At 73.1% G+C, this 54,327-nt stretch carries 54 protein-coding genes and 4 pseudogenes (1 of these 58 running past the window's edge); 26 read left to right on the plus strand and 32 right to left on the minus strand.

Translation table 11 applies throughout. The annotated features are described in order from the left end of the window. Positions 1-88: 88 nt before the first annotated feature. Positions 89-523 (minus strand): protease inhibitor, encoded by a 435-nt coding sequence (locus ACFSL4_RS00305; RefSeq protein ID WP_381076739.1) that lies wholly within the window; start codon positions 521-523, stop codon positions 89-91. A gap of 374 nt (positions 524-897) precedes the next feature. On the opposite strand from ACFSL4_RS00305, the gene ACFSL4_RS00310 reads away from it, so the two are divergent. After that, positions 898-1,449 (plus strand): hypothetical protein, encoded by a 552-nt coding sequence (locus tag ACFSL4_RS00310; RefSeq protein WP_381076742.1) that lies wholly within the window; start codon positions 898-900, stop codon positions 1,447-1,449. A gap of 48 nt (positions 1,450-1,497) precedes the next feature. Here ACFSL4_RS00310 and grpE read toward each other — a convergent pair whose 3' ends face one another. Together grpE and dnaK are read right to left on the minus strand one after the other, a co-directional pair. Next, positions 1,498-2,031: a nucleotide exchange factor GrpE gene (gene grpE, locus ACFSL4_RS00315; protein ID WP_381076744.1), complete on the minus strand. Its 534-nt coding sequence runs from the start codon at positions 2,029-2,031 to the stop codon at positions 1,498-1,500. A 2-nt stretch (positions 2,032-2,033) separates the two neighbouring features. Further along, positions 2,034-3,893 carry a molecular chaperone DnaK gene (gene dnaK / locus ACFSL4_RS00320; protein WP_381076747.1) on the minus strand — a complete coding sequence of 620 codons (1,860 nt, stop codon included), beginning with the start codon at positions 3,891-3,893 and terminating at the stop codon, positions 2,034-2,036. A 407-nt stretch (positions 3,894-4,300) separates the two neighbouring features. Between dnaK and ACFSL4_RS00325 the strand changes: the two genes are divergently transcribed. Continuing rightward, positions 4,301-4,450, plus strand: a complete 150-nt coding sequence (locus ACFSL4_RS00325; RefSeq protein WP_381076749.1) for a hypothetical protein — start codon at positions 4,301-4,303, stop codon at positions 4,448-4,450. Beyond that, positions 4,450-5,130 carry a cyclase family protein gene (locus ACFSL4_RS00330; protein WP_381076751.1) on the plus strand — a complete coding sequence of 227 codons (681 nt, stop codon included), beginning with the start codon at positions 4,450-4,452 and terminating at the stop codon, positions 5,128-5,130. Before ACFSL4_RS00325 ends, ACFSL4_RS00330 begins: the two co-directional genes overlap by 1 nt. 54 nt (positions 5,131-5,184) lie before the next feature. Here the strand turns inward: ACFSL4_RS00330 and ACFSL4_RS00335 are convergent, their stop codons facing one another. Further along, complete coding sequence (locus ACFSL4_RS00335) at positions 5,185-6,351, minus strand: PucR family transcriptional regulator (protein WP_381076753.1); 1,167 nt, start codon at positions 6,349-6,351, stop codon at positions 5,185-5,187. A 116-nt stretch (positions 6,352-6,467) separates the two neighbouring features. Between ACFSL4_RS00335 and ACFSL4_RS00340 the strand changes: the two genes are divergently transcribed. Both ACFSL4_RS00340 and ACFSL4_RS00345 read left to right on the plus strand, forming a co-directional pair. After that, entirely contained in the window at positions 6,468-7,637 is a 1,170-nt protein-coding gene (locus ACFSL4_RS00340) for a lactate 2-monooxygenase (protein WP_381076755.1), read from the plus strand. Then, positions 7,634-8,611 (plus strand): 2-hydroxyacid dehydrogenase, encoded by a 978-nt coding sequence (locus ACFSL4_RS00345; RefSeq protein ID WP_381076757.1) that lies wholly within the window; start codon positions 7,634-7,636, stop codon positions 8,609-8,611. The genes ACFSL4_RS00340 and ACFSL4_RS00345 overlap by 4 nt, the downstream gene beginning before the upstream one ends. A gap of 7 nt (positions 8,612-8,618) precedes the next feature. On the opposite strand, the gene ACFSL4_RS00350 is transcribed toward ACFSL4_RS00345, so the two are convergent. The 6 genes from ACFSL4_RS00350 to ACFSL4_RS00375 form a co-directional block, all read right to left on the minus strand. Continuing rightward, on the minus strand, positions 8,619-10,337 hold the full coding sequence (locus ACFSL4_RS00350) for an RICIN domain-containing protein (RefSeq protein WP_381076760.1): 1,719 nt from the start codon (positions 10,335-10,337) through the stop codon (positions 8,619-8,621). Positions 10,338-10,728: 391 nt separating this feature from the next. Continuing rightward, a complete protein-coding gene (locus tag ACFSL4_RS00355) occupies positions 10,729-11,106 on the minus strand; it encodes a toxin Doc (protein WP_381076763.1) in 378 nt (125 codons plus the stop codon). A gap of 4 nt (positions 11,107-11,110) precedes the next feature. Continuing rightward, the gene (locus ACFSL4_RS00360) at positions 11,111-11,356 is read right to left on the minus strand and encodes a hypothetical protein (protein WP_381076766.1); all 246 of its coding nucleotides are present in this window, start codon (positions 11,354-11,356) and stop codon (positions 11,111-11,113) included. Between the two features lie 196 nt (positions 11,357-11,552). Next, positions 11,553-13,571, minus strand: coding sequence for a ricin-type beta-trefoil lectin domain protein (locus ACFSL4_RS00365; RefSeq protein WP_381076769.1), 2,019 nt, complete (start codon positions 13,569-13,571; stop codon positions 11,553-11,555). Positions 13,572-13,908: 337 nt separating this feature from the next. Then, positions 13,909-14,853, minus strand: a complete 945-nt coding sequence (locus ACFSL4_RS00370) for an alpha/beta fold hydrolase (RefSeq protein ID WP_381076772.1) — start codon at positions 14,851-14,853, stop codon at positions 13,909-13,911. 41 nt (positions 14,854-14,894) lie between these two features. Continuing rightward, entirely contained in the window at positions 14,895-15,428 is a 534-nt protein-coding gene (locus tag ACFSL4_RS00375) for a flavoprotein (RefSeq protein WP_381076775.1), read from the minus strand. Positions 15,429-15,684: 256 nt separating this feature from the next. On the opposite strand from ACFSL4_RS00375, the gene ACFSL4_RS00380 reads away from it, so the two are divergent. Both ACFSL4_RS00380 and ACFSL4_RS00385 read left to right on the plus strand, forming a co-directional pair. Next, complete coding sequence (locus ACFSL4_RS00380; protein ID WP_381076778.1) at positions 15,685-16,239, plus strand: TetR/AcrR family transcriptional regulator; 555 nt, start codon at positions 15,685-15,687, stop codon at positions 16,237-16,239. A 113-nt stretch (positions 16,240-16,352) separates the two neighbouring features. Further along, the gene (locus ACFSL4_RS00385; protein WP_381076781.1) at positions 16,353-16,514 is read left to right on the plus strand and encodes a hypothetical protein; all 162 of its coding nucleotides are present in this window, start codon (positions 16,353-16,355) and stop codon (positions 16,512-16,514) included. A gap of 41 nt (positions 16,515-16,555) precedes the next feature. On the opposite strand, the gene ACFSL4_RS00390 is transcribed toward ACFSL4_RS00385, so the two are convergent. Further along, the gene (locus ACFSL4_RS00390) at positions 16,556-16,756 is read right to left on the minus strand and encodes a ferredoxin (RefSeq protein ID WP_381076892.1); all 201 of its coding nucleotides are present in this window, start codon (positions 16,754-16,756) and stop codon (positions 16,556-16,558) included. 30 nt (positions 16,757-16,786) lie between these two features. Then, the gene (locus tag ACFSL4_RS00395) at positions 16,787-17,974 is read right to left on the minus strand and encodes a cytochrome P450 (protein ID WP_417819837.1); all 1,188 of its coding nucleotides are present in this window, start codon (positions 17,972-17,974) and stop codon (positions 16,787-16,789) included. A 404-nt stretch (positions 17,975-18,378) separates the two neighbouring features. On the opposite strand from ACFSL4_RS00395, the gene ACFSL4_RS00400 reads away from it, so the two are divergent. The 4 genes and pseudogenes from ACFSL4_RS00400 to ACFSL4_RS00415 all read left to right on the plus strand — a co-directional run bounded on the left by ACFSL4_RS00400 (position 18,379) and on the right by ACFSL4_RS00415 (position 20,328). After that, positions 18,379-19,011, plus strand: a complete 633-nt coding sequence (locus tag ACFSL4_RS00400) for a LysE/ArgO family amino acid transporter (protein ID WP_381076787.1) — start codon at positions 18,379-18,381, stop codon at positions 19,009-19,011. A 185-nt stretch (positions 19,012-19,196) separates the two neighbouring features. Beyond that, entirely contained in the window at positions 19,197-19,643 is a 447-nt protein-coding gene (locus ACFSL4_RS00405; RefSeq protein WP_381076790.1) for a nitroreductase family deazaflavin-dependent oxidoreductase, read from the plus strand. Positions 19,644-19,811: 168 nt separating this feature from the next. Next, positions 19,812-19,977, plus strand: a pseudogene (locus tag ACFSL4_RS00410) (glutathione S-transferase family protein); the annotation flags it as partial. Between the two features lie 42 nt (positions 19,978-20,019). Next, complete coding sequence (locus ACFSL4_RS00415) at positions 20,020-20,328, plus strand: DUF4235 domain-containing protein (protein WP_381076895.1); 309 nt, start codon at positions 20,020-20,022, stop codon at positions 20,326-20,328. A gap of 28 nt (positions 20,329-20,356) precedes the next feature. Here the strand turns inward: ACFSL4_RS00415 and ACFSL4_RS00420 are convergent. After that, positions 20,357-20,620: pseudogene (locus ACFSL4_RS00420) on the minus strand (VOC family protein); the annotation flags it as partial. An 80-nt stretch (positions 20,621-20,700) separates the two neighbouring features. Further along, on the minus strand, positions 20,701-21,057 hold the full coding sequence (locus ACFSL4_RS00425; RefSeq protein WP_381076793.1) for a hypothetical protein: 357 nt from the start codon (positions 21,055-21,057) through the stop codon (positions 20,701-20,703). A 390-nt stretch (positions 21,058-21,447) separates the two neighbouring features. On the opposite strand from ACFSL4_RS00425, the gene ACFSL4_RS00430 reads away from it, so the two are divergent. Beyond that, on the plus strand, positions 21,448-21,834 hold the full coding sequence (locus ACFSL4_RS00430) for an anti-sigma factor antagonist (protein ID WP_381076796.1): 387 nt from the start codon (positions 21,448-21,450) through the stop codon (positions 21,832-21,834). 62 nt (positions 21,835-21,896) lie between these two features. On the opposite strand, the gene ACFSL4_RS00435 is transcribed toward ACFSL4_RS00430, so the two are convergent. Both ACFSL4_RS00435 and ACFSL4_RS00440 read right to left on the minus strand, forming a co-directional pair. Next, entirely contained in the window at positions 21,897-23,942 is a 2,046-nt protein-coding gene (locus tag ACFSL4_RS00435) for a DUF1996 domain-containing protein (protein ID WP_381076799.1), read from the minus strand. 104 nt (positions 23,943-24,046) lie between these two features. Further along, on the minus strand, positions 24,047-25,042 hold the full coding sequence (locus tag ACFSL4_RS00440) for a ribose-phosphate diphosphokinase (RefSeq protein WP_381076802.1): 996 nt from the start codon (positions 25,040-25,042) through the stop codon (positions 24,047-24,049). Between the two features lie 938 nt (positions 25,043-25,980). Between ACFSL4_RS00440 and ACFSL4_RS00445 the strand changes: the two genes are divergently transcribed. Then, positions 25,981-27,210 carry a ricin-type beta-trefoil lectin domain protein gene (locus ACFSL4_RS00445; RefSeq protein WP_381076805.1) on the plus strand — a complete coding sequence of 410 codons (1,230 nt, stop codon included), beginning with the start codon at positions 25,981-25,983 and terminating at the stop codon, positions 27,208-27,210. Positions 27,211-27,295: 85 nt separating this feature from the next. Here ACFSL4_RS00445 and ACFSL4_RS00450 read toward each other — a convergent pair whose 3' ends face one another. The 4 genes from ACFSL4_RS00450 to ACFSL4_RS00465 form a co-directional block, all read right to left on the minus strand. Further along, positions 27,296-27,670 carry a peptidase inhibitor family I36 protein gene (locus tag ACFSL4_RS00450; RefSeq protein WP_381076897.1) on the minus strand — a complete coding sequence of 125 codons (375 nt, stop codon included), beginning with the start codon at positions 27,668-27,670 and terminating at the stop codon, positions 27,296-27,298. Then, positions 27,670-28,368: a hypothetical protein gene (locus tag ACFSL4_RS00455; RefSeq protein WP_381076808.1), complete on the minus strand. Its 699-nt coding sequence runs from the start codon at positions 28,366-28,368 to the stop codon at positions 27,670-27,672. Before ACFSL4_RS00455 ends, ACFSL4_RS00450 begins: the two co-directional genes overlap by 1 nt. 2 nt (positions 28,369-28,370) lie before the next feature. Next, positions 28,371-28,721 carry a hypothetical protein gene (locus ACFSL4_RS00460; RefSeq protein WP_381076811.1) on the minus strand — a complete coding sequence of 117 codons (351 nt, stop codon included), beginning with the start codon at positions 28,719-28,721 and terminating at the stop codon, positions 28,371-28,373. Between the two features lie 233 nt (positions 28,722-28,954). Continuing rightward, on the minus strand, positions 28,955-29,191 hold the full coding sequence (locus ACFSL4_RS00465; protein WP_381076814.1) for a hypothetical protein: 237 nt from the start codon (positions 29,189-29,191) through the stop codon (positions 28,955-28,957). Positions 29,192-29,376: 185 nt separating this feature from the next. On the opposite strand from ACFSL4_RS00465, the gene ACFSL4_RS00470 reads away from it, so the two are divergent. Further along, positions 29,377-30,414: a PHP domain-containing protein gene (locus tag ACFSL4_RS00470; protein WP_381076817.1), complete on the plus strand. Its 1,038-nt coding sequence runs from the start codon at positions 29,377-29,379 to the stop codon at positions 30,412-30,414. 40 nt (positions 30,415-30,454) lie between these two features. Continuing rightward, a complete protein-coding gene (locus tag ACFSL4_RS00475; RefSeq protein WP_381076820.1) occupies positions 30,455-31,141 on the plus strand; it encodes an HAD family hydrolase in 687 nt (228 codons plus the stop codon). 221 nt (positions 31,142-31,362) lie between these two features. Here ACFSL4_RS00475 and ACFSL4_RS00480 read toward each other — a convergent pair whose 3' ends face one another. Both ACFSL4_RS00480 and ACFSL4_RS00485 read right to left on the minus strand, forming a co-directional pair. Continuing rightward, positions 31,363-31,611: a hypothetical protein gene (locus ACFSL4_RS00480; RefSeq protein ID WP_381076823.1), complete on the minus strand. Its 249-nt coding sequence runs from the start codon at positions 31,609-31,611 to the stop codon at positions 31,363-31,365. A gap of 372 nt (positions 31,612-31,983) precedes the next feature. Further along, positions 31,984-33,273, minus strand: a complete 1,290-nt coding sequence (locus ACFSL4_RS00485) for an ROK family transcriptional regulator (RefSeq protein ID WP_381076826.1) — start codon at positions 33,271-33,273, stop codon at positions 31,984-31,986. 1,068 nt (positions 33,274-34,341) lie between these two features. Here ACFSL4_RS00485 and ACFSL4_RS00490 point away from each other — a divergent pair. Further along, a complete protein-coding gene (locus ACFSL4_RS00490; RefSeq protein ID WP_381076829.1) occupies positions 34,342-34,620 on the plus strand; it encodes a hypothetical protein in 279 nt (92 codons plus the stop codon). Positions 34,621-34,851: 231 nt separating this feature from the next. On the opposite strand, the gene ACFSL4_RS00495 is transcribed toward ACFSL4_RS00490, so the two are convergent. The 3 genes from ACFSL4_RS00495 to ACFSL4_RS00505 form a co-directional block, all read right to left on the minus strand. Next, entirely contained in the window at positions 34,852-35,367 is a 516-nt protein-coding gene (locus ACFSL4_RS00495; protein WP_381076832.1) for a GNAT family N-acetyltransferase, read from the minus strand. Between the two features lie 51 nt (positions 35,368-35,418). Further along, the gene (locus ACFSL4_RS00500) at positions 35,419-36,738 is read right to left on the minus strand and encodes a hypothetical protein (protein WP_381076835.1); all 1,320 of its coding nucleotides are present in this window, start codon (positions 36,736-36,738) and stop codon (positions 35,419-35,421) included. 93 nt (positions 36,739-36,831) lie between these two features. After that, positions 36,832-37,668: a class I SAM-dependent methyltransferase gene (locus ACFSL4_RS00505; RefSeq protein WP_381076838.1), complete on the minus strand. Its 837-nt coding sequence runs from the start codon at positions 37,666-37,668 to the stop codon at positions 36,832-36,834. A gap of 309 nt (positions 37,669-37,977) precedes the next feature. Between ACFSL4_RS00505 and ACFSL4_RS00510 the strand changes: the two genes are divergently transcribed. The 3 genes from ACFSL4_RS00510 (at position 37,978) to ACFSL4_RS00520 (ending at position 40,844) form a co-directional block, all read left to right on the plus strand. Then, a complete protein-coding gene (locus tag ACFSL4_RS00510; RefSeq protein ID WP_381076841.1) occupies positions 37,978-38,472 on the plus strand; it encodes an FBP domain-containing protein in 495 nt (164 codons plus the stop codon). A gap of 81 nt (positions 38,473-38,553) precedes the next feature. After that, entirely contained in the window at positions 38,554-39,831 is a 1,278-nt protein-coding gene (locus ACFSL4_RS00515; protein WP_381076844.1) for an aromatic acid exporter family protein, read from the plus strand. Between the two features lie 59 nt (positions 39,832-39,890). After that, on the plus strand, positions 39,891-40,844 hold the full coding sequence (locus ACFSL4_RS00520) for a hypothetical protein (RefSeq protein ID WP_381076847.1): 954 nt from the start codon (positions 39,891-39,893) through the stop codon (positions 40,842-40,844). 135 nt (positions 40,845-40,979) lie between these two features. Here the strand turns inward: ACFSL4_RS00520 and ACFSL4_RS00525 are convergent, their stop codons facing one another. Then, positions 40,980-41,588: a TetR/AcrR family transcriptional regulator gene (locus ACFSL4_RS00525; RefSeq protein ID WP_381076850.1), complete on the minus strand. Its 609-nt coding sequence runs from the start codon at positions 41,586-41,588 to the stop codon at positions 40,980-40,982. Positions 41,589-41,707: 119 nt separating this feature from the next. Here ACFSL4_RS00525 and ACFSL4_RS00530 point away from each other — a divergent pair, with 119 nt between their 5' ends. Beyond that, positions 41,708-43,219: a cytochrome P450 gene (locus ACFSL4_RS00530; RefSeq protein ID WP_381076853.1), complete on the plus strand. Its 1,512-nt coding sequence runs from the start codon at positions 41,708-41,710 to the stop codon at positions 43,217-43,219. Here ACFSL4_RS00530 and ACFSL4_RS00535 read toward each other — a convergent pair. Next, positions 43,181-44,011, minus strand: a complete 831-nt coding sequence (locus tag ACFSL4_RS00535) for a pentapeptide repeat-containing protein (RefSeq protein ID WP_381076855.1) — start codon at positions 44,009-44,011, stop codon at positions 43,181-43,183. The two genes, ACFSL4_RS00530 and ACFSL4_RS00535, sit on opposite strands and share 39 nt — an antisense overlap. Before the next feature lie 275 nt (positions 44,012-44,286). On the opposite strand from ACFSL4_RS00535, the gene ACFSL4_RS00540 reads away from it, so the two are divergent. Next, positions 44,287-44,430 (plus strand): hypothetical protein, encoded by a 144-nt coding sequence (locus tag ACFSL4_RS00540; protein WP_381076858.1) that lies wholly within the window; start codon positions 44,287-44,289, stop codon positions 44,428-44,430. 72 nt (positions 44,431-44,502) lie between these two features. Here the strand turns inward: ACFSL4_RS00540 and ACFSL4_RS00545 are convergent, their stop codons facing one another. From ACFSL4_RS00545 to ACFSL4_RS00560, 4 genes and pseudogenes are all read right to left on the minus strand, one after another. Then, positions 44,503-45,393, minus strand: a complete 891-nt coding sequence (locus tag ACFSL4_RS00545; RefSeq protein WP_381076899.1) for a sigma-70 family RNA polymerase sigma factor — start codon at positions 45,391-45,393, stop codon at positions 44,503-44,505. A 28-nt stretch (positions 45,394-45,421) separates the two neighbouring features. Then, entirely contained in the window at positions 45,422-46,165 is a 744-nt protein-coding gene (locus ACFSL4_RS00550; RefSeq protein ID WP_381076861.1) for a PIG-L deacetylase family protein, read from the minus strand. A 71-nt stretch (positions 46,166-46,236) separates the two neighbouring features. Further along, positions 46,237-47,538 (minus strand): alpha/beta fold hydrolase, encoded by a 1,302-nt coding sequence (locus ACFSL4_RS00555; protein ID WP_381076863.1) that lies wholly within the window; start codon positions 47,536-47,538, stop codon positions 46,237-46,239. A 158-nt stretch (positions 47,539-47,696) separates the two neighbouring features. Next, positions 47,697-48,489, minus strand: a pseudogene (locus ACFSL4_RS00560) (substrate-binding domain-containing protein); the annotation flags it as partial. 3 nt (positions 48,490-48,492) lie between these two features. On the opposite strand from ACFSL4_RS00560, the pseudogene ACFSL4_RS00565 reads away from it, so the two are divergent. From ACFSL4_RS00565 to ACFSL4_RS00585, 5 genes and pseudogenes are all read left to right on the plus strand, one after another. Beyond that, positions 48,493-48,969 (plus strand): annotated as a pseudogene (locus ACFSL4_RS00565) (SDR family oxidoreductase); the annotation flags it as partial. Next, positions 48,969-50,417, plus strand: a complete 1,449-nt coding sequence (locus ACFSL4_RS00570; protein ID WP_381076866.1) for a rhamnulokinase — start codon at positions 48,969-48,971, stop codon at positions 50,415-50,417. The pseudogene ACFSL4_RS00565 and the gene ACFSL4_RS00570, both read left to right, overlap by 1 nt. Before the next feature lie 73 nt (positions 50,418-50,490). Continuing rightward, positions 50,491-51,246, plus strand: a complete 756-nt coding sequence (locus ACFSL4_RS00575; RefSeq protein ID WP_381076869.1) for a (Fe-S)-binding protein — start codon at positions 50,491-50,493, stop codon at positions 51,244-51,246. A 28-nt stretch (positions 51,247-51,274) separates the two neighbouring features. Continuing rightward, on the plus strand, positions 51,275-52,750 hold the full coding sequence (locus ACFSL4_RS00580) for a LutB/LldF family L-lactate oxidation iron-sulfur protein (RefSeq protein ID WP_381076871.1): 1,476 nt from the start codon (positions 51,275-51,277) through the stop codon (positions 52,748-52,750). Then, complete coding sequence (locus ACFSL4_RS00585; RefSeq protein ID WP_381076874.1) at positions 52,747-53,394, plus strand: LutC/YkgG family protein; 648 nt, start codon at positions 52,747-52,749, stop codon at positions 53,392-53,394. The genes ACFSL4_RS00580 and ACFSL4_RS00585 overlap by 4 nt, the downstream gene beginning before the upstream one ends. 63 nt (positions 53,395-53,457) lie before the next feature. Here the strand turns inward: ACFSL4_RS00585 and ACFSL4_RS00590 are convergent, their stop codons facing one another. Further along, positions 53,458-54,327, minus strand: partial view of an aminotransferase class I/II-fold pyridoxal phosphate-dependent enzyme gene (locus tag ACFSL4_RS00590; RefSeq protein WP_381076876.1) — the 3' portion only. 594 nt of this gene lie beyond the right edge of the window; only the last 870 of its 1,464 coding nucleotides appear in the window; the start codon falls outside the window, past its right edge; it ends in the stop codon at positions 53,458-53,460.

The following is a 54,327-nucleotide window of genomic DNA, read 5'->3' on the forward strand; positions in this document are numbered from 1 at the left end:
TGCGAGATCGCGTGGCGCCCGTGACAGGGCTCGCGCTCCCCAGCCACGACCCCCTCGACACCCACGGGGGCCTCGCGATCCCGGGCTCTCAGAAGGTGAGTACGGCACTCCCGTAGGAGTTCTTCACGCACTCGTTGGCGAAGGTGCGCTCGTAGGAGACGCGTTGGCCCTGCCAGACGCCGTCGACCGTGACGACCACGGGGGCGTACTGCTTGGTGCACAGGGCGCCGATCCTGACCGGGAGAGCGTCGAGGTCCCCGCCGGCGCCCTTGAGTTCGGCGCAGGCGCCGACGGGGTCCGGATGGGTTCCGGAGGCGGTCGGGGCGCAGTTCAGGGTGACCGCGCGCTCCGGGGTGGCGAGGGCGGCGTATTCGCCGTGGCCCACGGTCATGACGAACGCCGAGGGGGCGTAGAGCCCGGAGGCGGCGGTGTGCGGGGCGGCGAGCGCGGATCCGGTGAGGGGACCGCAGACGGCGGTGGCCGTCAGGGTGAGGGTCGCTGCCCAGCGCGCGGCGTTCGGCATTGTGTGCATCCTTCCGCTCGTGTGTCGGGACACGGTCCGGTTCCGGTCGTACGTGGGCCGAAGCCGGTCCGGTCGGTTGCCGGTTCGGCGAGCGGGAGTCTGCCGAGTCCGCGCACGAAACTCACATCGACCCTCCACGTTTCGGTAACTTTGAGTATTGAATCAGTGGCGTGAAGTCACGGACCTCGAACGACCGTCACCCGCAACCGCACGGTCGGCGATCGTCCACAGTCGCCGACTGGCCGGATTCACGCGGTTCGGTAATCGGCCTGAAACGTCCCGGTTACCTGACGCGGTAAGCGCTGTCTTCAGCTGTGGGGCGAACTCCCGCGGGAGCCCTTGCCTTTGCCGAGCGGCGGAGTAATCGTCATTACATGATTACTTCAGAGCGCCACGAGAGACTGCGCGGGTGGTTCGCCAGGCGTCTTCCCGACGACCTGTTCGAGAGTCTGGTGGAGGTCACCGTCGACAGGGAGGAGATCACGGTCGTCGGCCGCATCCCCGAGCCGCGGCTCGCCGAGGGTGCCTCCGCCGGCGAGAAGGAGGCGGCCGTGCGGGCCAGGACGCGGGAGTTCCGCGAACGCACCCGTGAGGACCGCGTCGCGGTGGCTCGGGAGGCGGAGCACCGGTTCCGCAGCAAGGTCTCGTGGGCGGTGGAATGCGGCGGCGAACGCGCCCTGTTCACCCATGTCGCGGCGCCCGTGATGACCCGGCTGCGCCAGCCCGAGCGCCAGGTGCTGGACACGCTCGTCGCCGGCGGTGCGGCCCGCAGCCGCAGCGACGCACTCGCCTGGTGCGTGCGCCTGGTGCACCGGCACACCGACGAGTGGCTGACGGAGCTGCGCGAGTCGCTGGAGGATGTGCGGCGCGTGCGGGCGCAGGGGCCGGACGCCGAGCCCGAGCACGCCCCGGCCCCGGAGGAGTGAGCCGGTCCCGGCGGTACCGCCCTCTCCCTCACCGGCCCACGCGGCGCCTCACGTCGGCCGGCCGGTCTCCTCGCGGCATCCTCGGCCGCCGCGGTCCGCTTCTCCGGTCCGCTCCCCCTCCCCGGCCCCGCCGGACGGGGGCGGGCCGGTGACCGTGACGCGCGCGGGACGCAGCAGCCGCTCGCCCACCCGGTACCCGGGACCGAGTATCCCGGTGCACGTCAGACGGGTCGCGTCCGGCGAGACCACATGGGTCACGGCCTCGTGCCGGGCGGGGTCGAAGGGCTCGCCCTCCTCGCCGAACGCCTCCAGTCCCAGCGAGCCCAACTGGGCCTCCAGGACCTCGGCGACGGCCTTCAGGCCGGATGTCATCGCCTCCTGCCGACGGGCCGCCTCGACGGCGTCCAGCACCGGCAGCAGCGCCCGCAGCACGTTCTCCGCCGCGATCTCGCGCACCGCCATGCGGTCACGCCGCACCTGCTTGCGGTAGTTGTCGTACTCGGCCTTCACCCGCTGCAGGTCGCCCGTGCGCTCGTCGAGCAGACGCCGCAGCGCCGTACTCTGCGGCTGGATCCGGTCCATGGTCAGCCCGTCCGTGACGTACCGTCGTCGTCCACGATCTCGGCGTCCACGACCTCCTCCTCGTCCCGGGCGCCCTGGCCGGCCGCGCCCTGCGACGCCGTGGCGCCCTCGGTGCGCGCCTGCTCGTACAGGGCGGTGCCCATCTTCTGGGCCGCGGCCGTCGCCGCTTCCATGGCCCGCCGGACCGCCGCGGTGTCCTCGCCCTTGAGGGTCTCCTTCAGTTCGCCGACGGCACGCTCGGTCTCGCTCCGCAGATCGCCGGGGATCTTCTCCCCGCTGTCTCCGATGAGTTTCTCGGTCTGGTAGACGAACTGTTCGGCCTGGTTGCGGGTCTCGGCCGCCTCCCGCCGCCTGCGGTCCTCCTCCGCGTGCTGCTCGGCCTCGCGGACCATGCGGTCGATGTCGTCCTTCGGCAGCGCGGAGCCGCCGGTGACGGTCATCTTCTGCTCCTTGCCGGTGCCCAGGTCCTTGGCGGAGACGTGCATGATGCCGTTGGCGTCGATGTCGAACGTCACCTCGATCTGCGGCACCCCGCGCGGGGCGGGCGGCAGACCGGTCAGTTCGAACATGCCGAGCTTCTTGTTGTACGCCGCGATCTCCCGCTCGCCCTGGTAGACCTGCACGGTCACCGACGGCTGGCTGTCCTCGGCGGTGGTGAAGACCTCCGAACGCCTCGTGGGAATCGTGGTGTTGCGCTCGATCAGTTTGGTCATGACGCCGCCCTTGGTCTCGATGCCGAGCGACAGCGGCGTGACGTCGAGCAGCAGGACGTCCTTGACCTCGCCCTTGAGCACACCGGCCTGCAGCGAGGCGCCCACGGCCACCACCTCGTCGGGGTTGACGCCCTTGTGCGGATCCTTGCCGGTCAGGTCCCGCACCAGTTCGGTCACCGCGGGCATGCGGGTCGAACCGCCCACGAGGATCACATGGTCGATGTCGGACACCTTGATCCCGGCGTCCTTGACGGCCTGGTGGAACGGCTTTCTGCAGCGCTCCAGCAGGTCCGCGGTCAGCTGCTGGAACTGGGCGCGCGTCAGCTTCTCGTCCAGGTGCAGCGGGCCCTGCGACGACGCCGTGATGTAGGGCAGGTTGATCGTCGTCTCGGACGAACTCGACAGCTCGATCTTGGCCTTCTCGGCGGCCTCGCGCAGCCGCTGCACCGCCATCTTGTCCTGGGACAGGTCGACGCCGTACCCGTTCTTGAACTGCTTGACCAGGTGGTCGACGATCCGCTGATCCCAGTCGTCGCCGCCGAGGCGGGTGTCGCCGTTGGTGGCCTTGACCTCGATGACGCCCTCGCCCATCTCCAGCAGCGACACGTCGAAGGTGCCGCCGCCGAGGTCGAAGACCAGCACCGTCTGGTCGTTCTCCTTGTCGAGTCCGTACGCCAGCGCGGCCGCCGTCGGCTCGTTGATGATCCGCAGGACGTTCAGCCCGGCGATCTCCCCGGCCTCCTTGGTGGCCTGCCGCTGGACGTCGTCGAAGTACGCGGGCACGGTGATCACCGCGTCGGTCACGTCCTCGCCCAGGTAGGTTTCCGCGTCCCGCTTGAGCTTCTGCAGCACGCGCGCGGAGATCTCCTGTGCGGTGTACCTCTTGCCGTCGATGCTGCCGGTCTCCGGGAAGCGCCACTGCTGGTCGCCGATGTGGCGCTTGACGGAGCGCGCGGTGCGCTCGACGTTGGTCACCGCCTGCCGCTTGGCGACCTCACCGACCAGCACCTCGCCGTTCTTGGCGAAGGCCACGACCGACGGCGTGGTACGGGCGCCCTCGGTGTTGGTGATGACGGTGGGCTCGCCGCCCTCCAGGACCGCGACCACCGAGTTCGTGGTACCGAGGTCGATACCGACCGGACGTGCCATGGGGACTCTCCCTCCTCGTCGCCCCTCGTTGTCGTTCTTGTCAGCGGGTCTCGTCCGTCCAGGGGGCCGGTTCCAGCCGGAGCGCCGGGTGCCGGTACGCCGAAGTGATCCGCCCGGCCGAGGCCGAGGGGTCCGCTCCCCGGATGTCCTACGGGCCCGGGGAGCGGCGCACCGGTGACCCCGCTTGCCCTGTATGTCAAGCATGACGGGGCGCGCGCACGCCCGCCGATGACGCCGGTGACGGCATCTGCCGACCGACGGCACTTTCATCGTCCGCTGGGATCCACCCGGCGTCGATTCGGAGCGGGACACCGCCGGCGTGTGCGGTCCGCACAGTCGCCGCCCGCGCGCGTCGTCTTCGGCCGTCCGGGGTGAATCCGATGCGGTCGATCTCCTCCTTTGCGACGATGATCAGCACCTGTACCACTCCGTGGATGGTCGTGATGATGCTCGGCTTCTGCACCCGGCGCGGCCGGTACTCCCCGCACGCGCCCCGCGTCCTCGACCGCGCCGTCCTGCGCCCGGCGCCGGTGCGGCTCCTCCCCGGGGGCGCCTGATGGAGTACTGGCTCGACCTGTCCGTGCCCTTGGTCTCCGGAATGCCCGTGTATCCCGGAGACCCGCAGGTCGACGTGGAACGGGCGCTCCGGGTGGCCACGGACGGGGTCAACGTGCTCAGCCTGCATCTGGCCTCGCAGTCCGGGACGCATGTGGACGCGCCGTACCACGTCGACTCCTCGTGGCCCGCGCTGGACGCGCTGCCGCTGGAGCGGTTCACGGGTCCCGCGGTGGTGGCGGACGTCCGCGGCCTGCCCGCCCGGGCGCCGATCACGCCGGACCTGCTGGCTCCCGCACTGAGTCTGCTGTGGCTCCAGCCGGGCGCGATCCTGCTGGTGGCCACCGGCTGGTCGGCGTACTGGGGTACCGACGCCTACCTGGCCCATCCCTGGCTGACGCCACAGGCCGCGCAGTCGGTCGTCAACGCGCGGGTCCGCACGCTCGGGGTGGACGCCCTGAGCGTGGACCAGACGGGTGACCCGGACCGCCCCGCCCATCGTGTGCTGTGCGGCGCGGGCGGCGTGATCACCGAGAACCTCACCGGCCTCGACCAGGTTCTCGCGGCCCAGCGGGCGGGCCGCCCGGTGGAGGTGTATCTGTTCCCCCTGCACCTGCCCGGAGCGGATGGCGCCCCGGCCCGGGCCGTGGCCCGCATCGGCCCCCCGCCGGGATACGTGTAGGCCCCGGCGACCGCTGTCGGCGATCGGCACGTCCCCGCGTGGATGCGTGGCCGCTCACGGCCGGATCGTGCGGGCCACCTCCAGTGTCAGTCGCTGCCACGGATCGCGTGGATCGCGGGACGTCAGGGCCCAAACGCGGCGCAGCCGGTAGCGCAAGGACTGCGGATGCAGGTGCAGCACACGGGCGGCCGCCGTCGCCGAGCCGGCGTCGATGTACGCGGACAGGGCCTCCAGCAGATGCCGCTGCTCCGGATCGGTCAGCGGGCCGAGGACGAGGCGGGCGATGTGGTCCGCGGTGGCGGCCGGACGCCCGGTGAGCAGGGCGAGGACGTGCGCGTCCGCGTCGGTGAGGAGACGGCCGGGACGGTGGGCGTGGGCGGGTGCGGTGTCCAGGGCGTCGGCGGCGAGGCGGTGGGCGACGGCGACCCGGTCCAGGCCCTCCCCCGTGATCGCGCAGCCCCGCCAGCCCCGCGCGCCGAGGAGGGCCGGAGCCCGGCCGGTGGCCGTCGCGGGAAGCAGCAGCACGGCGCGGGAGCCGCGGACCGTCGACAGTGCCGTACCTCCGTCGCCGAGCGCGCCGAGCAGTCCCGCGGCGGCCTCGTACGACATGTCGGGACCGCCGCCGGCCACCGGCTCGGCCACCAGCAGGCAGTACGGCTCCGGCAGGTGGACGCCCAGCCGGGCCGACCGGTCCGTCAGCGCGCCCGCCGAGGCGTGCCGGCCCGCGATCAGGTCGTCGAGCAGCAGCCGCAGCGCCCGGTCGCGGTCCCCGGCGAGGTCCTCCGTGGTCGCCGCGTACGCCGCGGCCATCTCCTCAGAGAGCGTGTCCAGCGCCGTCACCAGCATCCGGGCGAGCGCCAGTCCGTCCGCCGCCGTGAGACCGGAGGCGCGGGCGGCGACCTCGTCGGTGAGGACGGTCGCCGCGACCCGATAGGCGCGCAGCACCGCCTGTACGGGCCGGCCGTCCGCCGCGCGGGCCGCCGCGATGCCGCGAACCCTGCGCAGATCGGCGGCATCCCATGTGCCGTCGGTGGCCCACAGGTGCAGCAGCCGGTCCACGCCCCAGGCGGCGATGGCCCGTACCTCCGGCAGCCGGCTGCCGTCGAGCGCGGCGTACACCGGCACCTGCGCGTGGACGGCGGCCACGACCGCCTCCACCACCCGCGGGTCGGCGGCGAGCTGCTGCCGGATCCGGGCCCGGACCGGAGAGGGCTGGTTCATCACAGGGTGATGATTCCAGCCGCGCGGTGTGCGCACCACGGTGGACGGGTCTTGTCACCGTCGCAAGGATCGTCGCGTACAGCGCGGTCTCAGGGACGAGAGGCGGGACGTACGGGATGACGAAGCACTGGGCGGACTTCCAGTACGAGATCTATCTGAACGGCATGACGGGCGCCGTGCCGCGGCTGCCCACCGATCCGACCCGGCTGGAGGATCTCGCCGAACAGCGGCTCGGACCCGGCCCCGTCGGCTATGTGGCGGGCAGCGCGGGCTCCGGCAGTACCGCGCGCGCCAACCGGGCCGCGCTTGAGCGGCGCCGGATCGTCCCGCGCATGCTGCGGGACGTGCACGAGCGGGACCTGTCCGTCGAGGTGCTGGGGAGCCGGCTGCCCGCCCCGCTGGCGCTGGCGCCCATCGGCGTCCTGTCGATCATGCATCCGGACGCGGAGCCGGGGGCGGCGCGCGCGGCCGCGGCGCAGGGTGTGCCGTACATCCTGTCCTCGGCCTCCAGCACGCCGTTGGAGCAGGTGGCGGAGGCCTCCGGCGACGGGGAACGCTGGTTCCAGCTGTACTGGGCCAGGGACCGCGAGGTCACCCGCAGCTTCCTCGCCCGGGCGAAGACGGCCGGTTTCACGGCCCTGGTCGTCACCCTGGACACCCCGCTGCTGGCCTGGCGTCCACGCGACCTCGACCAGGCGTATCTGCCGTTCCTGCACGGGGTGGGCACCGCCAACTACTTCACCGACCCGGCGTTCCAGGCGGGCCTGGCGAAGCCGGTGCACGAGGACCCCAACGCCGCCGTGCTGCACTTCGTCAACATGTTCGCGGATCCCGCGAAGACCTGGCCGGACCTGGCGTTCCTGCGGGAGAACTGGGACGGGCCGATCGTGCTGAAGGGCATCCTGCACCCGGACGACGCCCGCAGGGCCGTGGACGCCGGGATGGACGGCGTGGTGGTCTCCAACCACGGCGGCCGGCAGGTGGCCGGTTCCGTGGCGGCGGCGGACGCGCTGCCGCGGGTGGCCGAGGCCGTCGGGGACCGGCTCACCGTGCTGTTCGACAGCGGGATCCGCACCGGGGACGACATCTTCAAGGCACTCGCGCTGGGGGCGCGGGCGGTGTTCGTGGGACGCCCGTACGCGTACGCGCTCGGGCTCGACGGGCAGCCGGGCGTCGAGCACCTCATCCGCTGTCTGCTCGCCGAGTTCGACCTCACACTCGCCCTGTCCGGACACGCCGGCCCCGCCACCGTCGGCCCCGCCGACCTGATCGAGGAAACCGCATGACCGACACCACGAACGTCCTCGCCGTCGTCTCACCGCACGTCGGGGGCCGCGCGGCCGGGGCCGCCCTCGCCACCCTCTTCCCCGGCGAGGCCGAGGTAACGGTGGTGGAGAGCGCCGACGAGGATCCGGCGGCACTGCGCGCGGCGCAGGTCATCGTCACGGGCCTCGGCCCCGTCACCGCGGAGCACATCGCCGCGGCACCGGACCTGAAGCTGATCCAGTGCGCGAGCCACGGCTTCGACTACGTCGACCTGGACGCGGCCCGCGCCCGGAACGTCCCCGTGTGCAACATCGGTTCCAGCGGCGCCGAGAAGCAGAACGTGGCCGAACAGACCTTCGCGCTGATGTTGGCCCTCGCCAAGCAGCTGGTGCCGGCGCACACCGCGCTCGTGGACGCCGACTGGGCGCTGCCGCGGCTGCAGCAGTCCATCACCGAGCTGTCCGGCAAGACCCTGGGCATCGTGGGACTCGGCCACATCGGCGAGGAGGTCGCGCGCCGCGCCGTGGTCTTCGACATGGCCGTCCTGTACACGGGCCCCGAGCGGGTGGCCGCCGAGACCGAGGCACGCCTCGGCGGCGCCCGGTACGTCGGGCTCGACGAACTGCTGCGCGCGTCGGACTACGTGACCCTGCACGCGCCGCTGACGGAGGCGACCCGGCATCTGCTGAACGCCGAGCGGCTGGCGCTCCTGAAGCCGACCGCGTTCGTGATCAACACGGCGCGGGGTGCCCTGATCGACCAGGACGCCCTCGCGGACGCTCTGGAGAGGGGTGCGCTGGCCGGTGCGGGGATCGACGTCTTCGACCCCGAACCCCCCACCCCGGCCCTCCGGCTGCTGAAGGCCCCGAACGTGGTGCTGTCCCCGCACGTCGCCGGGGTCACCCGCGAGACCCTCGTGCGCATCGCTCTTGCCGCGGTGCAGAACGCGGCCGACTTCGTGGCCGGGAAGGAGCCGCGGGACATCGTCTCCTGACGGCACCTCAGACGGTGACCGCCTGGCGGCCGGTCGCCTCCGTCCGCCCCTCCCGCCTCCGCTCCGCCGGTACCGGCGCAATCGCGGCTCGCCGCGGCTGGACGACCGGTGTGCTCGACGCCCCGGCCGTCCCGGCGGACAGCGACTGGTGGGTGGCCGACTGCCCGTCGGCCGCCCACCGCTGGGTGTCGGAGCCATCGCGTGCTTCGACGACGACGGCGTCCGGGGTGGTGCCCGCGGGCGCCACGGCGAGGCCCTCGTTCCACCGCGGCAGCACATCGCCCCGCACGGTGAGGTCGTAGCGCACATCAGCGGCGTGCGCCTGGTCCGCGTCGGTGCACGGGGCGAGCTCGACGGCTCCGTCGGCGGAGTGGGAGCCGAGGCACAGTCCGGGGTCGGCGACACTGCGCAGCAGGCCGTCGCTCTCGTACGACCACTGCTGGGTCCACGCCCACGAGCATGTCGCGAGGCGGGTACCCGCCCCGGACCGCACGGTGCCGCGGATGTCGAGGCAGAGGTCCGCGGCGACGTTGCGCAGCCTCGTCTGCTGCGGGGCCGTGGGCACGCCCGCCGTGCCGGAGGGCGAGGAGGGGCCCTGTGGTGGCTGCCCACCGGGGCCGGGCGAGAGGACCGCACGGCCGCCGTCGGCGCTGGTCGAGGCGAGCGGGTCGGTACCGTCGTCGTCCGCCCACACGCCGGGGACGAGGAGCGTCGCGAGGACGGCCGCCGTCGCGATGCCTGCACCGGTCAGCAGCGCCTTGGTGTTGCGCTCCAGTGCCAGGAGGCGACGGCCCGGTGAGGGGATCTGTGTGAGCAGCCGGTGGCGACCGCCGCCGCCCCGGCGTCCGGTGCCGGAGCCCGGCTCGTCCCGGCCGCGGGCGCCGTACGGGGTGCGGCCCGGACGGGATTCGAGGTAGCGCCGGGCACCCCAGCCGAGGACCGCCTCGGTAAGCAGTCCGCCCAGCCCGTCCTCGACACGACTGAGTTGCTCGGCGGCGAAGCGGCAGTGGCCGCACTCCAGGAGATGCCGCTGAACGTCCGGCAGCAGGGCGCCGCCCCGGCGAATGGGGATGTCGAGAAGCCGGTTGTGGTAACGGCATTCGTCGCTGGGTGCGAGTTCCCGATGTGCGCGCACACAACCCGCCCGGAATTGCTCGCGCGCCTGCTCCAGGGTGGCTGCCGCGGTCTCGGCGTCCATGCCCAGCAAAACGGCGGGAACGGATATGGGCTCGGCCTCGACCTCGGTGTGCCACAGCAGGCATTGGGCGAGTCCGGGCAGTGCCTGGAAAGACCGTTCGGCGAGGCCGCGGTTCTCGGGCGTCGGAAGCTTCGCCGCGCGCATACCGCGACCGCCCGCAGGCTTCCTCAGCTCCGGCAGGACGCCGGATATCCGTTCCTCGGCAGACCACTCCCGCGCGGTGTCCCGCACCGCCACGAGGAGCCGGGGCCGCAACGCGGTCCCGGACCCGGCGCCCTGGAGCCGGCCGAGTGTCCGGTGGAAGGCGGTGGCGGTGACCATGGAGGCGACGCTCGACGAGGAGGCGAGGCAGATGACCGCGTAGTCGTACGCCGGCTGCCAGTGCCGGGCCATGAGCAGGGCGACGGGCTTGGTTACCTCGCCCGCGGGCCTGCCTCTGAGGCGCGTGGCAAGACTTTCGTCGGATTCCTCGGGGGCCGTGCCCGTACGAGGGGGGTAGGGCGGACGCGGGGGGTGGGGGGTGTGCACTGAGCGGTTTCCTTCCAAGGCGCAAGGCGGCACAAGGAGTTGTTCACCGAATGGGGCCGGATTGGTGTGGACCTTTTCGTCGGGGAGCGCCGGGAGAAGGCACGGGTGAGGCACACCCGGCGGCCGCCGGCGGATGAGCCTTTTGAGCTCGCCGACAGCCCGGAACAGCGAGCGGCGATTCGGACCCGGCCCCGCCCACGGGCGGGAGGCAACCCTTGCACAGGTCACTGAGGCCCAACAAGGCACTTGGAGAACATCGGCACCGTGTGAAAAAGGGCTCCGGCCTGGACGCCGGCTTCCGCGCATTCGTACCGCGTTCGAGATGTCATACGCCCTGTGTGAACCGCCCGCACGGCCTCGCACGGCCGCGGCGCGCCGCGGCCGTGCGGGTTCAGATCTGCCAGGACCTCAGCCGGTCGGCGGCGCCATAGACATCGGTCTTGCCCGAGATCAGGTCGCGGGTGAGATCGACCAGGGCGCCGTACGGCGGGTCGATACCGACGCCGCTGACGAACATGTAGGCGACCGCGGTGGCACAGGCGAAGCGCGCGTTCGCCGACGGCAGCGGCTTGAGCAGCGCGAGTGTGTGCAGCAGGGCGGCGGCGCGCCAGGCCGGGTCGGAGTCCACCCCGAGGCGGGGCGGGTCCACGCGGTGGCGGGCGACGGCGGCGACTAGTGCGGAGAAGTCGTTGACGACCGGCTGGTCGGGCAGTACCTCTTCGTGGCGCTGGAGCAGCCAGGGCACGTCGATATGGAGGGCGGAGGGCATCGGGTCAGGCGCCCCGCCCCTCGCTCGTGGCGGATGGCTCGTCATCGGGGAAGGCGGCCGCGAACTCCTCCGCGTGCGTGGCGAAGAACCGCCGGAAGGCGTCGGCACCTTCCTGCAGGGCCCGGTGCCGCGCGATGTCGGCGGCGGCGGCCTCACGCACCAGGGCCTTCATCGACGTACCTCGCTCCTTGGCGATCTGCCGCAGGTCCTCTAGCTCCCGATCACTGAACTCCACGTTGAGGGCTGGCATGCCCTTCACCGTACCCCGAGGGTACTTACCCGTAAATACCCCCAGGTCAGATGCAGGGAAGAGCGGTACCGGAAGAAGACGGCCGGGCAAGGGAATCCATCGCGGACCGCTCCGCGGAACGAGATGCAGGTCACGTTCCACGGGCCTGTCGCAGTGGATCTCCCGGGCACGCAGTGGTGAGCGCGGCCGGCCGGGGTCAGCGCCGGCCGCCGTCGGCGTCGTACTGCCCGCCGCCGTATCCGCCCCAGCCGCCGTAGCCGCCATATCCGTCGTACCCGCCCCCGCCGCCGTACCCGCCCTGGCCGCCGTACCCGCCCCCGCCGCCGTACCCGCCCTGGCCGTTCGGTGGGCAGTACGAGGACGAGCAGGTGCCGGGCGGATGCGGGGAGGGTGAGGACGTGGTGGGCCGTGACCCGTTTCCAGTCCCCCGGGAGGAGGTGCCGTGCGACCCGGTGGCGCGGGGCTCCGGGGTCGCGGACTCGGCCGTGGTCCCCCAGTTCACGGACTGCATCCGCAGGGTGTTCGAGGTGTCGGCGAGCCAGCGCTGGGTGTCGTCCTCGGTGCGGGGCTTGAGCACGAGTCCGGCACCCCGGGCCGAGGAGGCGGGAGTCAGGGCCAGATCCTGGTCCCAGCGTGGGACGAGCGCGCCCTGGAGGGTGAAGTCGTACCGGACGTTCCTGGTCTCCGGCTGCGACTGCCCGGCGCACGGGGTGAGTTGGACGGAGTAGCCGAGGTGGGAGTCGAGGCACAGGTCGGGGGCGGCGACGCTGCGCAGCAGGCCGTCGGCCTCGTAGGCCCACTGCTGGGTCATCGACGAGGTGCAGGAGACGAGCACGGCCTCCGCGGTTGCGACGGCCGTCTTCGCGTCGAGCCCGATGCAGAGCCCGCTGCCCTGGTTGCGAAGTCGGCCCTCGAAGGCCCCGGTGGGCACGTCCGCGGCGGCGCCCACCCAGGAGGGCGATCCGGAGCCGCTCTCCTTCGCTCCCGGACGGGGCTCACCGGACGGTGCACCCGTGCGGGACCGGCCGTCCCCACCCGACCGGGCGCCGGACCACAGGGCCAGCGGGATCAGGACGAGCGCGCTCACCGTCGCCACGGCGAGGGTCAGTCGACGCCGGTGCGGCGAGGGGCGCCGGGGGGCCTTGTGAGCGGCGGTGGAACGGGGGCCGGAGGCACCCGGGGCGGCACGCGGGGCACGGCGGCGGCCGCCCGAGGGAATGGTCACGGCCACCGGGGCGGGAGAAGAGCGGCTCGGTTCGGTCGAGTCGACCGGCGCCCGGGGCCCGGCGGCCGGGAGCTCCTGCCGCACATCGGCCGGGTCGATCAGCGGCTCCCCTCCGGCGGGTACGGCCATGGGCTCCTTCGCCGTCCGAACCGCCTCGGTCCGTGGGGTCTTGGTGGCGAGGTACGCCTGTGCCCCCCAGCCGAGCACCCCCTCCGCGAGGAGGAGCGGAAGCCGCTGGTGGAAGCCCTCCAACTGCTCGGCGGTGTGATGGCAGTGGATGCAGCCGTCCATATGACGGCGCAGGTCGGGATCGAGAACGCTGTCACCCCGGTGCAGTGACACGTCCAGCAGGCGCGCGTAGCGACGGCACTCCTCGTCGGGCGCGAACTCTCGGTGCACGTCGAGGCAGACCGCCCGCAGCAGTTCACGTGCCCGCTCCAGCCTGATCTCCGCCTCGGCCGTCTCGATCCCCAACAGGGCGGCGGGAGCCGCGAGTTCCTCCCGCTCGACCTCGGCGTGCCACAGCAGACAGCGGGCGGGCTCGGTCAGCCGCTGGAAGGCGCGTGACACCAGTCGCCGGTTCTCGGGCGGCAGCAGCCGTGCCGCGGCACGCCCGCCACCGCCCGGGTGGGACCGGAGTTCGGGGTGCAGAAGCGTACGCCGGTGGTCGGAGTCCCACTCCGCCGCCAGCCGCCGTACCGTGACGAGGATCTGGGGCCGCCATGCGGCCGTCGGTCCGCCCTGCCTCGCGGATTCCTCGAAGAGCCGGGTGAACGCCGCAGTGGTGAGCATTCCCGCGGGATGCGCCCCGTCCGTGCACAGCCGGGCATAGGAGAACGCGGCCTCCCAATGCCGGTCGAGCAGTTCGCCGACCGGGTGGTGTACGGGTCTCCTGCCGCCGGACTTCTTCAGTTCGGCGGCGAGCTCTTCATCCGTCGCGTCGTACGCGGGAAGGGGGGTGGGGGAATTCTGCGGGACCCCGTCTTTCACGTCCACGTTCCTCCAAAGCCCACGGCAGTTCTTCGTACACACCAACAGGGGCACAGCTCGGCCGGCAGCACGCGGGGGGAGGTGGTCTCGGGAGGGCCGCCCGGTATGTCGTTCACCGACCCGGATCAGCTCTTCCGAAGCGCGCGGAGAAGGACAACGCCCTTATGTGCCACGGCGAAAAGTAATGATCCGTGTGCCGTCGGTGACACCTTTGCACAGGTCGCCGAGGCCGAACAAGAGACTTCCTCACTTTGCTTTTCCCGGTGCGCACCGCCCGTTCGACGGAGAGTCAATAAGGGCGTCACGATGCCGGGAATTCCGGGTCCGTCCCGCTCTCTCACCCCGGGAATTCCTCCGGCCGCGCCGCACCGGAGGAGTTGCCGTTCGAAAAGGCGAGCGAGGTGAAGGCGAGGACCGCGTCCGCGACCGCCCTGGGGTTCTCCAGCAGCATCGCGTGCGTGGCGTCGATCTCCACGACCGCCACCCCGGGCTGCTCCCCGGCCAGTGCGGCCAGTTCGCGGGCGAGCCCCTGGGCGCCGGCGGCCGCCATCGCATCGGCACCGTCCGAGCCGGGGACGGGCGGCGCGGGCCGCCGGGCCCGGCCCAGCAGCAGGGGCGAGGGCATCGCACGGAACAGGGCGAAGGGGTCGAGCGCGTCGACGGCCGCGAGCATCTGCCGGCCGTGCTCCCGTCCGGGCCGCATCTCCAGGACCCCGTCGTTCCGCTCCCGCACGGAGCGCAGCGCGCCGGCCTCCAGGAGTTCGTAGGGGATGCCCAGGTGGTCGGACATCGCGCGCTGCTCGGCGAGCAGGTCCCTGAGTCCGTCGGCGGGCAGCTCCCGCCCGAGGCTCTCGGCGCTCAACTCCTTGGTCCGGGCCAGGTGTTGTGCTACACGGCGCGGATCGAGGCCCACGTACCGCTCGGGTCCTCCCCAGCCGAACCCGTCGAGGTCCACGGCGCCGGGGGTGGAGTCCGGGTGCTCCAGTGCGTACAGCACGGCGAGGAGGCCGCCGGCTGCGTGCCCGACGGGAAGGGCGCCCGGCATCCCGTGGGCCGAGAGGACCTCCTCGATGTCGCCGAGCACCTCGGGCAGGTGCCACGGTCCGGAGGGGGAGCGGCCGTGGCCCCGCAGATCGACGGCCAGCACCCGGTGGCGCGCCACGAGGAGGGGTGCGACGGCAGCCCAGTCGGCGAGCGTGCGCCCCGCGCCGTGCAGGAGCAGCAGGGGCGGTCCGTCGCCCCCGTGGTCGCGAACGGCCGGCGCGATGCGGTCTGCGGTCATGGCACGACAGTAGAGCGTCGGACCGGGGCGGGGACGCTCCGTCACATACGCGGCGGAAGCAGCTCCAGGACCCGCTCCCAGCCGAACGCGGGGTGGGTACCGCCCTCACCCGCGTTCCCGGCGTACGGGTCGGCGAAGCGGACACCCATGCCGCTCAGCCGTTCGAGGCCGGCGCGGTAGGCGGGGTGGGCCGCCAGCGCCTCGTTCACGCAGGGCAGGACGGCGATCGGGACGCCGAGCCCGTACGCCTCGCACAGGGTGCCCAGCGCGAGGGTGTCGGAGATGCCCGCGGCCCACTTGTTGAGGGTGTTGAAGGTGGCCGGGGCCACGACGACCGCGTCCGGGTCCGGGAACGGCCGCGGATCGCCGGGGAGGCGCCAGGCGGAACGGATCGGGCGGCCCGTCTGCGCCTCGACCGCCGCCGTGTCGAGGAAGCGCAGGGCGAGCGGCGTGGCGATGACGCCCACCTCCCAGCCGCGCTCCTGGGCGGCCGTGATCAGCGTGCCGACGTCCCGGGCGACCCCGGCGGCGCAGACGACGACGTAGAGGAAGGGCCGGGAGGCTTGTTCGGTCACGTGTGCACCCTAGTGCCCCGGCAGGCAACGTTTGCCCGTCGAGGAGCGGCGTCGTGGGGGTCCCCGGTCGAGCGGGGCCGAGAGCGGGGGAGCGCTCTCTCGGCGTGCCGGCCGGAAGCCCTCGTACCGAAACACCCCCTGGTGAACCGCGGCCTCGACGAATCGGCGGACGGCGGCGAGCGTGCTCCCGCCGCACGGCTGCTACCGTAGAGAACGCCGGTTCTCCCCGTCGAGGATGCCCAGGAGGGGCGCGCACATGGACAGCGGACTCGCCCGCGACCGGGCGCTGGACGCCGCGGAGCGGCTGTTCTACGGCCGCGGCATCCAGACCGTCGGGATGGACGACATACGCAGCACGTCCGGGGTGTCGCTCAAGCGGCTGTACCAGCTGTTCCCCGCCAAGGAACATCTGGTCGAGGCCTATCTGGAGCGGCGTGACGTGCGCTGGCGGCAGCAACTGGCCGACCATGTGGACCGGCACGCGGACCCCGTGGAGCGGATCCTGGCCGTGTTCGACCGGCTGCGCCAGTGGTTCGGCGAACCCGACTTCCGCGGCTGCGCCTGGATCAACTCCTACGGCGAGCTGGGCGCCACCTCACCACGGGTGCTGGCCCAGGTCCGCGCCCACAAGCAGGCGTTCAAGGCGTACCTGGCCGGCCTGGTGGCCGACGCGGGGCTGCCCGCACCCCTCGCCGACCAGCTGTATCTGCTGGCCGAGGGCGCCATGGTGACCGGGGGCATAGAGGGCACCACGGAGCCCGCCGAGCAGGCGGGCAGGGCCGCCGGGCTGCTGCTGGCGGCCTACCGGTAGAGCAGGGCAGGCAGGCGGGCAGGCGGGCAGGCGGGCAGGCGGGCAGGCGGGCAGCTCATGCTCCGCCGGCGTGCACGGTTCGCCGGAGTGGCACTGGTGCACGGTTCGCCGGGGTGGCGCTGGTGGACGGGACCGCGGGTGTGGTCGTGGCCCCGCGCGGGCGGCTGCATCTGGTGCTGAGGGTGACGGTGGGGAACGGCGGGGTCACCTCTTACGAGGCGATCGCCGACCCGGTGCGGCTGCGGCAGCTCGATCTCGCCGTCCTCGGCGCATGACGTGCCGCCTAGGCAGCCGCTCCTCCTTCACCGTGCCCCCCTCACCGTTCGTCCTCGGTGACGGTGATGGCGCCCACCGGGCAGGCCCGTGCGGCCTCCCGCACCAGCGGGTCGCCGCCGCCCTCCTGCCCGCCGGGCAGCAGTTCGCTGTAGCCGTCGTCGTCCTGGGTGAAGACGCCGGGCGCGGTGAGGGCGCACTGCCCCGCTCCGATGCAGACGTCCTTGTCGATGGAGATGGAAATGGAGATGTCGCCGGTCATGGGCCCAGCCTCTTACCAGGTCACGGGGAGTTCCAGCATCCCCTGGATCGTGTCTCCGGGTTTGAAGGGGATCTCGTCCGCCGGGGCGGCCAGCCGCAGACCGGGCAGCCGTACGACGAGGGAACGCAAGGCGATCTCCATCTCGGCCCGGGCCAGGTTCTGTCCGAGGCACTGGTGGATGCCGAACCCGAAGGCGACATGGTGGCGGGCCGGCCGGTGCCAGTCCAGGGCGTCGGGCTCGCGGTAGGCGGCGGTGTCGCGGTTGATGACGGAGGTGGAGAAGAGGACGCCCTCGCCGGCCCGGATGGTCGTGCCCGCGATGTCGATGTCCTCGGTGGCCACCCGCAGCAGACCGTCCACGATGGACAGGAAGCGCAGCAGTTCCTCGACCGCCGCGGACATCAGGCCCGGATCGGCGCGCAGCTCAGCGAGCCGTTCGGGATGCCGGAGCAGGGTGAACGTGCCGAGGGAGATCATGTTGGCCGTCGTCTCGTGCCCGGCGATCAGCAGGAGCGTGGCCAGGGAGACCAGCTCGGCCCGGTCCAGCCCTCCCTCCCGCACCTGCTCCCGGATGAGCTCGTCGAGCAGCCCGTCGCCCGGCTCCTCGCTCTTGCGGTCGATCAGCTCCCCGAGGTAGGCGTCCAGCCGGTTGCGGGCGTCCTCGGTGTCGGCCGGTGCCGGGCCGCGCAGCAGCCTGCGCGACTGCTCCTCGAAGAACTCGTGATCGGCGTAGGGGACGCCGAGCAGCGTGCAGATCACCATCGACGGCAGCGGCAGCGCGAAGGCGCTCACCAGCTCGGCGGGCGGGCCCTCGGCCTCCATGGCGTCGAGGAGCCTGTCGACGGTCTCCTGAATGCGCGGGCGCAGCGCGGTGGCCCGCTTGAGGGTGAAGGTGGGAACCAGCATGCGGCGCTGTGTGTGGTGGGCGGGGTCGTCCGCGCCGAGCAGCGCCACCCTTCGGTCGCGGACGGCGGCGAACCGTTCGGTGGTCGCCGGGAACGCGGGCCGGCTCCGGTCGGAGGACAGCCGGGGATCGGCCAGCAGATCACGGGCTGCGGAGTGCCCGGTGACCAGCCAGACGTCGCGCCCGTCGTACAGGGTGACCCTGGTCAGGGGCCGTTCCGTGCGCAAGGGGTCGTAGGCGGCGGGTGGGTGGTAGGGGCAGGTGCGGTTCTGCGGGAAGGCGACGGGTTCTGACATGGCCGTACCGGGTTTCGTCATGAATGACCTCGCACGCGAAGATTCGCTCTTGCCGATCACCAATTAGATGCCCCAGGCATCTACAGAACCACCCGAAGTTCGGCCAGTTCCGCCGGATGCCGGATATGGCGGAACACCGTCGTCCGGCCGCCGCCCCGGACCGTCGAAGACATCGACCGCTGAAGACATCGACCGCTGAAGGCATCTGCCGCCCCAGACGTCGCGCACACGCCGCGGGGTCACGCCGCGGCCACCGTAATCCGCTTGCCTCGTACCCGCCCTCCCCTCCAGGATCGGCGCATGCCGATCACCGAAGCCTTCCTGCTGCCGACCTGCGCCGATGTTCGTCCCCTGCGGGTCCAGCAGCAGCCCGGCCACCACCGGAGGCCCGGCCTGCCCCGATCGTGACCGCCGCGGTCGTGGCGGGGCTGCTCGCGGGCTACGGCATCGCCGTGCCCGTCGGAGCGGTCTCGGCCCATCTCCTCTCCCTCACCGCCCGTACGTCCCTGCGCACCGGGGCCTGCGCCGCGCTGGGCGTCGCCACCGCGGACGGGGTCTACGCCCTGGTGGCGGCCGTGGGCGGCACGGCGCTCGCCGCCGTGCTGCAGCCGGTGCTGGTGCCGCTGCGCCTGCTGTCCGCGCTCGTGCTGATCGCCATCGCGGTGGCCGGCGCGGCCGCCGCCCTTCGCCGGTACCGCTCCCCCGCGACCGGCGCCACGACCCGCGCGGCGCCGTCAGGCCCGGCGCGGGCCTACCTCGGGCTGCTGGGCATCACGCTGCTCAATCCGACCACCGTCGTCTACTTCACCGCCCTGGTGCTGGGCGGCCGCACCACCGGCGCCGTACGACCACTGGAGCAGGGCGCCTTCGTCCTCGCGGCCTTCGCGGCGTCGGCGAGCTGGCAGCTGACGCTGGCCGGCGGCGGCGCACTGCTCGGCCGCGCGCTGACCGGACCGCGCGGGCGCCTGGTGACGGCGCTCGCCTCCAGCGTGGTGATCGCGGCGCTGGCGGTGCGGATGACGACGGGGCCGGTATGACGCAAACGCTGCCCCCGCCCCGAGAAGCAGCTGGCCGGTCCTGGCCCCCGGCCGCGGCGCGTGGTGAGGATGAACGGCGCAACGGCTGGTGTTGAATCATGAAGCGGGCCGCCCGCGGCCGGGACCGCGGGACACCCCCGCACCGACGAGAACAGCAGTCGTACGCGACGATGGGACAAAATGCCATGCCTCTTGAGGGCGAGTACGAACCCAGCCCGACGCAGTGGGTCCGCGAACAGGTCGAGTTGTACGAGAGCTCGGGCGGTACCGAGGGCACGACCCTCCGTGACACCGGGCTCCCGGTGGTCATCCTGACGAGCCTGGGCGCCAGGAGCGGCAAGATCCGCAAGACACCGCTGATGCGCGTCGAGCACGAGGGCCGGTACGCCGTGGTGGCCTCGCAGGGCGGAGCGCCCCGGCACCCGGTCTGGTACCACAACATCACCCGCCATCCCACGGTGGAACTCCAGGACGGGCCGGTGCGCCGGGAGATGACGGCCCGTGAGGTGACCGGCGAGGAGAAGGCGGCGTGGTGGGAGCGGGCGGTCGCGGCGTATCCGCCGTACGACGACTACCAGAAGAAGACCGACCGGGAGATCCCCGTCTTCGTCCTGGAGCCGACCGGGAGCTGAGCGTCACCCCGCCCGGCGCTGGGTGAGTTGTGATTTTCACCCTGCAGGGCCTCCACCCGGTGGCTTTGGTGACGATCCGCGTGCATGATCCGCCCTCGGTCGCGCACCTGCCCTTCAGGCCCGCCGTGGTCCCCCGTCGCGGCCGGGGCCGTCCCCCCAGTGCCACCGGTGCACACGGGCATCAACCGGACCGGCATCGTGCCGCTCGGTCCGAACCTCGCCGGCCCGGCTCACCTCCCACGGCGGGGAGCGGCTCGGCGGGCGCCCGTTCGGTGACGGCACCCCGCCGGGACCGGTGCCGGCGGACGAGGAGGTTCCGGCCGCCGGACGGCCCGAGCGGGCACGGAACCACGAGAGACGAGAAACGGAGAGGGACGTGGCCAAGGACAGGAAGAGCAAGCCGAAGATTCCACTCGTCTACAAGCCCGTGGGGTTCGCCCTCGGCTGGGCGAGCGGAGCCCTCGCGGGGGTCGCCTTCCGCAGGACCTGGAAGGCGCTCCGCCACGAGGACGACGCACCCGACGCGCTGGACAGGGACCGCGGCTGGGGAGAGATACTGCTCGCCGCCGCCGTGCAGGGCGCCCTCTTCGCCGTCGCCCGCAGCGTGGCGGACCGCGCGGGGGCGAAGGCCATCGAACGCTCGACGGGTGTGTGGCCGGCCGCCGCGAAGGGCGGCCGGGACTGAGCGCCGCCCCGCGCGCCCTCACACCGCCTCACCCCTGCTTCGGCGCGATGCTCCTCGTACGGCGCAGGGTGAAGGAGTGCCCCGCGGGATCGGCGCAGCCGAGTTTCCCGTACGGTCCGGGCGCGTTCTTGGCGTCCAGCGGGCGGCCCCCGAGAGCGGCCGCCCTGAGCTCGGACGCGTCCAGGTCCTCCACCAGGAAGTCGAGGTGGGGCTGGAGGGAGTTCTCGGGGCGGGGCCAGCTCGGCGGGGCGGCGTCGACCTCTCGGCGGAACACCGTGCGTACCCCGTCGGCGCTCACGGTTCCCTTGAGGAGGACGCTGCCGCGCACGGAGGTGTCCCGCAGGTCGGCGCGGCCGTCGAGTTCGGTGACCGTCAGGTCCAGGGGCCGCCGATGCCGGCGCCGTACAGGTCCGAAGGCCCCGCCAGACGGCAGCGGGTCGTCTCCCACTTCCAGCCGACCCTCACGCCCACCGCCGACAGCCCGGGCAGCTCGCGGTCCCGCAGCTCCAGCGCGCCGAGTGACGTGCCGTCGAAGTGCGGGGCCCGCTCGAAACGGCAGGTGCGCAACCGCAGGGTTCCGGCGGCATCGGCCTCGGCCAGGTCCAGGCGGCCGGTGATGTGCACGTCCTCCAGCCGCAGCCGGGCGAGGTGGCCGGGCTCGGCCTGGGGCGGGGCGAGCAGCAGCCGGCGGATGGTGCGGCCCTGTTCTCGCCCCCGTCCGCGTACCACTCGCCGCGGCGGCGGGCGGCCCACATCCCCCGCTCGCGCTGCCTCCACCCGACCGGCGCGAGTCCGCCCCGCACGTCGGCCTCCCCTGTGGTGACGGAAAACGCTGCATCGCCACCCGTCGGGCGCGCGGTGCAACCGGCGGGAGGTGTGCGGCGGACGACACGCGCGCCAGGCCGGCCTGCGCCGCGGGCGGCGGTGCAACTGGCCCTTATTTCAAAGACATATGTCAATCGAACATGCTCAAATTCCTTCCATCGAGGGTAACTTGCAGGGCGGGGAACGGTTTTGCGCTCACTTGAGCCCGGCGGCACGTGTACACGCTCGCGCACGCGTCGCCCGGCCCGGTGGCCTCGGCCCCTGCCAGCGGAGTCGGTTGGAGGCGATGTCCACGTGCAGCACGGCCCCACACCGCTCACCCGCCATCTGCGCGTCCACCGGAACCGAGGTCACACCGTGCTCGAGTTCCGCGGTGAGATCGATGTCGTCGCGGCGTTCGAGATCATGCCGTTCCTGGACTCCGCGACGGCCCGTCCGCAGCCGCGGATCGTCATCGATCTGCGGCCGGTGGAGTTCTTCGACTGCTCCGGGCTGCGCCTGCTGTACCGCGCCAGAGGGCGTGTCCTCGCGCGAGGCGGCACGCTGCACCTCGTGTGCACCCATCCGCTGACGCTGCGCATCCTGCGTATCACCGGGCTGGCACATGTGCTGCCGCCGTGGACGTCGCTGGAGGAGGCCCTCAGCCGGCCGGAGGCCGCCGGGTCCTTGGAGACCAACTGATGAAGGCGACGGGACCCGGCGGTCCCGTCGCCTTCACTCCGGTGCGTGTCCGGCCTGCGGCGTCAGTGGGACCTGCGGGCCATACGGCGCAGCACCACCAGGCCCGCGATCACGAGAAGCGCGCCGGCCGCGGCGGGCCACAGGTGGGCGCCGGTGTCGGCCAGTCCTCCCGACACCGCCTGCGGCTCGGTCCGCGGCGGAGCGGACGGGGCGTACCCGCCCGCGGTCGGCGCCCGGCCGGGCTGCGCCGCCTCACCGATGCTGCCCTGACCGGAGCCGCCCGAGCCGCCCTGCGGTGCCCCGGCGGCATCACCCCGGTCGGCCGATTGCGACGCGTACACCCTGGGCGCCTTGCCCCCCTGGTCCCCGCCCGAGCCCGCCCCCGGCGTCGCGGTGTCCTGCGCACCGGCCGCCGGGGACGCCGTCTGCCCACCGCCGGTGGAGGCGCCGGGGCCGTTACCGCCCCGACCGCCACCGGACCCGGTCCCCGGGGCGGACCCGCCGTTCCCGCCGCTCCCGCCGGACGAGGGGGATGCGGAGGGAGAGGGCGTGTCCTGCGGCTGTCCGCCCGTGTCGCCGCCGCACTGCCGGCCGCTGTTGATGCAGTCGACCACCTGGTTCATCAGCCCGTCCGTCATGACGTTGATGAAGTCGTCGTGGTCCGTGACGGGCTTGTGCAACTGCTCGGGGAAACCATCCACCGCGTAGGCGTTCTTGACCTGACCGTTCTCGATGACCGGCTGCGGCACGTCGTAGACCAGACGCATCGTCAGCTGCGGGATCGCCTTGAAGCCGTTCTGGCAGGTGCCGCTCGCGTCGGCGAAGGCCACATGCGTGCGGTGGTTGGCGCTGTCGATGTTCTGGCCGTCCCAGCAGCTCTGGAAGGCGAACGTGCGCACCACCTTGCTGCCCTGCGGGCAGATCGGGTACTTCTCCGTCAGCTGGCGGTCCTCGAAGCCGGTGCAGCTCCAGTGGGCGTTGGCGTTCGCCGGGCCGTTGGTGAACGCCTTGGCGTCACCGGTGATGATGCGCAGGAACCGCGGCATCGCCACGACCTGGCTCGTCGGGCTGCCCACGAACGTGATCTCGGCCCGCTTGGCGACCAGGATCCGGCCGACGTTGCCTTCCTTGCCGCCGCCGTCGTCGTTCTGGTCGAAGTCCTGCGTGCCGTCCTGCACCCGCAGCACCGGCCAGTAGTACGACGACTTGTCGTCCTGGTTCTGACAGCTCGTCCGGGCCGCCGCGAACGTGTCGTTGTCCGCGAAGGCGTCGTTCGACTGGTTGCCGACGTAGTCGTGCAGGTGGTGCGCACCGTTCTTCACACCGGGCGCCACGATCACGTTGTCGGTGTTGTGGTTCTTGTTGGCGTTCACACCGCACTTCGTGACGAAGGAACCGGTCGAGGCGCCGGCCTGCGGGGCGGGCTTCCGGGCGTTCGGCTGCACGCTCCTGATGTCCACGAAGTCCGAGGCGACGGGGCCGCTGGCGGCCCGGCCGCCGCCCTGCTCACCACTGCCCTGTCCTCCGTTCCCCTGCTGCTGCCCGCCGCCCTGGGCGCCGTTGCCCTTCTGGCCGCCACCGCTCTGGCCTCCGTTGCCGCCCTGACCGCCGCCTGCGGCGCTCTGCCCCGGATCGGCGGCCACTCCGGTGCAGGGGGCGAGGCCGTCGATCGAGGACGGTGCGGTGGCACCCGCCCCCTGGTACGCGGTCTTGATGCGGTCGATCACCGCGGTCCGCCGCTCCTTGAGCGGCCCGAGGATCGCGTTCTGGACGTAGCCGGGGTCGTCCGTCTGCGCCTGGCGCGTCTCGGCCAGCCGGGCGTACGCCTCGGTGATCTGCTTGTCGAGGGCCGCCAGCTCCTTGTCGACGGCGGGCTTCGCCACGCTCGGCATGTGGGTCAGCTGCTGGCCCACGTCCGGGCAGTCGATGGTGACGGTGCGCGACGACAGGACCTGGTCGCCGCTCTGGTTCGCGTCGCCGCCCCAGCCTTCCGTGGCCGAAGCGTAGACGTTCACGGCTACCAGGCCCCCTCCGCCCAATATCAGCGCGACCGCTGCGAAGGTCGCGCGCCGTGCGCCTGTAGGGCGTCTGCGCGTGCTGCGTCTCACGGGAGTACTCCTAGACGTCGTGCCGGGCCGGGCATGAAAATCCCCCCGCCCTGTACGCAGATGCACCCGGCCGTGTTCAAACGCCCCGCGAATTCACAGCAATCTCAGAGACGAGGCGGGTTGCCGCCGTGCCGCCCCTCGCCCGGCTCCGCGCTGCGGGGCTCCTCGAACAGGGCGCTGACGGATTCGCCGTTGTGAATGCGGCGCACGGCCTCGGCCAGGGCAGGCGCGATGGACAGGATCCGCAGCTTGTCGGAACGCTCCTCAGCCGGAACCGGGACCGTGTTGGTGCACACGATCTCCAGGATGTCCGGCTGCTCGCTCAGCCGCTTGAGGGCATCGGCGGCGAACAGGCCGTGGGTACAGGCGACACGAATCGACCGAGGCCCCGACTCCCGCAGTCGTTCCAGGAGTTCGAGCACCGTGCTGCCCTTGGCGATCTCGTCGTCCAGCACGATCACATCCCGCCCGGCGATGTCGCCGATGACCGAGCTGATGCTCACCCGGTCGTCCGGAAACCGCTGTTTGGCGCCCGCCGCCACCTGTGCCCCGATCATCCGCGCGAAGGCCGCGGCCTCCTTGGCGTAGCCGAGGTCGGGCGCCACGACGGTGACCTGCGAGAGGTCGTACCGCCGGAAGTGCGCGGCGAGCTCCTGCAGCGCGTGCAGATGATCGACCGGGACCGAGAAGAAGCCGTGCACCTGCGGCGAGTGCAGCGTCATGGCCAGGACCCGGCCGGCCCCGGCGGTGACCAGCAGGTCGGCCACCAGCCGCCCGCCGATGGAGATCCGCGGCGCGTCCTTCTTGTCCGAGCGGGCGTACGAGTAGTGCGGCATGACGACGGTGATCCGGCCCGCGGAGGCACCGCGTGCCGCGTCGCACATCAGCAGCAGCTCGACGAGGTGCTCCTGCACGGGGGCGGTCAGCGGCTGCACGAGGAAGACGTCCCGCTCACGGCAGTTGGCCTGGAGCTGGACCTCCAGACAGTCGTTGGCGAATCGGCTGATCCGGACGGGGCTGAGGGGCACGCCGAGGTACGCGCAGATCTCTGCCGCCAGCCGGGGGTGGGCACTGCCGGTGAAGACGGCGATGTCGCGCACGGTCCGCTCCTCTCCCGATCGAAAAGAGCCTGCCCGCCACATGCTACTGAGCGGCCACCGCGAGTGCCCCCGGAGGACGCCGGTGCCGCGCGGCCCGGGTGGTCAGCCGGGCAGGATGCCCGGCGGGGCGAGCGCCCCAGCGGGGCCGCGCCCGCCAGGAGCCAGGCCACACAGTCACCGATGCGGCCGGGCTGCAGACGGCGCAGCGGGAGCGTCCGGGGGCGCTCGCCGAACGGTCCGGGGCGGTGGACGGCGAGCGCGGCCAGCCCCACCGCGAGGGTCGCGGGGACCAGTCCGAGCAGGAGGCCGCTCACGGTCCGGTGGGGCGGGGTGACCGACGCGGCCTCGTTCACGGAGCGCGCCACGGCCCCGGCGAACCCCGGGGCCGCGCCGACGCGGGGGAAGCGGCGAGCGGCAGGGCGGGGACGGCGGTCAGGGTGCCGAGCACCGTTCACGGGGAGCCCACCGCCCGTCGCTCGGCCCGTGCCACGACGGCGCCGACGAGCGCGACGGACGTCCCGACGGCCCATTCCAGGGTGCCGACGGTGCCGATGAGACGAGCCAGAACACGGTGGGGCCGGCCCGCCACAGGAGAATGCCGCGTGCGGCCCGGAGCGTCGTACCCGGGTTCACCGCCTTCGCCCCAGCGGCTGGGGAATATCCGGTACGTCATCCGAGCATCGCCCTGCCTCCGGCCAGTGGCGCCGCGCGGGCGGCCGGTGCCCGGAGTTCCCCTTCCGCGCGAGGGGAAACCGCCTCCACCGGTCCGGCCTTTGGTCCGGACCAGACTCTTGACGCCCCCTTATCTCACCTCTTGAATCAAGAAGCGAATCGGCACTCCGCGAACCCTTCCGGCACGGTCGACGCACTCGGCCGCGCCGGCACCCCCCACCACAGTGGCCCGCCCCGACCCGGGCGGCCGCACGGAAGGGAACGTCATGGACTCCCCGCGCCTGCTCCGCAGATGTCTGCTCGCCGCGCTCTCGGCGGTGCTCGCCGCGTCGGCCTTCACCGGCCCGGCGCACGCGGCGCCCGAGGCGGCGGACGCGACCGTCTTCTCCGACACCTTCGACGGGCCCGCCGGTGCGGCCGTCGACTCCTCCAAGTGGCAGATCGAGACCGGCGACAACGTCAACAACCACGAGCGGCAGTACTACACGCCGGGCACCGGCAACGCGGCGCTGGACGGCCAGGGCCACCTCGTGATCACGGCCCGCCGTGAGAACCCGGCGGGCTACCAGTGCTGGTACGGCACCTGTCAGTACACCTCTGCCCGCCTGAACACGGCGGGGAAGTTCACGACGCAGTACGGCCATGTCGAGGCCCGGATGAAGATCCCGCGCGGGCAGGGCATGTGGCCGGCGTTCTGGATGCTCGGCACTCCGGTGAACTGGCCGGACTCGGGCGAGATCGACGTCATGGAAAACGTCGGCTACGAGCCTTCGACCGTGCACGGCACCATTCACGGCCCGGGCTACTCCGGCTCGGGCGGCATCGGTGCCGCGTACTCGCTGCCGAACGGCCAGGCCTTCGCGGACACGTTCCACACCTTCGCCGTCGACTGGGCGCCCGACTCGATCACATGGAGTGTGGACGGCACGGTCTACCAGCGGCGCACGCCGGCCGATCTGGGCGGGAGGACATGGGTGTTCGACAAGCCGTTCTTCCTGATCCTCAATCTCGCCGTCGGCGGCTACTGGCCGGGGGACCCCGACGGCTCCACCGTGTTCCCGCAGCAACTCGTCGTCGACTCGGTGACGGTGACGACGAGCGGCAGCACCGGCGGCACCGGTGTGCCGATCACCGGGCTCGCGGGCAAGTGCGCCGACGTGGCCGGGGCGAACCCCGCCAACGGCACACCCGTCCAGCTGTACGACTGCAACGGCACCGCCGCCCAGAAGTGGACGGTGGCCTCGGACGGCACGCTGCGGGCGCTCGGCAAGTGCCTGGACGTCGTCGGCAACGGCACGGCCGACGGTTCGAAGGTCCAGTTGTGGGACTGCACGGGCGGGCCCAACCAGAAGTGGACCGTCACCGCCGCGCACGACATCGTGAACCCCCAGGCGGACAAGTGCCTGGACGTGACGGACAACAACTCCGCCAACGGCACCCGGCTGCAGATCTGGTCGTGCTCCGGTGGCGCCAACCAGAAGTGGACGGTCGGCTGACCGGCCGCCCACGGCCGGCCGGTGGCCGGAGCAGACGAAGCCACGTCCGCTCCGGTCGCCGGCGCGAGCGCGGGCGCGGTAAGCCTCAGCAGCCCATGGTCCAGGTGTGGGAGTCGCCGCGGTCGTTGGCGACGGCGTTGTAGCCGACCTCCTCCCCCGGGGCGAGACAGATGGTCATGGCGCCGCCCTGCCAGGCGTCCTCATAGACCTGGACGTGGTCCTTGACGCCGGGGCCGGAGATGCCGTGGTTGGCCCACGAGGAGTCCGCGTCGGCGATCCAGCTCTCCCACCAGCCGTCGTCGCCGGACCAGTTGGCCCGCTGTCCGTCGAAGTTCGCATGCTCCCAGACGCAGAAGTCGCCGCTCGGGCAGTCGGCCGCGCCGGACGGCGCGGCCACGGCCAGCCCTCCGGCGACGGCGAGGAGGACAGCGGCGGCCGAGAGCGCGAAACGCTCGCTGATCACGAGGTGGTACTGCCTTTCTGTCCGGTTGCCCGGACGGTCCGCGTGGCGCACAGGTCCGCCGCGCGGCGCAGTGCGCGGGTGCGCAGTTGCCGGTAGGTGGTGAGGGGGCCGCGGTGCTCGGCACGCACCCGGGCCAGCAGGGCCGGCTCCAGACGGGCGCGGAGGGCGGCGAGGCCGCTGCGCCGGGCGCAGCGCTCGGCGACGACGGGGTCGGGGCGCCGCGGGCGGGGGCCGCGCGCGGGGGCGCTGCAGCGGGCCCAACGGGCGGTCGCGGCGCGGTAGTCGGGGTCGTTCCTCATCCGTTGCTGGGCCTCGGCCCGCAGGTTGTCCACGACGACCCGGGTGCGGAACCAGCGCCGCTGGTCGCCGTACAGCTCACGCTGGGCGGCGGCCAGGCAGCCGTCGGTGTGGGCCGTGACGGTGTAGCCGGTGGCGAGCGTCACGGACAGTTCGGGCCGGCCGCGGCCGAAGAGAGCGCCCTCCAGCCGCGGGTCCCGCCCGTCCGGGCCGAGGGTGAGCCCCTGCCTGGCCAGGCACCGGTCGACGAGCAGGCGCTGGGCGGTGTCGATGAGGTCGTCACGGGCCCGTTCGCCGGCCGGCAGCGCGGGCCGGGCGGGCCCGGCCGCCGTGGTGGCGCAGCCCGTGAGTGCGAGGACCGCCAGCGCGGCGGCGCACAGTGCGCGCGGCAGTCGCACGGTCAGCCGGCCTCGCAGCCCATCGTGGTGTCGGCGACCCCGTCGAGACGGGCGCCCCAGGGCCAGTTGTCCGCCAGGTCATGGCCGCGGATCAGGCGGTAGTAGCAGGTGTCCCGGGCCCAGTCGATGGCGTACACCGCGGTGTCGGTGGTGGAGTGGAAGGACACGGCCTTGTCGTGCAGGAACTCCGGCACGTCCGTGTAGCCCGGTGGTGTGTAGCACCATGAGACGCCGTGCTGCCCTGGCTCGGTCCAGAAGCACACGTCCCCGGTGCGGGCCGCGCCGTGGGCCGGGGCGGCGGCGAGGGGTGCGGCCAGGGCGAGGGCGGCGGTCAGGACACGGCGACGGAACACGACGACTCCCGAGAGCGAAGAGGAAGAGCCGGGGCGGCTGTTGATCACCCGGCGAGATCAACGTGCCCTCGGGAAAGGTGCCACATGCACACTCGCACCGATCGGCGGCCTTCGGCGGGGTGTGGGGGTGTATCGCCGTGCCGGGGCTCACCCCGGCGTGCAAATCGCGGCTCGCCTCGCGCCCGGCGGAGCGGCCGACGGGCGCCGCCGTGGTCGCGGCGCGGAATCGGCGGCTAGTGCAGCGTCCAGGTCAGCTTGTCGCCGCCCACCCAGCGGACCAGGTCGGGGTCGTCGACGTCGTGGACCGGGATGCCCGCGTCCGCGGCGAACTCCAGCACCTGGGTGAGCGACTTCGCCTCGCCGACCATCTCGCCGTCGATCTCCACGATACGAAACGGCGGCGTACCCGGCTGCACCGCGTGCACCACGATCCGCGGGTGGGAAATGTACGGGGCTGCGCTTTCGGTCATGTATCGAGCCTAGAGCGGTTCGTGCGACTCGGCGGCCGAGCGGCGCGCGCACGCCCCCCTGGCCGCTGTGTGAAAGGCCACAAGCCCCGCCCCCGGGCGTTCGTCCGGGCGGGTGACGGCGCCCCGGCACACGCTCGCCGTGCGGCGCGCAGGCGTGTGGGCAACGCTGGGGGAAGGAGGTGCCGATGGATCCCGTCGCGGCCCTGGACCGGATCGCATTCCTGCTGGAGCGGGCCCAGGCCCCCACCTATCGCGTACGGGCCTTCCGCACCGCGGCCGCCATGCTGACGGCACTGCCCGAGGGCGAGGTCGCCGCGCGCGCCGCCGCCGGTTCCCTGGAGTCGCTGAAGGGCGTCGGCCCGAAGACGGCCCAGGTGGTGCGGGAGGCACTGGCGGGGCGGGTCCCCGGCTACCTGCAGAAGCTGGAGCACGAGGGCGCGGCTTCGCCGGCGGGCGGCGGCGAGCGGCTGCGGGCGCTGCTGCGCGGCGACTGCCATCTGCACTCCGACTGGTCCGACGGCGGCAGCCCGATCGAGGAGATGGGCAGGACGGCGGCGCGCATCGGACACGAGTGGGCGGCGCTCACCGACCATTCGCCCCGGCTCACCGTGGCCCGGGGGCTGTCCGCGGAGCGGCTGCGCGAGCAGTTGGAGGCGGTCGCCGCGTTGAACGCACGGTGGGCACCGTTCCGGCTGCTCACCGGCATCGAGTGCGACATCCTGGAGGACGGGTCGCTGGACCAGGAGCCGGAGCTCCTTGAGCGGCTCGACGTGGTGGTGGTGTCGGTCCACTCCAGACTCCGTATGGACGCCCGGTCGATGACCCGCCGCATGGTCGCCGCCGTCCGCAACCCGCTGGCCGATGTGCTCGGCCACTGCACGGGACGGCTGGTCACTGGGCGTGGGCGCCCCGAGTCCGAGTTCGACGCGGATGCCGTGTTCGCCGCGTGCGCGGAGTCGGGTACGGCCCTGGAGATCAACAGCAGGCCCGAGCGGCTGGACCCCCCGCGGCGGCTGCTGCGGCGGGCGGTGGGGGCGGGCGTGCTGTTCTCGATCGACACCGACGCGCACGCGCCCGGCCAGCTGGACTGGCAGATCCACGGCTGCGCGCGGGCGGAGGAGTGCGGGGTGCCCGCCGAGCGGGTGATCACCGCGTGGACCGCGGACGAGGTGCTGGCCTGGACCCGGGAGCGCACGCTGCCCGCGCGTGTGGCGGGCGCATGACGTGGTACCCGCCCCGTACGCGTGAGGGAGGCTGGGAAGCATGGGACGGGCGGCCGTGTTCGACGTGGACGGCACCCTCGTCGACACCAATCATCTGCATGTCACCACGTGGTGGGAGGCGTTCCGGCAGGCCGGTCACCGGGTGCCGATGCACGCCATCCACCGGGCGGTGGGCCTGGCGTCCGAGGACCTGATCGCGCATCTCCTGGGCGGCCGTGACCGGGACGAGGTCGACGGGCTCGTCGCCGCGCACACGACGCTGTACGCCACGTACTTCGAGCGGCTGCCGCCGTTGAAGGGCGCCGGGCGGCTGCTGCGGCGGCTGGACCACGACGGCTGGAACGTCGTGCTCGCCACGTCGGCGGGCGGGCATGAGCTGTCGGCGCTGCGGCGGGCGATCGGGGCGGACACCGCCGTCGCGGCGACGGCGAGCGCGGACGACGTGGAGGCCGGCAAACCGGCGCCCGAGCCCGTCGAGCACGCGCTGGAACTGGCCGGGGTGCCGCCCGAGTCGGCGGTGTTCGTGGGGGACACGGTGTGGGACATGCGGGCAGGCACCCGGGCCGGGGTGACCTGCGTCGGTCTGCTGTCCGGAGGAATTCCGCGAGCGGATCTGCAGGAGGCCGGGGCCTGCGCCGTCTACCGCGATCCGGCGCATCTGCTGGAGATGCTGGGCGACAGCCCGCTGGCCCCGGACACGGAGGCGATCCGCGAGGGGGACCTGTGACGGGCCCAGCGGTGGCGCCGCGAGGGGGACCTGTGAGGGAGATCACTTCCAGGGGCCCGGCTTTCCGGAGCGCCGACCGATAGTTTCTAGTTGAACAAGCTATGGACCGGGGCGACGCCGCCGGGCCCGTCCCAGACCGCCCCGACCGTGATTCCCCCGTCCGGTCGGGGCTCTTTATGTGCCCGGGCGTCTGCGGCGCCTCTCGTCCGGGCGCGTCGCGGTCAGCCGGGGGGCTCGTCCGGGACGGGGTGCTCGGGGTGGACGGCGCCCGAGCGCGGGGTGCCCTGCCGGCCCGTACCCGCCTCATCCGTGTCGGGGACGTCGGTGGCGTCCTCGGCCTCGGCGGCGGCGCCGCCCCGTGCGGAGCGGGGGTCCCACGGATCCCGGCCCTCGCGTGCCTGCTGGTCCGGCATGTCCCGCGGGACCGGACCGGCCTTCTCGCCGGGACCCGGGTGCCGGTGATCGGTCACGGCGCACGCTCCCTTCTGCGCGGAGGCTGCGCGGCGCGCGGCCCCGTACCGAAAGGGCCCGAGTACCGCGGCGGGCCGCGACCGAAACACGCCCGCCGGCCCGCCGCCGAAAGCACCGGGATCCCGTCCGCGGCGGGCCCGTCCGAAATAACGCGCGGCCGAGGGCGGCGCACGGTGGTCCGCGCACCCCGCGCCGGATGCCTCCGAGGGCGGCACCCCCCGACAGCGCCCGCCGTGACCGGCGCCGTTCGGCGGCTCACGCCGCCGTCATCGGGCCCGGCGGCGTGCCCGTCCGGCCACCGCCGGGCACCCGACGGTTCCGCTCCACGCGGCGGGCGCACACGCACCCCACGGAGCGGGCGGGCTCGGTGCTCAGCGCGGCGTTCGCTGCCGCAGTGCTGCCCGCCATGCCGGGGAAGGGCCCTCGCCGGTGGGCTCGGCGCGTCGGCCGCCCCGGGCGAAGAAGTCGGCGAGCGGCAGGATCGCCGCGCCGACCGTCACGGCGTCCGGGCCGAGCCTGCCGAGGCCGATGGAGACCCGCTCGGCCGGGTGGCGCAGGGCGTACGACGCCGCGTGCCGCCGCACCGCGGGCAGGAACCGCGAACCGAGCTGGAGGCCCGCCCAGCCACCGATGAGGATCCGCTCGGGCTGGAAGAGGTTGATCAGGTCGGACAGGCCCGCGCCCAGGTACTCGGCGGTCTCCTCCAGGACGCCGAGCGCGACCGGGTCGGCCTCGGTGCCCTCGGGCGGGCGGGCCGCGGTGAGCAGGGCGGTCAGCGCGGTCTCCTCGTCGGCGTCCCCGGGCGGCCGGCCGCCCTGCTCTCGCCAGCGGTCGAGAAGGGCCTCCGCGCCGGCGTACGCCTCCAGGCAGCCGAGAGCGCCGCAGCGGCAGCGGCGCCCCCTGACCCGTACCGTCAGATGGCCCCACTCCACGGCCCGGCCGTTGCCCGCCTCCTCGGTGACGAGGCAGGCGCCGATGCCGGAGCCGATGAGGACCACGACCGCGCTGTGGGCGCCGCGTCCGGCGCCGAACCACATCTCGGCCTGGCCCAGGGTCCGCGCGCCGTTGTCGATGAAGTACGGGACGGAGTCAGGGAGTCGGCACGTGGCACGGAGCAGGGATTCCAGAGGGACGCCGTCCCAGCCGATGGTCTGGCCGTGCACGACGGCACCCCGGTCGGGTGTGCCGGCCACGATGCCGGGCACGCCGATGCCGACGCCGAGGAGCCCTTCGGGGGCGGTGCCCGCGGTGGCCAGGACCTCCGCGATGCCGTCGCGGATGTGACCGACGACGACCTCGACGTCGTACCGCTCGTGCTCCAGCGGCCGGTCGGCGCGGGCGAGTTCGGTGAGGGCCAGGTCGAACAGCTCGACGCGGACGCGGGTCTCGCCGACGTCGACGCCGATCATGTGACCGCTGCCGGGCGCGACCCGTAGCAGGGTGCGCGGCCGGCCGCCGTCGGAATCGACGCTGCCGGCCTCCTCCACCAGGCCGTCGGCGACCAGTTCGGCCACCACGTTGCTGATGGAACCGGAGCTGAGCCCCGTGGCGGGACCCAGTTCGAAACGGCTCATGGGGCCGTCGAAGTACAGCCGCCGCAACACCTCGGTGCGATTGCCCCGGCGCAGGTCACGCACCGTACGCCCGTTCCGCCCCGCCATGTCGCTCCTTCCGGCCCTTCCCGGCCCGCACGATACGCCGTGCCGGCCCTCGGCGCGCAGTCCGCCGCCGACGGCGACCGCGCAAGGTCCCGGAGGGCGGCTTCGAGCGCCGGGGTCACGGCCGCGCGCGCCCGGGCCACATGGTCGTCGCCCGGCACCCGGGGCACCACCTCGATGAGCATGATCGGGTAGAGGTGGCTGCGGTAGGGGCAAGCCGCAGGCGGGCGGGCGGAAGTCCACCGCGCCACCCACCTCCTGATGGCTCGTCAGAAAATCCGTGTCCTGCCTGATGATCCTGCCTGATGACGCCGAGCAGGGCGCCGCGTCCGGCCCGGCCGTCATCGGCACCGGCACCGGCACCGGCACCGGCACCGGCATCCGACGGAGGCCGCCACGCCGCAGAACTGCGCATCCCCCACCAGGAGGTCCCGTTCATGGGCGAGTGCTGGGGCGGTGGGCCGCGGCGGGGGGATCTTCAGGACGTAGCGGGTGCCGTCAGCGAGGCACGGTTCCTCGACCGTGCTGTACGTACCCCCTCACGTACCCCCTCCCAGGGTGCGGCCTTCCGTGGGGGCGTCGGCGGGCAGCCCCGCGGCGGGCAGCGCCAGCCGTGCCCGCTCCCAGCGGTCCGTCCGGTCCGCCTCTCCTCACCGCGGGCCCACTCTGCCAGGCCGGGCCACGACGGCGTACGCGTACGCGTACGCGTCCCCGGGCCGGGCGGGGGCGGTGCCGCACGGTGGTACGGCCCGACGAGGCGCGACGACGCATGGACTCGATGCCCGTGACAGCTCTAGGGGGTGTTTCGTAAGTCCCGCACAGCACCCACGGCGCCCGGCACGCTCCCCCAGGCTCTTCGAGCAGGGGGCACCCCCACTCGCCGCACCGGCCGAAACCCCAAGTCCGTCCAGTACGAGGGCTTTCGTCCGGAACGCCGAGAGCGCGCACCGGACACCGCGGGCACCGCACAGGACTTTCGAAACACCCCCTAGGGCCGACCGGTCGATCTCCGCTCCCGTCGAGCGGGTCGCGGAACCCGGGCCCCCACGTGCGAGCCTAGTATCCGGGGCCGTGGCGAAGACCTTCGAAGAACTCGTGGAGATGCGGCGTGCGGCGAACGAGGCCCACGCGAAGACCCTCGAACTGCGCGAGAAATACGGCCCACCCACCGACGCCCTCTGGTCCAAGCAGCAGACCGACACCTACGAGACCGCATGGCGGGCCTGGCGCGACCTCGACCGCGACATGCAGGCCGAGGTCGCCACCTATGCGAAGGAGCACGGAAGGCAGCGGGGCGATATCGAGGCCGAGGTGCAGGCACAGGCCGGGGAGCCGGTGGAGGGCGTCTAGGGGGTGTTTCGAAAGTCCTGTGCGGTGCCCGCGGTGTCCGGTGCGCGCTCTCGGCGTGCCGGACGAAAGCCCTCGTACTGGACGTACTCGGGGTTTCGGCCGGTGCGGCGAGCGGGGGTGCCCCCTGCTCGAAGAGCCTGGGGGAGCGTGCCGGGCGCCGTGGGTGCTGTGCGGGACTTACGAAACACCCCCTAGAAGGCCTTCCGGCCCGCCATGGCGGCGCGGGCCGCGTCACGCGCCCCGGCCGAGGTCGATCCGCCAGTCGTTGGACTGGCTCCAGTGCCCCTTCGGGTACTCGAAGCCGACCGGGCCGAGCAGGTCGAAGCCCGCCTTCCGGCACACGGCGTTCGATGCCTGGTGGTCGACGCGGGGAAAGGCATGCAGATACCGGTGCGTACCCACCGCCCTCGCCTCGTCCATGACCGCGCGGGCCGCCCGTGCCGCAAGACCCCGTCCCTGGAACTCGGGCAGCACCCCCCACCCGGTCTCCCACACCGTCCCCTCCCGCCACTCCCGTTCCCAGAAGCCGATGGACCCGACCGCCTCGCCGGTCCGCGCCAGGGTGATCCGGTACATCCCGCCCGGTTGCACGGCGAGATAGCGCTGGTGCCGGGCGCGCAGTTGCTCCTCGGTCTCGGGGCCGCCCAAGTACTCCGTCATCTTCACGCTGTTGGTCCTGCGCAGCAGCCAGAAGTCACGCTGCGCCCAGGGCTCCAGCCGCACCTGCCGTGCGTCCGTGGTCTCCATGGCGGGCACCCTAGAGCAAGGGTCCGACAGTCGCCGGGGACCAGGCCGCCGTCAGGCGAACCGTGAGCTGCGCACCGGGCCGGACGAGGTCAGACGGGCGCGGTCGCCCTGCAGCCAGGTGTCGCGGACGGCCGCGGCGAAGGCCGCGAACCCTTCGTCCGGGTCCGCGGGAGTCTCGCCGTCGCCCTCGCCCGGCGACGGGTCGGCCGCCACGATGCCGGCGGAGACCTCCGCGGCGGGGCGGTCGTCGGCCTCCGCGCGTTCCACGCCTCCGTCGTCGCCCTGGCACAGCTGCCCGTCCCACGGGGCCACCACCGACTGGCACAGCAGTGTGACGCTGTCGGCGGTGACGACCGGGGCGTCGGTCCAGCTGCTCGCGTGCTCGTGCAGCACCTGCCCGGGAGCGCGTTCGAAGAGCTGACCGAGGATCTCGGGCCCTTCGTCCGTCGCGGCCAGCTCGTTCAGGTCGTACGCGATCACGACGGTGTCCTGCCGTCCGGGCGCGAAGGGCTCCGCCGGGAGGTCCAGCACGTCGGCGGCGGCCAGGCCGAGGATGCGGCTGCCGCGGTCGGGCAGCAGCGAGACCGAACGCGGTCGCACCTCGGCGGCGGCCAGGAGCGCCTTCAGCCGCAGCAGGCCCCGCAGACACGCGCCGTGGGAGTCCTGGACCCATGCGTACCGGCCGGTCATGCCCGCCGCGAAGCCGAACGGGGACAGTGTGCCGAGCACCGTGCCGCCGATCACGAACTGCCATCCCCGCAGGTCCGTGGAGTCCAGCGGGCTGACCCGCGCGGCGCTCGCGGCCCGCCCCAGCATGCGGCGCTGGCGGTCGCGCGCCGGCAGCCACTGCGGGTCCTCCGGATCGGGCAGCAGCGTGTGCTGGCGGTTCGCCAGGGCCAGATCGCCGGCCATGGCGGCGTTGAAGGCCAGGAGGTAGCGGTCCGGCCAGTCCGCGAAGCCGCTCTCGTGCCGCGTCAGTTCCTCGACGGCCTCACGGTGCCGGCCCTCCCGCTCGTACGCCGCCACCAGCTCGCGCACGACCGGGAGCGCGCCCGGGTGCTGGGCGAGGGCGCCGCGCAGGGCGGGGATCGCCAGGTAGGACAGACCTCGCTCGACGCAGGCGTACCCGAAGTCGTAGAGCGCGCGGGCGCGCTCGGGACGGGCGGCCAGCGCCGCGGCGGCCTCCCGGAGGTCGTCGAACCCGGCCGAGTCGGCCGCACGCCCGACCACGAGGGCCGCCTCTGCCGGCGGCAGGTCCTCCGCGCCGGCCCGCAAACGGCGCAGGGCGCCGGGGACGTCCCCCGCGTCCAGGCACTCCCAGGCCGTGAGCAGTTCGGCGGACTTCGGACGGCGATTCCTGCGCGAGAACATGGCGAAGATCATTGCCGATGGCGACGGAACCCCTCAACGCGTTTTCCCACCGGGAAACCGGGAAGGGGAGGCCGGTGGCACCGGGGTCGGTGGTCAGGCGAACCGGGCCAGGACGGTCATGGTCGGGCGGAGGTTGCGCACCGCGGGCAACCGGTACTGCAGGGGCGCGAGCGCTCCGTGGTACAGGCCCCGGCCGCGCGGCGGACGCAGTTCGCGCACATCGGCGACGGCCGGGTGGGCGGTGCGCACCCGGGGCAGGTCCCCCGCGTCCAGCCCCCACGGCATGGGCGGCGGCCGGTAGCCCTGGGCGGTGCGCATCCGCCCGTGCAGGGTGCGCGCGCTGAACCAGCGCGGCACCGCGTCGAAGACCAGCGCGCCGCCGGGAAACCGCTCGGCGCAGGCCGCGATCAGCTCCCGTACCCCGGGCGGCCGGAGATACATGAGCAGGCCCTGAGCGGTGACCAGCACGCCGCGGTCGGTGTCGACCTCGTCCCGCCACGACAGGTCGAGCGCGGAGCGGGCCAGGGTGCGGCGGCGTTCGCCGTCCGGCAGCAGTGCGGTGCGGACCTCGGCCGTCTCCGGCAGCTCCACGCACAGCCAGCGCACGCGCCCGTTGTCGACGCGCCAGAACTGCGTCTCCAGGCCCTCGGCGAGGGCCACGACCGTGCCGTCCGGGTGCCGGGCGAGGAAGTCCCGTACGGCGTCGTCGAAGGTCCGCGCCCGCAGCGCCTGGCCCTGGGCCAGCAGCGGGTTCGGCGGTCCGAAGGTCTCCTCGAAGGGATAGTCGATCCGGCCGGCCAGTTCCACGGCCTTGGGGTCGTCCAGCACGGTATGCGACTGCCGGGCCTCGTACGCGCGGTGGTGGAGGTTCCACAGCAGCGTCCCGGGGACACCGCCGAGCCGTACCGTCCTCGTGTCGTCCGCCGCCATCGCGTCACCCCTCGTCCCGTGTCTCCGCGCCCCCGCCATTCAATCGGGCGCGGCGCCCGGTTTCGAGTGCGGTGGGGCGGCCGGGGCCGGATCCGGAGCGCCGTACGCCGTGCCGGGCGGCATCCGTCGAGTCCGGCGGCCCGCCGGGACAGCGGACGCCGGCGGCGAGCAGGGACAGCGGACGCCGTCAGCTCGTCCGGACAGCGGACGCCGGAATTCAGTGGCTTGCCGGCACGGCCTTGAATAACTTAGGCAGAAACCTAGTACCCCTAGTTTAAGACTTGACCGACCCGGTCCAGGAGGCTCCCCATGAGGCCACTCACCGAGCAGGACATCCGCGGCTCCTTCATCAACTGCTCCAAGGGTGAGGCAAAACGTCTGGCGATCCCCCGCGACCTCGGCGAACGTCCCTGGGACGACCTGGACTTCCTCGGCTGGCGGGATCCCGGGGCGCCGGATCGCAGTTGTCTGGTCACCGAACACGCCGGCCGTCTCACCGGCGTGGCGCTGCGGTTTCCCTCCTCGCAGCGCGGTTTCCTGCACCGCAGCATGTGCTCGCTCTGCCTGACCACCCACCCCGGCGGCGGGGTCTCCCTGATGACGGCCCGTAAGGCGGGCTCGGCGGGGCGCGAGGGCAACTCGGTCGGCGTCTACATGTGCACCGACCTCGCGTGTTCCCTGTACGTCCGCGGAAAGAAGGTGCCGGAGGCCGGAGGCCGTTTCGAGGAGAGCCTCACCGTCGAGGAGCAGACAGCCCGCATGACGGGCAACCTGACCGCCTTCCTCGACAAGCTGTACACCTGACGCGCGGGACGGCACCCGGCACGCGTGTCCCTGACCCAGCCGCCCGCATGCAATGCTTCTGGGGAACGGGAAAGGCTTGGGATGCGAGATGTCCGTGACGCCTGGGCGCGGGTGGCCGCCCGGATCGTGAAGTGGCGCCGGGAGCCCGAGGTCGTCCAGGCGGTGCGTTCGTCCGCGGCCGCGACCCTCGCCTATGTGGTCGCCCTGTACCTCAGCTCCGAGCCCGCTCCGCTCACCGCACCGCTGACGGCCCTCCTCGTCGTCCAGGTGACGCTCTACGCCACCATCACCACCGGGGTGCGCCGGGTGAACTCCGTGGTGGCGGGCGTCGTCATCGCCATCGGCTTCAGCACCCTGGTGGGCCTGACCTGGTGGAGCCTGGCCCTGATCATCCTCGCCTCACTGGCCGTCGGGCATCTCGTGCGGGTCAGCGAGTTCGTGCCCGAGGTGGCGATCAGCGCCATGCTGGTCCTGGGGGTGACACAGGTCGGCACCACCGCCTGGGCCCGGGTCCTGGAGACCCTGATCGGCGCGGTGGTCGGCCTCACCGTCAATCTGGTCTTCGCTCCCCCGGTGTGGGTGGGCCCCGCCGGTGAGTCCATCGAGGATCTGGCGCGCCGCATGCGGCAGCTGATGCTGCGCGTCGGCGAGCAGGCGGCGGGCCGCGCCCCGGTCGCCCAGGCCACGGCCCGGCTGTACGAGGCACGCCGGCTCGACCACGACATCTCGCAGGTGGACGCGGCCCTGCGGCAGGCCGAGGACAGCCTGAAGCTCAACCCGCGGGTCCGCGACGGCCTGCTGCACCGGATCGTGCTGCGCACCGGGCTCGACACGCTGGAGATCTGCACCGTGGTGCTGCGGGTGATCGCCCGTACCCTCGCCGACCTGGCGAAGGAACGCGATCCGGAGCCGCTGTTCGAGGCGGGGATCGGGGCGGTGCTGGAGCGGCTGCTGTCCGAGATCGGCGACGCCGTGGTCAGCTTCGGGGTCCTCGTCACCACCCAGGTCAGCACCAGCGCCGAGTCCGCGGAGGCCCGTTTCGCCGAGGAGCTGAGCACGGCCGGAGCGACCCGCGACAAGCTGGCCCAGCTGCTGCTGGAGGAGGTGCAACGGGGCACGCGTCAGTGGCACTTCCACGGCGCCGTACTGACCGAGGTCAATCGCATCCTGGACGAACTGGACACGGAGCACCGATCACGTCGGCTGTTCGAGGAGCTGGACCGCGGGACCCGGGAGCAGCGGGAACGGAATCCGCTGCTCACCCCGCTGCGGGAGCGCGTGCGCGGCCTCCGGTCCGCCCGGATCCGCCGGCTTGTGCGGCGCCGGAACCGTGCCGCCCCGGCCCGTCGTTCTAGGTGACGACGAACGGGTCGTCGCGGTCGAGGGCGAACGGCCGGGACGGGGAGAGGGGCGGGCGCATGGGCGCGGTGCGGATCGACGGGAACAGTCTGGTGCTGCCGGAGGGTGTACGGGTTCGCTTCATGCGGACGCTGCGGCTTCCGGAGTCGGGCACGCATGCGCTGCCACCGGGGCTCGGTGAGTTCCCCGTCCGCCGGGTGGAGGACTACGCGGACACGGTGCCCGCCGAGTGGCGGGCACACGGCGGCGTGATGCTGCCCGTGTATCTGCGCGAGGCCATGTGGCTGAGCTTCGGTGCGACGGAACCGGCCGCCCTGCAGGTGGGCGTGGGCAAGGTCTGCGCGGTGTCCGGCAGGCCGTGGAGCTCGCGCCTGGCACGCCACCCGCAGAACTACGTGGTGCTGCCGCGCCAGCCGTGGCTGGACGGGATCAACTCGGGCAAGGGGACGGTCCGCCAGTTCGTGGCGGTGCCGCTCGGCCTCGGCGCCACGGTCGAGGGCCAGGTCACCGGCGAGGAGGTGTGGGGCGGCATACAGCTGCAGACCTTCCCTCTGCAGGAGGCGCCGCTCGCCCGGTGGCGCGAGGAGGAGCGGCGCAAGCGCGAGCGGGCCCGGGAGATCCCCCAGGCCGCGCCCGCCATGGGGCTGGGTGTCGGCAGCGCGATGCGCCAGGAGGTCTACCGGGACGACTGGCCGGCCGGGAGCTGGGCGGAGGAGCCGGGCGGGCGGGTGTTCGTCCATCTCGTCACGCCCCCGCAGTGGCGCCGGATCACGGGTGAGGCGCCTGCGCCGTCCCCGGTGGACCGCGCGGCGTACACGCAGGCCGGGCTGCCATGGTTCGACTACTACGACCAGGACGGCGAGGACCTCGCGTCGGCGGACGCCCTCGGCCAGGTCAAGCCGGTGGGTGACTGGCTCGGCGACGACCACGAGCCCTGGCAGGAGCCGTCGCCGCACCAGGTGAAGCCGCTCGGCGACGCCCCCGGCAAACCGGTCCGGGACGGCGACTGGTAGCGCGGGCACGGCGCGCGGCGCGGCGGCCGGCACCGAGCGGGCGTGCCCGGCCGCGGAGGGTGCGGCCGCCCAGGTGTGGCAGTCACCCCTTCGGAGCGCACCCCGACCGGGCACCCGACCTGCAAAACGGGCTCGTCAGGGCGCGATGGCCCCCAGCAGCGCCCGGGCGCACAGATCGCGCACCTGCTCCCGGGACAGCTCGGCCTCCCGGAGCCATTCCAGGCACACGGCCGTCGTGAAGGCCAGCCAGCCGCGGATGGCGATCCGCAGGTCCGGGCGCTCCTCGGACAGCCGGCCGAACTCGGGATCCGCCGCGAGCGCCGCCAGGATCTGCCGCTCCTGCGCCATCAGCGACCGCTGGTAGACCCTGCGCACGGCCTGGTCCCCGGCCGCGTCGGCGCGGTGGAAGGCGCGGAAGCCGTGCGCGTGCTCCTCGACGTAGGACAGGTAGGTGTCGAGCCCGGCGGTGAGCTGCTCGCGCACCGGGACACCGGGCACGGCCTCGGTCATCCGCAGCATCCGCTCGCTCTCCCGCTCGACCACCGCCGCGAAGAAGTCCCGCTTGGCCGGGAAGTAGTGGTAGAGCAGTCCGCGGGAGACGCCCGCGATCTCGGCGACCTGCTCGATCCACACGTCGTCGTACGGGCTCTCCGAGAACAGCCGCGCCCCGACCGACAGAAGCTGCTCCCTGCGCTCCTCGGTGCTGAGCCGGCGGCGCGTGCGCTCCCCCTGGTTCGCAGCCATGACCGCACTCTACTTGACGCCGGTTCAACAGCGGGACCACACTGATGCGGCTATTGAACCCACGTACAACAGGCATGAGGCACTGCTCGACGTGTCGCTGCACCAAGGGAGATGGCGTCATGGCGGAGACGACGGCGACCGCGCTTCCCAAGGGCTTCCGCGGTGCGGAGCTGGGCTGGCCAAAGCTGCACCGCATTCCGCACCCGCCGCACCGGATCCCGTTCGTCGGCGATGTGCTCGGCGCCGACCCCCGCAGACCGCTGCAGGACTCCATGCGGCACGGGCGCAGACTCGGACCGGTCTTCCGGCGGAAGTTCTTCGGCCGGGAGATCGTCTTCGTCTGGGGCGGCCGGCTGGTGGCCGATCTCTCCGACGAGTCGCGCTTCGCCAAGCACGTGGGCCTCGGCGTCGCCAATCTCCGGCCGGTCGCCGGGGACGGGCTGTTCACCGCCTACGACCACGAGCCGAACTGGCAGCTGGCGCACGACGTCCTGGCACCCGGCTTCAGCCGGGAGGCCATGGCCGGCTACCACCCGATGATGCTGGACGTGGCCGAGCGGCTGATGGACCGCTGGGACGCGGAGCAGGCCGCGGGCCGCGCCGTGGACGTGCCCGGCGACATGACCAAGCTGACGCTGGAGACGATCGCACGCACCGGCTTCGGACACGACTTCGGCTCCTTCGAGCGCTCCCGGCCGCACCCCTTCGTCACCGCGATGATCGGCACCCTGACGTTCGCGCAGCGGCGCAACGTCGTCCCGGGTCCGCTGTCCCCCCTGCTGCTGCGCGGCGCCGCCCGGCGCAACGAGGCGGACATGGCCTACCTCAACCGCACGGTGGACGAGGTCGTACGGGACCGGCGGGCCGCCGACGGCGAGGGCGATCTGCTCGACCGGATGCTGCGGACCGGCCACCCGGTGACCGGGGAACGCCTCTCGCCCGAGAACATCCGGCGCCAGGTCATCACCTTCCTGGTCGCCGGGCACGAGACCACCTCGGGCGCGCTCTCCTTCGCCCTGCACTACCTCTCCAGGCATCCGGAGATCACCGCGCGGGCCCGGGAGGAGGTGGACCGGGTGTGGGGCGACGTCGCACGGCCCGGATACGAGCAGGTCGCCAGGTTGCGGTACGTGCGCCGGGTCCTCGACGAGTCGCTGCGCCTGTGGCCGACCGCCCCGGCCTTCGCCCGGGAGGCACGCCATGACACGGTCCTGGACGGCGTCCATCCGATGCGCCGGGGAGCGTGGGCGCTGGTCCTGACGGCGCTGCTGCACCGGGACCCGGAGGTGTGGGGCGCGGACGCGGAGCGGTTCGATCCCGACCGGTTCGACGCACGGGCGGTACGGGCCCGGCCCGCGCACACCTTCAAGCCGTTCGGGACGGGGGCACGGGCCTGCATCGGGCGGCAGTTCGCCCTGCACGAGGCGACACTGGTTCTGGGCCTGCTGCTGCGCCGCTACACGCTGCGGCCCGATCCCGGCTACCGGCTGCGGGTGGCGGAACGCCTGACCCTGATGCCGGACGGACTGCGGCTCCACCTCGACCGCGCAGCCGCGGCGCCCCCCGCGCCCCCTGTCCTCACCGAGGCACCGTCACCGGCGCGCTGCCCAGTGACCGGGGCGCACGACTGACGTCGGCAGGCGGGTGCCCGCGCCGCCCCGGGCGGAGTCGATCTGCGGCTGGGTCAAAAACAGGGCGCCCGTCAGGTCGGCGTCGGTGAGGTCGGTGCCGCGCAGGTCGGCACCGATCAGATCCGCGCCGCGCAGGTCGGCGCCCGTGAGATCGGCGGCTGTCAACAGCGCGCCGCGCAGGCTCGCCCCGCGAAGGTCGGCCCCCTTGAGACGGGCGCCGACGAGGTCGGCGCCCCGCCGGTTCTTCCCCCTGCCCCTGGTTCCGGCCCGCGCCAGCTCGCTGGCCCGCAGCAGCAGGGCGTTGGCCTCCTGCCGGTGCGCGGGCACGTCCAGCTCCCCCAGTTCCCGCGCGGGGCGCAAAGTCAGCCGCTCGGTCCTCTCCAGCATGCGGCGCAGGTCGGCGTGGACCGGGCGGGCCGCGGGCAGGGTGAGAGCCTCCGCCAGGTACCAGAGAAGTTCGTGGAGTTGGCGCACCACGGGGAACACGTCGAACATCCGCCGGGCGTGCTCCCGGCCGCCCGACCGCCAGTCCCGCCCTGCGAAGGTGACCTGGGAGACCTTCTGCCCGGCGCCGAAGCAGTCGTAGACCGTGCAGCCGGGAAACCCGCGCGGCCGCAGCTCGTTGTGGACGCCGCAGCGGAAGCCGTCCCTGAGGTTCGGGCAGGGCGTACCGGCGTCCTTGTCGATCGCGAAGTCCGACGAGGCGGCGAAGGGCAGCGCAACGCAGCACAGCGCGAAGCAGCGGCTGCAGTCGGCGCGCAGCCGGGAACGGTCGGCGGCAGGTGTGCGCATGGCGTCCACCCTAGTCGGAGGCGGCGAGGCCGCGACCGCGGCGGTCCCGGTCCCAGCGGGTGCCGGGCGCTGCTAGGGGGCGTTTCGAAAGTCCCGCACAGCGCCCACGGCGCCCGGCACGCTCCCCCAAGCTCTTCGAGCAGGGGGCACCCCCACTCGCCGCACCGGCCGAAAGCCCGGGTACGTCCAGTCCGAGGACTTCCGGCCGGCACGCCGAGAGCACGCTCCCCCCACGCTCGGCTCCGCTCGACCGGGCGGTGCCCACACACCGCTCCTTGACGGGCAAACGTCGCCCGCCGGGGCACCGGCTTGCGGCCGTGGACCTCTTCTCACGCTCCTGGGAAGCGCTGCGCCAGCGGTCGCCGGAGACGGCCGCGCTGGGCGAGTCGGCCGCGGCACTCCCGCCGGTCCTCGGCTGATCCGTGCGCCGGGTGCGTCCGGCTGACCGGGGCCCGACGAGGGGCCGGCCGGGCCGCGCCCCGATGGCCGGGTCAGGGCGCCGGTGCCGTGATGCCGAGCCGCTCCAGCCGCTCGGGATCCGCCAGGATGTACATTCCGGTGATCCTGCCCTGGACGACGGTGACGCCCGTGACCGACAGCGGCCTTCCCTCGTGCACCGTGACGAGCCCGATCTCGCCGTTGACCAGCGCGAGCCGGGCGTGGCGCGCGAACTGCCGGAACATGAAAGCCTGTTCGGCGACCGCCGCCGCACCGTGCACCACCTTGGACGCGGCCGCGCCGCCGGCCAGGACGCCCGCGTCGACCCGCAGCACCGCGTCCGGGTCGAGGACGGCGACCAGGGCGTCGAAGTCGCCGCCGCGCGAGGCCGCCAAGAACGCCTCCAGCGCCTCGCGCTGCCGCACGAGATCCGGATCGGGCGCCTCGCCCGCGTCCCGCACCCTGCGGCGGGCCCTGCTGGCGAGTTGCCGGGCCGCGACGGGCGTGCGGCCGACGACGGGCGCGATGTCGTCGAAGGGTACGGCGAACATGTCGTGCAGGACGAAGGCGAGCCGCTCCGCCGGCTCCAGCGTCTGCAGCACGACGAGGAGGGCCAGCCCGACCGAGTCGGCGAGCAGCGCCTCCTGCTCGGGATCGATGCGGTCGAGGGGAGCGACGACCGGGTCGGGCACGAAGGTGTCCGCCATCGGTTCCTCACGGCGCGCGGCACGGGAGCGGAGCATGTCGAGGCAGACCCGGCCCACGACGGTGGTGAGCCAGCCGGTGAGGTTCTTGACCCCGCTCACGTCGGAGCGGTTCAGCCTGAGCCAGGTCTCCTGGACGGCGTCGTCGGCCTCGCTCAGCGAGCCGAGCATCCGGTAGGCGACGGCCCTGAGCTGCCCGCGGCTTTCCTGGAAGCGGTCCGCCAGCAGATCCCTGTTCATGTGCACGTGGATGTCCACGATCGTCCGGCTAGCGGCTGAAGAGCTCGAACGCGACGGCCGGCCTGCCGCCGAAGCCCTCGCCCGTGGCCTCGGCCTGGGCGTTGAGGAAGGTTCGTGCGTACGTCTCCGGGTCGTCGTCGGTCAACGCCCTTATGTACGTGCGGTGTTCCAGCAGTGAGCGGACCGCGCGCTCCATGCCGGGTGCCGCCTCCACGGCGTGCGTGGGCGTCGAGGAGCCCGCGACGGCGGCCCAGCGGACGCCGTTCCACGGCTGAAGACCCTGGGCGGCGAGTTCCGGGAAGATCCACCGGTTGCCTGCGTCCGCGACCGCGTCGAGCGTGGCACGCCCCACGGCTACATGGTCCGGGGTGTTCCAGGCGACGCCGCCCCAGGTGTCACGGTGGTTGAGGGTGAGGACCAGCTCGGGCCGGTGCCGGCGGATCGCCGCCGTGATGTCCCGCCGCAGTGCGACGCCGTACTCGACGACGCCGTCCCGGTGGTCGAGGAACTCCACCGTGGACACGCCGACCACCGCCGCGCTCGCCCGTTGCTCCCGCTCGCGCAGCGGCCCGCACACGGCGGGCTCCAGCGAGTCGATTCCCGCCTCGCCACGGGTCGCGAGGACGTACACGACGTCACGGCCGCCGTCGGTCCACCCGGCGATCGCGGCGGCGCAGCCGTATTCGAGGTCGTCGGGGTGGGCGACGACCGCGAGGGCGCGCCGCCAGTCTCCGGGCATGGGTTCGAGTCGGTCGTTCCGCGGCTGCGTCATGCCCGCACACTAACTCCGTGTTCCCCCGGCCGCCGAGGAGTTCGAGTTCGGGGCACGCCGCCGACGCCGCGTCAGATCTCGTTCCGTGCCAGCGCCAGCAGGCGGTCCAGGACCCGTGGGCCGCCTGCGCGGACGCCGTCGTGTTCGAACTCGTCCGTGACCCAGGTGCGCAGGCCCCGGATGGCGCGGGCCGTCTCCAGGGCGTGGGCCGTGTCCACATACATGTCGTCGTGGTAGACCGCCGCGGCCACCGGCACCTCGTTGGCGGCGAGGCGGGCGCGGTCGTACAGCGGGCTCCATCCGGTGCGCTCGGCGAGCAGGTGCGCGGTCTCCCGCAGCGGGCGCAGTGCCGGGTCGGTGTCGAACGTCCAGGGATGCACGGACTCGCCCGTGAACAGCACCGGCCCCTCGCCCGTCAGCGCCTTCGCCGCGTCGAACTGCGGGAACTCCGCGCGCACCCGCTCCGCCGACCAGGCGGTGGCGCGGTCGTCCTGGCCGTACGCCGCCTCGTGGACGAGCGCGTACAGGGGATGGCCCGCGTACGACAGGAGGCTGTGCGCCTCCTCCTGGAACGCGTCGGAGAGCGCGACGCCCCAGGGAGTGCGCACGAAGGCGTCCTCGAGGAGGAAGTGGAGGCGGTGACTGCCCTGGCTGCCGCCGAGGAGGATGCCGAGGGACTGGAACGCCTCGACGGTGAGCCGGTAGCCGCTGCTTAGGACCGGCTGGTGCTGGAGCAGGTACTCGGCGACACGGCGGACGCGTTCGGCGTCCTGCGGGTAGCGGGCGTAGTGTGCGGCGACCTTGCGCTCGATGCGCGGGTAGGCGGCCCGGTAGACGTCGTCCGCGTGCGCGTCCAGCGACGGCAGGCCGCCGGTGATCAGCGCGGCGCGCAGGCCCTCGGGTGCCGTGGAGAGGTAGTTCACGGTGCAGAAGCCGCCGAAGCTCTGCCCGAGGACCGTCCACGGGGCACCGCCGGTGACCTGGGGGCGGATGACTTCGCAGTCGCGGACGATGGCGTCGGCGCGGAAGTGCGTCAGGTAATCGGCCTGCTCGCGGGGGCCGCCGCGCAGCGGGAGCGTCTGCCGGTTGGCGGGTGTGGAGGCTCCGGTGCCGCGCTGGTCGGGCAGCAGCACCCGGAACTCCTTCAGGGCCCGGCCGAGCCATGCCTGCCGGCCGATGAAACGGTTGGCCCCGAAGCCGGGGCCGCCCTGGAGGTAGACCAGCCAGGGCAGGTCGTCGTCCGCCTTGTCGCTTGCGACGACCTCCCGCGCGTACAGCTCGATCGTCTCCCCCGCGGGATCGTCGTGGTCGAGGGGCACGGTGAAGCGACGGTCGGTGAGGACGACGCCGGGCTGGCGGTAGCTGAGGCTCAAGAGGGCTCCCGGGACGGACGGTTTCCAGGCCGCGTCCCAGTTCAGCACACGATTGCCGGGCAGCGGCGCACGAGGATCAAGAAATCGCCGTCGGCCGGCTGCCCGGACGGTTCGTCGCCCGGGCCCCGGGCCGGCCGGTACCGGCGGCTCGGCCGGGCTCAGCGCGCCGCGAGGCTGGAGCGGCGCACCACCAGTTCCGGCTGCAGCACGACCCTTCGGTGCTCGTGGCGGTGCGCTCCTCTCTCCGCCTCCGTCTCCTCCAGCAGGAGTTCCGCGGCGAGCGCGCCCATGGTGACGGCGGGCTGCCGTACCGAGGTGAGCGGCACGGCTGCGGCCGCGGCGAACTCGATGTCGTCGTAACCGACGATGGCGAGGTCGTCGGGGACGCTCACCCCGGCCGCGTACACGGCCTGCAGGACGCCGAGGGCGAGCAGGTCGTTGGCGCAGAACACGGCGGTCGGACGGTCGGCGAGCCCGAGGAGCCGGGCGCCGGCGTCCCGGCCCGCGGCGACGTCGAGGCGCTCGGTGGGCAGTTCCCGCAGCGCCTCGGGGCCGAGCCCGGCCTCGGCCAGCGCGTTCAGGGCGCCCGTGCGGCGGTCCCTGACCTGGTTGAGTCCGGGCGGCCGGCTGACGTAGGCGAGGGAGCGGTGCCCCGCGTCGACCAGGTGCCGGACGGCCAGCGCGCCGCCCGTCACGTCGTCGACGGAGACCGAGCACTCGGTGGTGCCCTCGGCGACCCGGTCGACGAGCACGAAGCGGATGCCGTGGCGGCGGAACGCCTCGATGTTGCGGCCGGTCGCGTCGGCGGGCGTCAGCAGGACGCCGTACCCGCTGCTCGGCGAAGAGCGCCAGGTACTCGGCCTCTTCGGCGGGGCTCTGCGCGCTGTTGCAGACCATCACGCCGAGCCCTGCCTCGCGGGCGGCCCGCTCGGCCCCGCGGGCCACGTCCACGAGGACCTCCAGCACGACATCATGGCCCGGGGCTCCTTCCTCGTCTCGCGCGAGGCGGCCCGGGTGATGATCGCGCAGGGGCTGGGGGGCGACATCGTCGACATCGCCTCCAAGAACGCGGTCTTCGCCGGCCCGAACAACATCGCCTACTCGGCTGCCAAGGCCGACCAGGCGCACCAGGTGCGGCTGCTGGCCGCCGAGCTCGGCGGGCACGGCATCCGCGTCAACGGCGTCAACCCGGACGGCGTGGTGCGCGGCTCCGGCATCTTCGCGAGCGGCTGGGGCGCGCAGCGGGCCGCCGTGTACGGCGTGGCAAAGGAGAAGCTCGGCGAGTTCTGCGCCCAGCGGACCCTCCTCAAGCGGGAGGTGCTGCCCGAGCACGTCGCGAACGCCGTCTTCGCGCTCACCGGCGGGGACCTGACCCACACCACGGGACTGCACATCCCGGTCGACGCGGGTGTGGCGGCCGCGTTCCTGTGATGAGCGCCGCGACGAGGTCGTACGCCGCGGTCGACCTCGGCGCGTCCAGCGGGCGCGTCATGGTCGGCCGCGTGGGCCCGGACGCCCTGGAGCTGACCGAGGCGCACCGGTTCCCGAACCGGCCCGTGCGGGTTCCCGAGGGGCTGCGCTGGGACATCCTCTCCCTGTACGCGGGCGTCCTCGACGGGCTGCGCGCGGCGGGTCCGGTCGACTCGGTCGGCCTGGACGGCTGGGCCGTGGACCACGGACTACTGGACGCGGACGGCGCCCTGCTGGGCAATCCCGTGCACTACCGCGACGCCCGTACCGAGGGTGTCGCGGAGAAGGTGTGGGCGAGTGTCCCGCCCGAGGAGCTGTACGCGGCCACGGGCCTGCAGTACGCGCCCTTCAACACGCTGTACCAGCTCGTCGCGGCCCGCTCCTCCGCGGTGTTCGCGCGGGCCGAGCGCCTGCTGCTGATCCCGGACCTGCCGGCGTACTGGCTGACGGGCGAGCAGGGCACCGAGCTGACCAACGCGTCGACCACCCAGCTCGTCGACCCCCGCACACGCGGCTGGTCGTACGAGGTGGCGAGCCGACTGGGCATCGATCTGGGCCTGTTCGCGCCGCTGCGCCGGCCCGGTGATCCCGCGGGCGTGCTGCGCCCGGAGGTCCTGAAGGAGACCGGGCTGACCGGGCCCGTCCCGGTGACCACGGTCGCCTCCCACGACACGGCCTCCGCGGTGGCCGCCCTACCGGCCACCGGGGAGCGGTTCGCCTACATCTGCACCGGCACCTGGTCCCTGGCGGGCCTGGAGCTGCCGGCTCCCGTGCTGACCGAGGCGAGCCGCGCCGCCAACTTCGCCGACGAGCTGGGACTGGACGGCACGGTCCGCTACCTGCGCAACATCATGGGACTGTGGCTGCTGCAGGAGTGCGTACGGGAGTGGGGCGACCCGGATCTGCCGACCCTGCTGGCCGCGGCCGCCGAGGTGCCGGGGCTGCGGTCGGTGGTCGACGCGGGTGACACGGCGTTCCTGGCGCCCGGGCGGATGCCGGCGCGCATCGCCGAGGCGTGCCGGGTGTCGGGGCAGCCGGTGCCGGACTCCCCCGCCGAGGTCACCCGCTGCGTCCTCGACTCGCTCGCCCTCGCCCACCGCCGGGCCCTCTCGCAGGCCCAGCGGCTCGCCGGCCACCCGGTCGACGTGGTGCACATCGTCGGCGGCGGCGCCCGCAACGCCCTCCTGTGCCGGCTGACCGCCGACGCCTGCGGGCTCCCGGTCGTGGCCGGCCCGGCGGAGGCGGCGGCCCTCGGGAACGTCCTCGTCCAGGCGCGGGCCCACGGGCTCGTCGGCGACCGGGCCGCGATGCGGCGCCTGGTGACCCGCACCCAGCCGCTCACCCGCTACGAGCCACGAGGCGGCACCGTGCCGTGGCGCGACGCCGAGTCCCGGCTCACCCCGCCGTGACCCCGTATCCCCCGGGGGCCGGATCCCCCCGTTACCCTGCACCCGTCCGATGGTCGATCAACAAGGAGCCGCGATGCGTGTCGCCCTGTTCCTGACCTGTGTCAACGACACGCTGTATCCGGACACGGGGCGCGCCGTGGTGAAACTGCTGACCAGACTGGGTGTCGACGTCGACTTCCCGATGGCGCAGACATGCTGCGGGCAGGCCCACTACAACACGGGCTACCGGCACCGGGCGGAGCCGCTCGCGGTGAGGTTCTCCGAGGTGTTCCGCGGCTACGAGGCCATCGTGACGCCGTCCGGCTCCTGCGGGGCGATGGTGCGGGAGCTGTACCCGCGGCTGGGCGAGCGGGCGCGGGCCGAGGGGCGCGGAGACACCCTCGCGGCCGCCCTGGCCCCCGTGGCCCCCAAGACGTACGAGCTCACGGAGTTCCTCGTGGACGTGCTCGGCGTGACGGACGTGGGCGCCCACTACCCGCACCGGGTGACCTACCACCCCACGTGCCACGGCCTGCGGGGGCTGGGCCTCGGTGACCGTCCCCTGCGGCTGCTGCGGGCCGTCAGGGGACTGGAGCTGGCGGAGCTGCCGGGTGCCGAGGAGTGCTGCGGCTTCGGCGGCACCTTCGCCCTGAAGAACCCGGACGTCTCGGCGGCCATGGGCGCCGACAAGGTACGCAACGCCGAGTCGACGGGGGCCGAGGTGCTGTGCGCCGGCGACAACTCCTGTCTGATGCACATCGGCGGCACGATGGCACGGCTGAGGGTCGGCATGCGGCCGGTGCACATCGCGGAGATCCTGGCGAGCACGGAAGAGGAGCCGCTGGTATGAGCGTCGTCGTGGTGAAGGGACCGGGCGCATGAGCGGGACGTTCGTCGGGATGCCGGCGTTCCCTCGGGCGGCGCACGAGGCGGTGGGCAACCGGATCCTGCGCGGGAACCTGCGCCATGCCACCCACACCATCCGGGCCAAGCGCGCCAAGGCCGTCGCCGAGGTGTCCGACTGGGCGGCGCTACGGGAGGCAGGCCGGCAGATCAAGGACCACACGCTCCGTCACCTCGACCGCTACCTGGAGCAGTTGGAGGAGGCGGTCACGGCGGCGGGCGGCGTCGTCCACTGGGCCGCCGACGCGGACGAGGCGAACCGGATCGTCGCCGGCCTGGTCAAGGCCACCGGGGAGTCGGAGGTCGTCAAGGTCAAGTCCATGGCCACGCAGGAGATCGGCCTCAACGAGGCGCTGGAGGCGGAGGGCATCCGGGCGTACGAGACCGATCTCGCCGAGCTGATCGTGCAGTTGGGCGAGGACCGGCCCTCGCACATCCTGGTCCCGGCGATCCACCGCAACCGCGGCGAGATCCGGGACATCTTCCGCTCGGAGATGGGCCGGTGGGGCCGCCCCGCCCCCGAGGGGCTGACCGACACGCCCGCCGAACTCGCCGAGGCCGCCCGGCTGCACCTGCGCGAGAAGTTCCTGCGAGCGAAGGTCGGGATCTCCGGGGCGAACTTCATGGTCGCCGAGACCGGCACGCTGGTGGTGGTCGAGTCGGAGGGCAACGGGCGGATGTGCCTGACCCTTCCCGAGACGCTGATCTCGGTCGTCGGCATCGAGAAGATCGTGCCGGCCTGGCGGGACCTGGAGGTGTTCCTGCAGACACTGCCCCGTTCCTCGACCGCGGAGCGCATGAATCCGTACACGTCGATGTGGACCGGCACCACCGACGAGGACGGGCCCCGGACCTTCCACCTGGTGCTGCTCGACAACGGACGCACCGACACACTGGCCGACCAGGTCGGCCGCCAGGCGCTGCGCTGCATCCGCTGCTCGGCGTGTCTCAATGTCTGCCCGGTCTACGAGCGGGCGGGCGGCCATGCCTACGGCTCGGTCTACCCGGGCCCGATCGGCGCGATCCTCAGCCCGCAACTGCGGGGCACGCAGAGCGAGATCGACGCCTCGCTGCCGTACGCGTCCTCGCTGTGCGGCGCCTGTTACGAGGTGTGCCCGGTCGCCATCGACATCCCTGAGGTCCTGGTGCACCTGCGGGAGCGGGTCGCGGAGGGCGGGCCGGTGACGCGGGCCGGCAGCACGGTGGTCCTCAAGCCCGCCAGGGGGCATGCCGCCGAACGCGCGGCGATGCGGGCGGCACACTGGGCGTTCGCGCACCCTGGGGCGTTGCGCACCGGCCAGCGGCTGGCGTCGTGGTCGCGCCGCCTCCACCCCCGGACCCTGCCGGGCCCGGGCAAAGCGTGGAGCGCGAGCCGTGAACTGCCGCAGCTGCCCGCGGAGCCGTTCCGCGACTGGTGGCAGCGCACGCGCGGCGGGAAGGAGCCGAAGTGAACAGCAGGGAGCTGATCCTGAACCGGGTGCGGCGTGCGCTGGCGGACGCGCCGAAGGACGGCACGCCGTACGAGCAGGCCGTTTCCCGGGACTATCTACGGCGGCACGAGGAGCGCTCGGCCGAGGACACGGTGGATCTGCTCGCGGAGAACCTGGTGGACTACCGGGCGGTCGTGCACCGCACGACCGCGGCGGAACTGCCGTGTGTGATCATGCGGCTGCTCGCCGAGCGTGGGTCCCGGTCTGTGCTCGTGCCTCCGGGCCTCCCGCCGGAGTGGATGTCCGCCGCCGGTCCCACCCGTGTCCACGACCGTGCGGCGAGCACGCCACACGACCTGGACAAGGTGGAGAGCGTGGTCACCGGCTGCGCGGTCGCCATCGCCGAGACCGGCACCATCGTGCTGGACGGCGGCCCCGATCAGGGCCGCCGTCGGATCACCCTCGTCCCCGACCACCACATCTGTGTCGTCCGCGTCCCCGGCCAGGTCGTGACCTCCGTACCGGAGGCCCTGGGGCGGCTGGCGCCGACACGCCCGCTGACCTGGATCTCCGGCCCGTCCGCGACGAGCGACATCGAACTGGACCGGGTCGAGGGGGTGCATGGTCCGCGCACCCTGGAGGTCGTGCTGGTGAGCGGGGAGTGACGGGCGCACGGTTCCCGGAGTGCCGGACGGCGGCCCGCGGACCGTGCGGCCGAAGCGGAGGGCTCAGCGGCGGACGACGATCGTGCGCAGCTCGGGGTCGGTGACGTCGGGGAGGTTCATACCCGCGTCGAGGCCGGTGCGCAGGTAGCGCAGCACCGGTTCGGTGAGGCGTTCGCCGGGCAGGACGGCCGGGATGCCCGGCGGATACGGTGTGATCGTCTCGGCACAGATCCTGCCGTCGGCGCGCTCCAACGGGAGCGGCTCCTTGGGGCCGAAGTACGCCTCCCGGGGCGGGCACACCTGCTGCAGCCGCATGACCGCTCCCGCCGGTACCTCGACGGAGGGCAGGTCGGCCGCCAACTCGTCGCCATGCCGGGCGAGTTCCCGCAGCGCGGCGAGCAGGGACCCCGTCGTCTCGGCCGAGTCGGCGTAGGTGAGCTGGGCTTCGATGCGGCGGTGATCGGCGAGGTGCATGTCGATGTGGTGCTCGGCCCGCAGCCAGTCGGCGGCGCGGTAGCCGCTGGTGCCGAGGCCGCTGACGTCGATGACGACGGGCAGGGGGTCGTGGTCGGCGGCCAGTCGGGGCCCCACCAGGTCGTCGCGGCCGAGGACGTGCAGACCCGGGATCTCCTGGATGGCAAAACGGACCCGGGCGGCCAGCCGCAGGGCCTCGTCCAGCAGGTCCTTGCCGTGCAGGACCATCTGGCGGCGCCAGGCGTCGAGCGCCGCGAAGATCAGGGCGGAGGGGCTGGTCGTGCCGAAGAGGTCGGCCCGCGACTTCAGCGCCGACGGCTCGACGAGCGGCCCCTGGAGATGGAAGACGGAACCCTGTTCGAGGCCGCTGCCCATCTTGTGGATGCTGGTCACACAGACGTCCGCGCCCGCGTCCATGGCCCACGAGGGCAGGTCGGCGTGGAAGGGCAGGTGGGCGCC

This window comes from Streptomyces caeni (assembly GCF_042678285.1).
GTDB classification, from domain to species: domain Bacteria; phylum Actinomycetota; class Actinomycetes; order Streptomycetales; family Streptomycetaceae; genus Streptomyces; species Streptomyces caeni.

Coding starts and splice junctions, on each gene's coding strand:
- ACFSL4_RS00355 (WP_381076763.1), bottom strand. CDS start 11,106: ATGCCCTCCGCCCTCCATATCGACGTGCCCTGGCTGCTCCAGCGCCAC.
- ACFSL4_RS00510 (WP_381076841.1), top strand. CDS start 37,978: ATGAGGCCACTCACCGAGCAGGACATCCGCGGCTCCTTCATCAACTGC.
- ACFSL4_RS00465 (WP_381076814.1), bottom strand. CDS start 29,191: ATGACCGAAAGCGCAGCCCCGTACATTTCCCACCCGCGGATCGTGGTG.
- ACFSL4_RS00520 (WP_381076847.1), top strand. CDS start 39,891: ATGGGCGCGGTGCGGATCGACGGGAACAGTCTGGTGCTGCCGGAGGGT.
- ACFSL4_RS00380 (WP_381076778.1), top strand. CDS start 15,685: ATGGACAGCGGACTCGCCCGCGACCGGGCGCTGGACGCCGCGGAGCGG.
- ACFSL4_RS00570 (WP_381076866.1), top strand. CDS start 48,969: ATGAGCGCCGCGACGAGGTCGTACGCCGCGGTCGACCTCGGCGCGTCC.
- ACFSL4_RS00335 (WP_381076753.1), bottom strand. CDS start 6,351: ATGAACCAGCCCTCTCCGGTCCGGGCCCGGATCCGGCAGCAGCTCGCC.
- ACFSL4_RS00330 (WP_381076751.1), top strand. CDS start 4,450: ATGGAGTACTGGCTCGACCTGTCCGTGCCCTTGGTCTCCGGAATGCCC.
- ACFSL4_RS00325 (WP_381076749.1), top strand. CDS start 4,301: ATGATCAGCACCTGTACCACTCCGTGGATGGTCGTGATGATGCTCGGC.
- ACFSL4_RS00505 (WP_381076838.1), bottom strand. CDS start 37,668: ATGGCGGCGGACGACACGAGGACGGTACGGCTCGGCGGTGTCCCCGGG.
- grpE (WP_381076744.1), bottom strand. CDS start 2,031: ATGGACCGGATCCAGCCGCAGAGTACGGCGCTGCGGCGTCTGCTCGAC.
- ACFSL4_RS00495 (WP_381076832.1), bottom strand. CDS start 35,367: ATGGAGACCACGGACGCACGGCAGGTGCGGCTGGAGCCCTGGGCGCAG.
- ACFSL4_RS00545 (WP_381076899.1), bottom strand. CDS start 45,393: ATGAACAGGGATCTGCTGGCGGACCGCTTCCAGGAAAGCCGCGGGCAG.
- dnaK (WP_381076747.1), bottom strand. CDS start 3,893: ATGGCACGTCCGGTCGGTATCGACCTCGGTACCACGAACTCGGTGGTC.
- ACFSL4_RS00485 (WP_381076826.1), bottom strand. CDS start 33,273: ATGGCGGGGCGGAACGGGCGTACGGTGCGTGACCTGCGCCGGGGCAAT.
- ACFSL4_RS00475 (WP_381076820.1), top strand. CDS start 30,455: ATGGGACGGGCGGCCGTGTTCGACGTGGACGGCACCCTCGTCGACACC.
- ACFSL4_RS00535 (WP_381076855.1), bottom strand. CDS start 44,011: ATGCGCACACCTGCCGCCGACCGTTCCCGGCTGCGCGCCGACTGCAGC.
- ACFSL4_RS00340 (WP_381076755.1), top strand. CDS start 6,468: ATGACGAAGCACTGGGCGGACTTCCAGTACGAGATCTATCTGAACGGC.
- ACFSL4_RS00470 (WP_381076817.1), top strand. CDS start 29,377: ATGGATCCCGTCGCGGCCCTGGACCGGATCGCATTCCTGCTGGAGCGG.
- ACFSL4_RS00525 (WP_381076850.1), bottom strand. CDS start 41,588: ATGGCTGCGAACCAGGGGGAGCGCACGCGCCGCCGGCTCAGCACCGAG.
- ACFSL4_RS00515 (WP_381076844.1), top strand. CDS start 38,554: ATGCGAGATGTCCGTGACGCCTGGGCGCGGGTGGCCGCCCGGATCGTG.
- ACFSL4_RS00550 (WP_381076861.1), bottom strand. CDS start 46,165: ATGACGCAGCCGCGGAACGACCGACTCGAACCCATGCCCGGAGACTGG.
- ACFSL4_RS00345 (WP_381076757.1), top strand. CDS start 7,634: ATGACCGACACCACGAACGTCCTCGCCGTCGTCTCACCGCACGTCGGG.
- ACFSL4_RS00530 (WP_381076853.1), top strand. CDS start 41,708: ATGGCGGAGACGACGGCGACCGCGCTTCCCAAGGGCTTCCGCGGTGCG.
- ACFSL4_RS00360 (WP_381076766.1), bottom strand. CDS start 11,356: ATGCCAGCCCTCAACGTGGAGTTCAGTGATCGGGAGCTAGAGGACCTG.
- ACFSL4_RS00305 (WP_381076739.1), bottom strand. CDS start 523: ATGCCGAACGCCGCGCGCTGGGCAGCGACCCTCACCCTGACGGCCACC.
- ACFSL4_RS00575 (WP_381076869.1), top strand. CDS start 50,491: ATGCGTGTCGCCCTGTTCCTGACCTGTGTCAACGACACGCTGTATCCG.
- ACFSL4_RS00580 (WP_381076871.1), top strand. CDS start 51,275: ATGAGCGGGACGTTCGTCGGGATGCCGGCGTTCCCTCGGGCGGCGCAC.
- ACFSL4_RS00405 (WP_381076790.1), top strand. CDS start 19,197: ATGCCTCTTGAGGGCGAGTACGAACCCAGCCCGACGCAGTGGGTCCGC.
- ACFSL4_RS00500 (WP_381076835.1), bottom strand. CDS start 36,738: ATGTTCTCGCGCAGGAATCGCCGTCCGAAGTCCGCCGAACTGCTCACG.
- ACFSL4_RS00310 (WP_381076742.1), top strand. CDS start 898: ATGATTACTTCAGAGCGCCACGAGAGACTGCGCGGGTGGTTCGCCAGG.
- ACFSL4_RS00445 (WP_381076805.1), top strand. CDS start 25,981: ATGGACTCCCCGCGCCTGCTCCGCAGATGTCTGCTCGCCGCGCTCTCG.
- ACFSL4_RS00395 (WP_417819837.1), bottom strand. CDS start 17,974: ATGTCAGAACCCGTCGCCTTCCCGCAGAACCGCACCTGCCCCTACCAC.
- ACFSL4_RS00370 (WP_381076772.1), bottom strand. CDS start 14,853: ATGACCGCAGACCGCATCGCGCCGGCCGTTCGCGACCACGGGGGCGAC.